Raw genomic sequence first — 57,671 nt, 5'->3', positions numbered from 1 at the left:
AATCTCTGAAATGATGACACCAAAGGAGCGTTTAATCACAGTTAAAGAAAATGCGGAGCGTGCAGAAATTTTAAAACTGATGCACGATAATCGTATTGAAAAAGTGTTAGTGGTTGATGACAATTTCAAATTAAAAGGAATGATCACCGTTAAAGATTTCCAAAAAGCTGAACAAAAACCGAATGCCTGTAAAGATGAATTTGGACGTCTGCGTGTTGGTGCTGCAGTGGGTGCAGGTGAAGGCAATGAAGAGCGTATCGACGCTTTAGTTAAAGCAGGGGTTGATATTCTTTTAATTGATAGTAGTCACGGTCATTCAGAAGGTGTATTACAACGAGTGCGTGAAACACGAGCTAAATATCCAGATTTACCTATTATTGCAGGTAATGTGGCCACCGCAGCAGGGGCGATTGCTTTAGCCGATGCAGGAGCAAGTGCAGTAAAAGTAGGGATTGGACCTGGTTCAATTTGTACCACTCGAATTGTCACAGGCGTGGGCGTACCACAAGTCACTGCTATTTCAGAAGCTGCAGAGGCATTAAAAGAGCGTGGTATTGCTGTTATTGCCGATGGCGGCATTCGTTTCTCAGGTGATATTGCAAAAGCGATCGCAGCAGGGGCTTCGTGCGTAATGGTTGGCTCAATGTTTGCAGGAACAGAAGAAGCACCGGGTGAAATTGAACTTTATCAAGGTAGATCATTCAAGTCTTATCGTGGAATGGGTTCACTTGGCGCAATGGCAAAAGGTTCATCAGATCGCTATTTTCAGTCCGATAACGCCTCAGATAAATTAGTGCCAGAAGGTATTGAAGGGCGTATTCCTTACAAAGGTTTTTTAAAAGAAGTGATTCATCAACAAATGGGTGGATTACGTTCTTGTATGGGCTTAACTGGCTGTGCCACTATCGAAGAACTTCGTACTAAAGCAGAATTTGTACGAATCAGTGGCGCTGGAATTAAAGAAAGCCACGTCCACGATGTAAGTATTACCAAAGAGGCTCCGAATTACCGTATGGGATAAATATTATTGCAAATTGCGATGATTTTTCACGTCATCTTATTTGTGAGGCTTGTGGTAATAAAATTATTGAAGATTAAGCGGTCACATTTTGTATTAAATTTGCAAAATGATTGTTTACTAAATTACTGATGGCTACAATGTTGAAGATGTAGCCATAAAAGAGGGTTTTATATTTATGACAGATAAAGATCTAAATCAAAATTTAGAGAACTCAGAAGAAATACAAAATAAAAAACAAACCGCTTATGAATGGTTTGCTAATGCAGATCCTCGTGTCGCTGATATTGAATTAGATATTCCGCCACGCTGTAAAGCTAATCGCCCTATTCCTTTTGTAGATTATGGATTAGAGGATGAATAACAATTTTTATAAGCAATAAAATATTAGAGGATACTTATGGGATCAAGAGTTAATACAATGGTTTTTCCTTTTAAAGGATCTGATGATGAATTAAAAAATCTAGTAACATCATTCATTAATGACGAAAATCCATTAGGATATGAAATAGTAATTTTCAGAAAAAAAGATTATGTAATAGTTAATGGTATTGATTTATTATGGAAAATCTTACCAGAGCCGCATATTTTAGAAGAGTTTTTTGAAAAAAATAATTTTAAGCCTACATATACTTGGTTATTTCTTCAATATGATTTTTCAGATTCTTTTGGTTATGCTATTTTTGAAAATGGTAAAAATATTCGTAGTGTATTTAGAGATGGGGAGGAAGATCTAGAACCTATTTTTATTGGAAAACCTCTTGATTTTGAAGGAAAATATTTGAATGCTACTTATCATTATATTGATATGAATTCAGATGATGAACCCATATATTCTGAATTACCAACAGAAACAAATAATCCTGACCCAGATTATGAACCCTATTATATGAAAATCTATTCAGTAGAAAATGAAGAAATTCGTGGTGATTTACTTGTTTGTTGTATGATGCACGAACTTTCAGAGAAATTATTAGGATTTAATATAGCTCTAGATAATATTAATGAAGATAAAAGAATTGTTATTCAATCAGCTAAAAAATTAGAGTATCTTGAACAACAATTAAAACAATCACAAGGAAATAAACTTCTATCTTGGATAAGATCAATTTTTAAAGGAAAATAGAGAATAAAATGAACAACATACACAACCATAAAATTTTAATTTTAGATTTTGGATCGCAATATACCCAACTTATCGCACGTCGTGTGCGTGAAATTGGGGTGTATTGTGAGCTTTGGGCTTGGGACGTGAGTGAAGCTCAAATTCGTGAATTTAATCCAACAGGGATTATTCTTTCTGGGGGGCCTGAAAGCACCACAGAGCAAGGTAGCCCTCGAGCACCTGAATATGTATTTAATGCAGGTGTGCCAGTGCTTGGTATTTGTTATGGAATGCAAACAATGGCAATGCAATTGGGAGGATTAACAGAAGGATCGGAACACCGTGAATTTGGTTATGCTCAGGTAGAGTTAAAAGTACAAGATCAATTATTTGCAAAATTAAATGATAATCTTACCGCTTCAAATCCTCAACTTGATGTATGGATGAGTCACGGCGACAAAGTAACAAAATTACCACAAGGTTTCCAAGTGACAGGTTTAACCCCAACTTGCCCTATTGCTGCGATGTCGGATGAAAACCGTCAATTCTACGGTGTACAGTTCCACCCAGAAGTAACTCACACTAAACAAGGTTTACAATTATTAACTAATTTTGTGGTTAATATTTGTGACTGTGAAACCAAATGGACAGCGGAAAATATTATTGAAGATGCCGTTGCTCGTGTTAAAGCACAAGTGGGTGATGATGAAGTTATTTTAGGTTTATCAGGTGGCGTAGATTCATCGGTGGTGGCGTTACTGCTGCACCGTGCAATCGGTAAAAAATTACACTGTGTTTTTGTAGATAACGGCTTATTACGCTTAAACGAAGCTGAGCAAGTTATGGAAATGTTTGGCGATAAATTTGGTTTAAATATCGTTAAAGTTGATGCTGAAAAACGTTTCTTAGATCGCCTTGCAGGTGTTGATGAACCAGAGGCGAAACGCAAAATTATTGGTAATGTGTTTGTTGAAGTCTTTGATGAAGAATCACATAAACACAGTAATGTAAAATGGCTTGCACAGGGCACGATTTACCCTGATGTGATCGAATCTGCCGCAAGTAAAACCGGTAAAGCTCACGTAATCAAATCTCATCACAATGTTGGCGGATTACCTGATTATATGAAACTCGGCTTAGTTGAACCACTACGAGAACTGTTTAAGGACGAAGTACGAAAAATCGGCTTAGCCTTAGGTCTACCTGCTCAAATGCTCAACCGCCATCCATTCCCTGGACCAGGTTTAGGAGTGCGTGTTTTAGGTGAAGTGAAAAAAGAATATTGCGATTTACTCCGCAAGGCAGACGCTATTTTTATCGAAGAACTACACAACGCCGATTGGTACTACAAAGTCAGCCAAGCCTTTACTGTATTCTTACCTGTAAAATCCGTAGGCGTAATGGGTGATGGACGTAAATATGATTGGGTGGTCTCACTACGTGCCGTAGAAACCATTGATTTTATGACTGCTCACTGGGCACATTTACCTTATGACTTATTAGGTAAAGTATCGAACCGTATTATCAATGAAGTAGATGGAATTTCTCGTGTGGTTTATGATATTAGCGGAAAACCACCTGCGACGATTGAGTGGGAGTGATTTTTCACTATTTTACAACATTTCAAAAACAACTCTAAAGCCCTATTTATAGGGCTTTTTTCATTTCAAAGTGTTTCACAACATTTGATTGTATTTCACTTTTTCAGCATAATCTACGATATTAATTTTTTATACCGTTAAAAATGTCCATTACACTGAAAATGAATAAAATAATTATATCGGTCGCTTAGAGCAAGACCCAAATGCAAAATGGTGATTGTGTGGCAAATAAAAGTCCGCATCTTCTCGTTGCGTGATTGCTACCTTATCGGCATGTTAAGCCACAGCAAAAAAGCCAAAGAATTTAAACATTGGGTGGTAGATCTTTTAGACAAAGAAACAGCAGACCAAAAAATACAAATCAAAAATACTCCACCGATTGACGAAACGGCAATCGAAATTATCACAAGGCTCTACCAACATTCACTCCAAGCGCACGAAATGCGCACCAAATTCCTCCCAGGCGACAAAATAGACCTAACAATCAGCGGCTATTACCTTTACAATATGGATATGCCACTCAAACAAATCCTAACAAAAGCCAAAGATTACATATAATCAGAAAATCAACATATTATGTATATTAGGGGCATGGTTGATTTGTTGGGGTGATTTGCAAATTTTTATAAAAATAAGACCACTTAATGTGGTCTTTTAACATATTGTCAATATTTTTATTTGTTCTCATAGAAGACTACAGCTTTCTTATATAAGAAATCAGCAACTTTTTCAGAACTTCTAACATCATCTGGTAATTCATCTTTGATTACATCTTCTAATTTATTTCCGATTTCTTTCAAGAGTTTTTGTTTAGAAAGAAAACTCACAATATATCCCGGTGTTAAATTAGGCGGTGTATTTTCATCTAATTTATGTAAAACATTATTAATCATCGTAGCAACTTCATAAGATTCGTTGCGATTAAATAATTTACTATCTAGACTTTTTTTATCCGGATTATCTCCAGGTGTCGTTGTATCTAAATATTCCTCTTTCAAGTCAGATACTTTAAATTCAAAACTCATAATTTTTACTCCTCTACTATTACTTTCTAGTAACTTTTATTATTAAAAGTTACTAGAAATATATGGGGATTACCTTTCACTTTTTCAATACAATATTAGATTCGGCATAAAGGACAAAAAGAATGGTAAAAAGTCGTTTGAAACCTTATACAATAAGGCTTTAAGCGACTTTTTTGAATGAATTTAAAAAAATGTGAAAAATGCAATAGTAAAAAACTTCAAAAATATGGTTATAAACAAGGAAAACAACGCTATAAATGCAACTCTTGTAATTACCAATTCATCTATAAAAACAAGCCTAAAATAGACCAAATTTGGAATGATTATGTTTATGGAAAACAAACCTATAAACAGCTTGCTCAAAAGTATAATTACAGCTCCAAAACTATTCAAAGGAAGCTAAAATCTCATCAAATAAAAGTATCAAACAAAACATCAAGAAGTGTAGTTCTTATTATTGACACAACTTACTTTAAACAGAGTTTTGGGGTAATGTTATTTACAGATGCTTATACAGGTGAAAATCTACTAAAATACTATGTTAAAAATGAAAATAACTATTTGTATTTAAAGGGGATTGATGAACTATTACTACAAGGATTTATTATTAAAGGTATTGTTTGCGATGGTCGTCGAGGTTTAATAAAAAGCCTGTCATTTTATCCCGTTCAATTTTGTCAATTTCATCAAGTTAAGATAATTCAAAGATACCTTTCAAAACGCTCTAAACAACCTACTGTAAAGGATTTATGGCTAATTACTAATTTGCTTACTCAAGTAACAGAAATACAATTTAAGGACTTTCTAGAACAATGGTTTGATGAGTATGAAGACTATTATAATGAATGTACTCTAAATCCTGAAACAGGCAAATCTCACTATACACATAGACGTTTAAGAAGTGCTTTTAGAAGCTTAAAAACTAATCTATCTTATCTGTTTACTTACCAAAAATATCCAACCTTAAATATCCCAAATACCTCGAATAAAATTGAAGGGAGTTTTGCTCATTTAAAGCAAAAATTAAGGTGTCATAATGGTTTAAAGTTGAAGCAAAAAATGAAATTAATAGATGAGATTTTAGGGTGTTAAATTATAAAAAAATAGGCTAAATAAAAGTATATTATTTAGCCTGTTTATTAGCATTATTTTTGTCCTTTACTCAAGTACTACTAAAAAATAGCATTACTTTTGTCCTTTATGCCACAAAATTCTAATATTTATAAAACAAGTTGCTTAGGATCACATTGATAAATAACAGCTAAACGCTTACAGGTTTTAAGTTGAGGTGTAGATCCTTTTTTCTCAGCTTGAGAAATAGAAGATTGTGTTAAACCTGTTTTTTTAGCAACATCATATTGAGACAAACCACGATAAATACGCCAAGAAGCCAATAAGCTAATATCTTGTTCAAGCATAATATCAATAACTTGATGTGGAATCGTTTCATTATCATTATCACTTGGTTGAACATAAACTTCTTCCCAATTGTCTTCATTATCATCAAGTGTAGCGATTGCCTTATATTGCTGCAGTGCTTTATACTCATCAACAGGAACTACAACAAAAAGTTCTTTACCTTGTTGATCGTAGATAATCTGTAAGCTCATAATTGTTCCTTAATTGTATGTTTGTTCGCTTCTACGTTTAATAGCCTGAATACTAATAATTCTAGGCTCATCGTTGATCACTTCAAAAACAATACGATATTTACCTACTCGTATTCTATATTGAGACTGCGAACCTTTTAACTTCTTAATATCAAGATTGACATCTGGGAAATTCACAAGAGTAGCAACACTATCTTTAATAGGCTTAATATAACGACTATCAATTTTTAAAAGTTGTTTAGTTGCTTTTACTGTCCACAGCAATTCATTCATTTGCTATCTCTTTATTTTTCTAATCATTAGATAATAAGTTTTTGTTTTATTGTTGTCAATGAGAAATATATTTTTTAACAGTAACCATCAAAAACAATCCTTCCCTTTCCTTAATTCAATAAATTCCTCTAACGAATTAGCTATCAAAAAAGGATTAATTTCTTTTTCTAAGGTAATAGAAGAGGGGAGTGTTGGTTTGTTTTGAGAGCGTAGTTTTTCAACTTGCTGTTTATATTGTTGTACAGCCTGATTGTTGGGGTGAACACTTTCCACAAATTGAAGATTGCTATAAGTATATTCGTGAGCAGGGTAGATTTTTACATTATCGGCTAATAATCGAAAGCGTTGCAGAGTGTTAAATTGTGCAACATAATCCCCTGTAAATACACGTCCACAACCTGCTGAAAACAGTGAGTCACCACAGAAAAGGTATTTTTCATCAACCAGATAGCTAATATGTTGTGCTGTATGTCCTGCACTGTCAATCACTTGAATTTGACAACCTAAGCATTCAAACTGTTGATTATGTTCAACAATTTTAGTGGTAAATTGAGAAAGTTCTGCAGAACCATAAACAGTTAAATGAGGATAATGTTCCACTAATTCGGCAACCCCACCAGTATGATCAGCGTGATTGTGTGTTAATAATATAGCGGTAGGTTGTAACTGATTTTTTGCAAAAAAATCTAATAAAGTGACTGCTTGTGAGGGATCGACAATGATCACTTTATCCGTTTTTTGAATTAACCAAATATAATTATCGGATAATACAGGAATAGGGGTCACTTTCATTTTATTTTCCTAGTCGTCTTTTTTTAAGAAAAGAGCAGCTGCACCACGTGAACCACCCGAGTCACCGTGAATTGCTTTTTTAATCACAGGCACTTTTGCAGAACGCATTAAATAAGGCGGTAATGCTTTTGGTAGAGCTTCATAAATATAATCAAAATTAGATAAACCACCACCAAAAACAATCATATCAGGATCTAATACCGTAATCAGATTGCTAATACAAATTGCCATTAATTTTACATATTTTTCAACAAATCGTACCGCTTGTGGTTGTTGATTATAAAAGTTTTCGATAATGGTTTTGGCGGATAAGCCCTCACCCTCTAACTCGTTATATAACATTTCAAAACCACGTCCTGAAATATAAGTATCTAAACACGCTTTATTGCCACAGCCACAGTCAAAAATAGGGGCGTTATCCCAACCTAATAATTGTAAAGCGTGATAATTTAATTGTTGATGACCTACTTCTCCAGCCATACCAATTCTGCCTGAATGCACTTTGCCATCAAAAATCAAACCGCCACCAAAACCAGTGCCGATAATTAAGCCTAATACTGTGGAATATTGTTGATTTTCTTTATCCCACGCTTCTGAAAGAGCAAAGCAGTTGGCATCATTTTCAGCTTTCACTTCACGCTCTAAACATTTACTGAGATCTTTTAAAATAGGTTTATTATCTGCCACTCGAATATTGGTAATTTCAGCAATACCTGTTTCGTGATTAACAAAACCTGGTAAACCTAATCCAACCATTCCTTTAGTATTGAATTTTTTATCTGCGTTAAGCACAAGGGTTTTAATGGTATCTAACCAATCTTCATAGCTAGTTTGAGGAGTGGGTGTGCGTTCAGAATAGAGTTTATCAAGTTGCTCATTAAATACAGCAAGCTCAATTTTTGTACCGCCAATATCTAATCCGTAATAATAGGTCATTCTTAATTCTCCTTGTTAATATTTTTATGGAGGAATTATATAAGAAATTATCTAAAAATAGTGAAAAAAATATTTACGCAAACGTTTGCGTTAGATATAATTTACACGATTCTTTACTTTATCTCACACTTTTTAAGGAAAATTTATGAACAGTAAATTATTTTATGCGATTGAAGACAAACCACCTATAGGGTTGAGTTTATTACTGGCTCTGCAGCATTTACTTGCCGCTATTGGTGGAATTGTTGCAGTTCCTTTGGTTATCGGTAATGTACTGAAATTATCGACGGAAGATACTATTGTATTAGTGAATGCCGCCTTATTGGTTTCTGGTATTGTCACTATCATACAATGTCGAGGAATAGGACACATTGGTATACGTTTACCCGCTGTAATGGGAACAAGTTTTACTTTTGTGGCGGCTGCATTAGCGATTGGCTTTAGTGATGCTGGTGTTGGTGGGATTTTAGGTTCATCACTTGTTGCTTCTTTAGTAATGATCATTGGTAGTTTCTTTATGCCACATATTCGTAAATTATTTCCACCTGTGGTAACGGGGACAGTCGTAATGATGATTGGACTTAGCTTAATTCCAGTTGCCGTAGATTGGTTTGCTGGTGCTCAAGTCGGTGATCCTAATTACGCTGAACCCAAAAACTTGATGATGGCAACCTTTGTATTAGTTATTGTTGTGACATTGGTGCAATGGGGACGAGGTATTTTTTCTGCAGCAGCCATTGTGATTGGTATGATGATTGGCTATATTACTGCTCTCTGTTTAGGTTGGGTGGATTTCTCAGGGGTAAAATCTGCTCAATTTTTTGCTATACCCCAGCCTCTCCATTTTGGGTTATCTTTCCCTATTTCTGGTATTATCGGAATGAGTATTGCCTATTTGGTGACCATTGTGGAGTCCAGTGGTAATTTTCTTGCATTAGGTGATGCAACCAAAACAGAAGTGACACCACAACAATTTAAACAAGGCATTTTAGCAGAAGGGTTAGGCTCTGCACTGGCTGCTATTATGTCTACCACACCTTTTTCAACCTTTTCACAAAATATCGGTTTAATCACCTTAACAGGGGTTGCCAGTCGTTATGTTGTGGCATTAACAGGCGTATTATTAGTATTAGCAGGACTTTTCCCTGTATTTGGAGCGTTAATTGTTTCTATTCCTCTTCCTGTATTAGGTGGGGCGGGAATTATTATGTTTGCAATGATTATTGCTGCAGGTATTCAAATGCTTAACAATGTAGAACGCACTAGCCGTAATGGTTTAATTATTGCGATTGCTATTGGTGGTGGATTAGCGGTGACTACTCGACCAGAGTTATTAGGTAAATTACCTGCATTCTTTAAAGAAATTTTTGGTTCTGGTATTACAGTTGGCGCAGTATTAGCACTTTCACTCAATTTAATTCTTCCTAAAGACTTAGAATTAGATATTATACCAGAGGTAAAATAAGCTAAAAAAAGACCACTCATTAGAGTGGTCTTTACTGTCTTATTAGTTGTTACAAATGTTTTTGCAAATTTTCGATAACAAGTTACCGCTTGTTTTAGATCGATTTTTTTGCTTTTGGTAAAGTGATCTTTTTATCTTCACTTTCACGATACAAAACTAAAATATGCCCAATGGTTTGTACATTTGTCGCTTTGGTTTCACGTATAATCGCATCAATGATCAACTGCTTCATTTCACGATCTGCCCCTGAAATTTTTACTTTAATCAACTCGTGATGATTAAGCGCACAATCAATTTCCGCTAACACACCCTCTGTTAACCCATTGTTACCAAGCATTACTACTGGACTTAAATGATGAGCCAGACTTTTTAAGTATTGTTTCTGTTTTGTTGTTAATATAACTGACATTATAAGTATTCCTTTAATTTAAAAATTAGGGCGAAAATAGCATAATTTGTTAAAAAAGTCAGGTTTATTTTATATAAAATTTTGTTAGAATGAGAGGACGTTTAGGGAGTTAAAGTTATTTTTCGCTCAAAAAATCATAGGAACTTATATGTCTAGTACAATTTTAAAAACCATACCACTAGGTCAAAAAGTGGGAATCGCCTTTTCAGGAGGGTTAGATACCAGTGCCGCTATATTATGGATGCGTCAAAAAGGCGCTGTTCCTTATGCTTATACGGCAAATTTAGGGCAACCTGATGAAGATAATTATGATGTAATTCCTAAAAAAGCAATGGAATACGGTGCTGAAAAAGCACGTTTAATTGATTGCCGTAGCCAACTGGCTTATGAAGGTATTGTCGCCATCCAATGTGGTGCGTTTCATATTTCTACAGGTGGAATGCCTTATTTTAATACTACACCATTAGGACGAGCTGTGACTGGTACAATGCTTGTTGCGGCAATGCAACAAGATGGCGTGAATATTTGGGGTGATGGAAGTACCTATAAAGGGAACGATATTGAACGTTTCTACCGTTACGGCTTAATTACTAACCCAGATCTACAAATTTATAAGCCTTGGTTAGATGAACAATTTATCGATGAACTAGGTGGACGTTTAGAAATGTCACAATTTTTAATTCAAAATGGATTTGATTATAAAATGTCCGTTGAAAAAGCCTATTCAACAGATTCTAATATGTTAGGAGCAACGCACGAAGCGAAGGATTTGGAGTATCTGGATACCAATGTGAACATCGTCAAACCTATTATGGGCGTTGCCTTTTGGGACGAAAGTGTCAAAATTGAAACGGAACAGGTTAAAGTGCGTTTTGAGGAAGGGATACCAGTTGCATTAAATGGAAAATATTTTGATGATTTGGTGGAATTAATTTTAGAAGCGAACAAAATTGGTGGCAGACACGGATTAGGAATGTCTGATCAAATTGAAAATCGTATTATAGAAGCCAAATCACGTGGTATTTATGAAGCACCTGCTATGGCATTGCTACATATTGCTTATGAACGATTACTGACAGGGATCCATAACGAAGACACTATCGAGCAATACCGTATTAATGGATTACGTCTTGGACGCTTACTTTATCAAGGGCGTTGGTTTGATTCGCAAGCATTAATGCTACGTGAAACAGCACAACGTTGGGTTGCTAAAGCAATCACAGGGGAAGTTACCCTAGAACTACGTCGAGGTAATGATTATTCTATCTTAAATACAGAGTCTGAAAACTTGACTTATCAAGCAGAACGACTCAGTATGGAAAAAGTAGAAGATGCAGCATTTACTGCAACAGATCGTATCGGACAGCTTACAATGCGTAATCTTGATATCAAAGATACACGTGATAAGCTCAGTCTTTATACACAAACAGGGCTGATTTCGAGTAAAAACAATATCGTGCCACAGTTAGAAAATAAATAGTATTTATTACAGATTAAAATACCTTCCTTACTTGTAAAGAGTAGGGAAGGAATTTTTTTATTAAGGAAAATATGAGCATCAATGTCACCGAAATTGTACTTCACCAACTGATACAAAAAGAAGCAGAAGTCACTGAATTAACGACCTTATTAAGAGAAAACCTACTTGAAATTACCCCAGAAGTAGATCAAATGATGTTACAACTACATCAAGCTTATCAAGGCAAAGCAAAAGGCTACGGAGTCTTTCAAGAAACCTCTATTTTTGCGCAAGAACTTAATCGTCTATTGGAACAAGAAACAGATTTTCTTCCTTTTAGCCATCATTGTGCCAAGATGTTAGCGACAGAATTAGCGAAATACCCTTTTGCAGGAGGGGGCACATTTATCCTATGCCGTTATAACTTTTTAGCCACAGAGTATTTATTTATCGCCTTAATCGATAATAGAGCCTCGATTTTAGTTGATGACAAATTAGAGATTAAACGAACGCAATATTTAGAAATGGCACAATATGACATTGCGTGTCGAATCAATTTAACAGAGTTAAAATTAGATGCCCAATCTAACCGTTACTTAACTTTTATAAAAGGGCGAGTAGGGCGAAAGGTGGCGGATTTCTTTATGGACTTTTTAGGGGCAGAAGCAGGGCTTGATCCAAAAGTACAAAATCAAACATTATTACAAGCCGTCCACGACTATTGTGATCAAGGAGAGTTGAGTACAGATCAAACTCGAGCAGTAAAAACACAAGTCTTTGATTACTGCAAAGGGCAAATGAACAGTGGAGAAGAGATTGCTATTTCAGCATTAGCGAATGAAATTCCAACACTTAATGAACAAAATTTTGCTCAATTTACCCAATCTCAAGACTATGGTTTAGAGGAAACAATCCCCCCTGTTCGTAATACTTTAAAAACATTAACCAAGTATTCAGGCTCAGGAAAAGGGATTACCTTAAGTTTTGATGCTCAATTATTGAACCAACGTATTATTTGGGACGAACTAAATGACACTTTAACAATCAAAGAAATACCTCCTAACTTGCGAGATCAACTTCAACGCAATAAATAATGGCATTTAAAGGTAAGTTTCGGTATTATTCACCCAATAAAAATAAATGAAAGGTTAACACTATGAAAATAAAATCTCTTCTTATATCAGCATTACTGATGGCAGGCATCACAGGTTGTTCTACACTAGAAAAAGTGGTGTATCGTATTGATGTACCACAGGGTAATTATTTAGAAAAAGAAAAAGTCGATCAACTTAAAATAGGAATGAACAAAGAACAAGTTAATTACCTATTAGGTACGCCACTATTAAGAGATATTTTTGCACAAGATCGTTGGAGTTACGTGTTTATTAAACGACAAGGTCATCAAAAACCTGTTCAACATACCTTATTTGTTTATTTTAATCAGCAAGGTTTAGTAAGCGATATTCAGCTTGATAAACCGCTTAAGCAAACAAAGAAATAATTATTAGTGTATCTAATTCTGCTCCTGAGTGTCCGTTCTCGGTTCCTGAGCCTGTTGAGGATGAGAGAACGAAGTAAGAAACAAATTCAGAGTGGAAACGCCGAACACTTCGATATTTCGACAGGCTCAATAACCGAGCTCAATAGCCGAACCTCAGTGTTCTGTGTGAAAACACCTACCACTTCGACGGGCTCAGTGACTGGTGTTTGGGGAAGTTCAGTGACTGGTGTTTGTCTAGTCCGTGATCGATATTTTTTGCGTCGATATCTCCGTTCTCGGTTCCTGAGCCTGTTGAGGATGAGAGAACGAAGTAAGAAACAAATTCAGAGTGGAAACGCCGAACACTTCGATATTTCGACAGGCTCAATAACCGAGCTCAATAGCCGAACCTCAGTGTTCTGTGTGAAAACACCTACCACTTCTCAGTGACCGGTGTTTGGGTAAGTTCAGTGACTGGTGTTTGTCTAGTCCGTGATCGATATTTTTTGCGTCGATATCTCCGTTCTCGGTTCCTGAGCCTGTCGAGGATGAGAGAACGAAGTAAGAAGCAAATTCAGAGTGGAAACGTCGAACACTTCGATATTTCGACAGGCTCAATAACCGAGCTCAATAGCCGAACCTCAGTGTTCTGTGTGAAAACACCTACCACTTCGACGGGCTCAGTGACCGGTGTTTGGGGAAGTTCAGTGACTGGTGTTTGTCTAGTCCGTGATCGATATTTTTGCGTCGATATCTCCGTTCTCGGTTCCTGAGCCTGTCGAGGATGAGAGAACGAAGTAAGAAGCAAATTCAGAGTGGAAACGTCGAACACTTCGATATTTCGACAGGCTCAATAACCGAGCTCAATAGCCGAACCTCAGTGTTCTGTGTGAAAACACCTACCACTTCGACGGGCTCAGTGACCGGTGTTTGGGGAAGTTCAGTGACTGGTGTTTGTCTAGTCCGTGATCGATATTTTTTGCGTCGATATCTCCGTTCTCGGTTCCTGAGCCTGTCGAAGGATGAGAGAACGAAGTAAGAAATAAATTAAACATTTAAAATAAACCAATGAAAACACAAATACGACAACATTTACACGAACTACAGCGAGTTATGGAAAGTCATCAATTATGGGAAAGTACTGCTCCCTCGCCAGAGGCGTTAAATAATGATCAACCTTTTTGTATTGGCACGCTTTGTGCAACACAATGGTTACAATGGATTTTTATTCCAAGAATGGAAGCGTTGATTGAGGCTAATGCAGCGCTACCTACTCAGTTTTCTATTACACCTTATCTTGAAGAAGCATTGAAAAATAAAGCTTATTTATCAGCACTTTGCCACCCAATTCGTCAAATTGAAACAGCGTTAAACCAATAATGGCATTAACGATTTTATACCAAGATAGCGATTTGATTGCCATCAACAAACCTGCTGGAATGTTAGTACATCGAAGTTGGTTGGATAAACACGAAACAGTGTTTGCAATGCAAACATTACGAGATCAAATTGGACAACACGTATTTCCGATTCATCGATTAGATCGACCTACATCGGGAGTTTTACTGTTCGCTTTAAACAGTGAAATGGCTCGCTTAATGAGTGAACAATTTCAGCAACACCAGATACAAAAAAAGTACCTCGCCATCGTACGAGGCTATCTAAATGGAGAAGGGCAGATTGATTATCCCCTTAAAGAACAGTTAGATAAAATTGCAGATAAATTTTCACAGCCTAAAGCGCCACAACAAGCTATTACTGACTATCGTTGTTTAGCACAAATTGAAATGCCTTACCCTGCAGGAAAGCATCAAACGGCGCGCTATTCCCTTGTTGAACTTTCACCCAAAACAGGGCGAAAACATCAATTAAGGCGTCATCTTAAACATCTCTTTCATCCCATTATTGGCGACACACGTTATGGTGACCTGAACCAAAATCGCACTTTTTTCGAAAAAAGTGGTTGTAACCGTTTGTTTTTACACGCTCAATCACTCACCTTTATACACCCTAAAACATTGCAAAAAATCGTCGTGATCGCACCGCTTGATCTACAATGGCACAGAATATTTGAATTTTTTGATCTAAATGTTAAAAATGATCTGTAATTGATCTAAGGAGGGTTGCCCTTGATTAATAAGGGTTTTGCGATTAAATTCACTTAAACTATTATAAAACAATACACTAAAGTGATCTTGTTATATGATCTGTTGATCTGTGATGCAGGATCGGACCTTATCACTTAAATAACATAAAACCTAATAAAAACAATGGCTTTCTTGCCTTTAACGTCCTGTTCTGTTACACTATTCTACAATTATCACATTTAATTACTTACTTGTTACCAGAAGTGACAGAATTTACAGGCTATAAAAAGGAATTTGTAGTTTTATCTAGGAATAGGATATCCACTGATAAAGGATACCGAGATTATGAACAATATCTATAAAGTTGTGTTTAATAAAGCAACACAAACTTTTACCGCAGTTAGCGAATTAGCTAAAAGCAAAACAAAAACTCACTCTTCAACAACCAATAAACCTCAGGTACAAGCGGGTAGATCCTCTTTTAAATTTGCAAAAATGACGTTAAGTGTATTAATAGCACTAGGTCTTAGTACTTCATCAATAGCTACAACATTAACTCCAGAAGAATTAAAACAACAAATTGATGATTTGAAAGCACAAGTTGAAAAATTAGAAAAACAGAAAAATTATTTTCATGTAAATAGTGCAAATTATAATCAATCAGGTACAGATGATAATGCAGATGTGATCAATGGTATTGGTGGAGCAAAAGGAGCTTATTCAGTTACAGCTGGTGTTGATGCTCAGGCTATATCACAAGATTCAGTTGCTTTGGGACATAATGCTAAAGCAGCGGATACTTATGCTGTTGCTATTGGACATGGAGCCCAAGCACTAGGGCATCGTTCAATTGCTATTGGTGATGACGCTATTACTGGAGTTGGTCTCCAAAGTACAGCCGTTGGTCATGGTGCGCGCGCAACAGGATTGGAGTCAACGGCCTTTGGTAATTATTCACATGCTTTAGGTGAGCAAGCTTTGGCCATAGGTAATGATGTATTTGCAGGTGGTATTTACTCAATTGCCATGGGGACTCGTTGGATTGGTTCGAATGATCCAGAAGGTCATGAAGGTGGAGAAGGTGAAAGAACAACCACTGATGGTAATTTTGCTATTGCGATTGGTAGTGGTTATGATAGAAATAGTCAAAATCAGATTGCTGAAAGCGATGGAGATTATGGTATTGCATTGGGAACAAGTGCGAGAACAGAAAAAGCAGGTGTGGCAGGGGTTGCAATTGGTCGCTTTTCTTCAGTAGATAAGTTGGGAGGTGTTGCAATTGGTTCTAGATCAGCGGCTCATCGTGCAGCAATGTCAACGGCTAGTCTTGGAGTTGATGCTAATGCTACTGTTGATACTAACAAAGTTTATGCAAGTAAGGGAATAAGTGATATAGATAAAGAAGCTATTTTATCAACGGTTAAGGGTGAATTGGGAGCCGTATCTGTTGGTTCACAAGATAGAACTTTTAAGTTAAGGGATAAATTTGATCAAGATGGTAATGTGATTGAAGAGGGTAAAACATTTACCATTAAAGGTGCAACACGTCAGATTATCAATGTAGCGGCAGGCTCTGAAGACAGTGATGCAGTTAATGTTGCTCAATTAAAAGCAGCATTTAATGCGGTTGGGACAGCAAAAAATTACTTCCATGTAAATAAAACGGAAAATACACAAACAGGTAATGAAAGTAATGAAGCCTTTGTTGATGGTATTGGTGGTGCCAAGGGTGGTTTGGCAATAGCTGGTGGGGTGAATGCTCAAGCAACAGGGGATAGTTCAGTTGCATTTGGATATGATGCAGATGCCATTGGTAGTAATGCCATTGCGATTGGTAGAGAAGCATATGCTTATGGTACGCATTCGAGTACAACTGAAGTTGATGGTACTGTTGCTTTAGGTCATAAAGCACAGGCAAAAGTAGGTGGTAATGTTGCTATTGGTACAGAAGCTGTTGCTGAAGAACTTAGAAGTACTGCCATCGGTTATGGTACAAGAGCTACAGGACAAATGAGTACAGCACTGGGCCAAAATGCTCACGCTACAAGTACAGAGTCGTTAGCACTGGGTTCATTTACTCATGCAACCGGTGCACAAACTATTGCGGTTGGTAATGATTTGTTTGCTGAAGGTACTCAATCCATTGTTATTGGTACTCGTCATATTGGCTCATCGTCTCCAGATAATGGTCTTAATGGTGAAGGAAAAGATACTGCAACTAATGGTGCTTTTGCTATTGCGATAGGGAGTGGAGCAGGTCGAGGTTCTGATGTTCAACTTGCTGAAAGTGATGCGGATTATGGTATTGCATTAGGAACAAGCTCAAGAACAGAAGCCAGAGCAAGAGCAGGGGTTGCTATTGGGTTATTATCATCGGCAGAATCCTCTGGTGGTGTAGCACTGGGACGTGATTCTATTGCTAACCGTAATGCGATTAGCGGTAAAAAAACCAGTACAGAAGCCCAAGCCTCGGCTGGTGCAGTATATGCTAATGAGGCAGCAACAGGTGATGATAAGAGTGATATTTTAAAAACAGTTCAAGGTCGTCTTGGAGCAGTGTCTGTTGGTACTGGAGACAGAGAGTTTGCAGAAAGAGACTATAAAGAAGGCGAAGAAACCAAAGCAGGTGAGAAGCATGCTATTAGTAAAGGGACACGTCAGATTATAAATGTAGCAGCGGGTTCTGAAGATAGTGATGCAGTTAACGTTGCACAATTAAAAGCAGTGGCTCATACTGCTGAAAAACACACAGAAGTTAAGAATGGTACAAATGTAGCAGATGTTGTTAAGACAACAGGCACAGACGGACACGATATTTACACAGTAAATGTTGAAGGCACAAAAGTAGCAGGAAGTACAGATGTAGTGGTGAGTTCAACAGCAGATGCGGCGACGAATGATACCACTTATAACGTTGATTTAAGTGCTGGTATTAAAGCAGAGATTGCGAATAAGTCAGTAGAAAAAGTTGCGGCAGGTACTGGCATTAAAGTAACCTCAACAGCCGATGATGATAAAACTTATACGGTTGAATTAGATCAGACAGCAAAGACACAGCTAGCAAAAGAAGAGTCGGTAGTGTCGACGAATAATAACGTAGCTATTACTCATGCGACAACTAATAGTACAGGTGGTCTCGAGTATGCGTTAACTTTGGCGAGTAACTTAACAGGAATTACCTCAATAGGTAACGCACCGAATGGTGGTAAAATCATCTTAGGTGAAACAGATAAAAATATCTCGGTGAATGGAGGTAAGCTGACTAATGTTAAACAAGGTACAGAGAATACAGATGCGGTAAATGTTAAGCAATTAAAAGACTATGTCACAAGTACAGCGAAGCCGACAGCGGTGACGGTGAATGAAGGAACAGAGGCTAATTCAAATGACTATAATACGACAGGTAACTTGCAAATCAAGGAGACGACAGCAAATGGTGGAAAACCGACGTATGATATCAAGTTAGCAGATAAAGTGACCTTAGGCACCGCAGACAATCAAATTGTTATTGATGGAACAACTGGCAATATTACAGCAGGAGGGGTTGCAATTGATGGAGCTGCGAACACTGTAAAAGGTTTAAGTAATACCACCTTTGATCCAAATGCGACTTATACAGGTGGACAAGCAGCGACTCAAGAGCAATTAAAAGTGGTATCTGATGTAGCGGCAGATAAGTCAATTGAAGAAGTGGTTGGAACGAATGGTATAGCGGTAACGTCAAGTACTGGAGAGACAGATAAGACTTACACGGTAGGCTTAGATACAGCCACGCAAACGAAAGTAGATAATGCATTACAAAGTATTAAGACAGAAATTAACGGTCAAACAGTAGTACAAACCTTGGATAAAGACAACAACATTGCGAAGTTCAATGAAGGCAAAAATATTGTCTTAACGAATAACAATGGTTCAATTCAAGTTGCGACGGCGAATGATTTGAAGGGTTTAACATCAGTAGTGTTAGGAAATGCATTAGGAAATGATACTGTATCTTTAACGACAGGTGGTATTAATGCAGGTCAGAAGGTAATCACGAATGTAGCGACAGGTGTAAATGGTACGGATGCAGTAAATGTAGCTCAATTAACAGATACGGTGAATAAATCTAAAGTAGAAGTTAAGAATGGTACAAATGTAGCAGATGTTGTTAAGACAACAGGCACAGACGGACACGATATTTACACAGTAAATGTTGAAGGCACAAAAGTAGCAGGAAGTACAGATGTAGTGGTGAGTTCAACAGCAGATGTGGCGACGAATGATACCACTTATAACGTTGATTTAAGTGCTGGTATTAAAGCAGAGATTGCGAATAAGTCAGTAGAAAAAGTTGCGGCAGGTACTGGCATTAAAGTAACCTCAACAGCCGATGATGATAAAACTTATACGGTTGAATTAGATCAGACAGCAAAGACACAGCTAGCAAAAGAAGAGTCGGTAGTGTCGACGAATAATAACGTAGCTATTACTCATGCGACAACTAATAGTACAGGTGGTCTCGAGTATGCGTTAACTTTGGCGAGTAACTTAACAGGAATTACCTCAATAGGTAACGCACCGAATGGTGGTAAAATCATCTTAGGTGAAACAGATAAAAATATCTCGGTGAATGGAGGTAAGCTGACTAATGTTAAACAAGGTACAGAGAATACAGATGCGGTAAATGTTAAGCAATTAAAAGACTATGTCACAAGTACAGCGAAGCCGACAGCGGTGACGGTGAATGAAGGAACAGAGGCTAATTCAAATGACTATAATACGACAGGTAACTTGCAAATCAAGGAGACGACAGCAAATGGTGGAAAACCGACGTATGATATCAAGTTAGCAGATAAAGTGACCTTAGGCACCGCAGACAATCAAATTGTTATTGATGGAACAACTGGCAATATTACAGCAGGAGGGGTTGCAATTGATGGAGCTGCGAACACTGTAAAAGGTTTAAGTAATACCACCTTTGATCCAAATGCGACTTATACAGGTGGACAAGCAGCGACTCAAGAGCAATTAAAAGTGGTATCTGATGTAGCGGCAGATAAGTCAATTGAAGAAGTGGTTGGAACGAATGGTATAGCGGTAACGTCAAGTACTGGAGAGACAGATAAGACTTACACGGTAGGCTTAGATACAGCCACGCAAACGAAAGTAGATAATGCATTACAAAGTATTAAGACAGAAATTAACGGTCAAACAGTAGTACAAACCTTGGATAAAGACAACAACATTGCGAAGTTCAATGAAGGCAAAAATATTGTCTTAACGAATAACAATGGTTCAATTCAAGTTGCGACGGCGAATGATTTGAAGGGTTTAACATCAGTAGTGTTAGGAAATGCATTAGGAAATGATACTGTATCTTTAACGACAGGTGGTATTAATGCAGGTCAGAAGGTAATCACGAATGTAGCGACAGGTGTAAATGGTACGGATGCAGTAAATGTAGCTCAATTAACAGATACGGTGAATAAATCTAAAGTAGAAGTTAAGAATGGTACAAATGTAGCAGATGTTGTTAAGACAACAGGCACAGACGGACACGATATTTACACAGTAAATGTTGAAGGCACAAAAGTAGCAGGAAGTACAGATGTAGTGGTGAGTTCAACAGCAGATGCGGCGACGAATGATACCACTTATAACGTTGATTTAAGTGCTGGTATTAAAGCAGAGATTGCGAATAAGTCAGTAGAAAAAGTTGCGGCAGGTACTGGCATTAAAGTAACCTCAACAGCCGATGATGATAAAACTTATACGGTTGAATTAGATCAGACAGCAAAGACACAGCTAGCAAAAGAAGAGTCGGTAGTGTCGACGAATAATAACGTAGCTATTACTCATGCGACAACTAATAGTACAGGTGGTCTCGAGTATGCGTTAACTTTGGCGAGTAACTTAACAGGAATTACCTCAATAGGTAACGCACCGAATGGTGGTAAAATCATCTTAGGTGAAACAGATAAAAATATCTCGGTGAATGGAGGTAAGCTGACTAATGTTAAACAAGGTACAGAGAATACAGATGCGGTAAATGTTAAGCAATTAAAAGACTATGTCACAAGTACAGCGAAGCCGACAGCGGTGACGGTGAATGAAGGAACAGAGGCTAATTCAAATGACTATAATACGACAGGTAACTTGCAAATCAAGGAGACGACAGCAAATGGTGGAAAACCGACGTATGATATCAAGTTAGCAGATAAAGTGACCTTAGGCACCGCAGACAATCAAATTGTTATTGATGGAACAACTGGCAATATTACAGCAGGAGGGGTTGCAATTGATGGAGCTGCGAACACTGTAAAAGGTTTAAGTAATACCACCTTTGATCCAAATGCGACTTATACAGGTGGACAAGCAGCGACTCAAGAGCAATTAAAAGTGGTATCTGATGTAGCGGCAGATAAGTCAATTGAAGAAGTGGTTGGAACGAATGGTATAGCGGTAACGTCAAGTACTGGAGAGACAGATAAGACTTACACGGTAGGCTTAGATACAGCCACGCAAACGAAAGTAGATAATGCATTACAAAGTATTAAGACAGAAATTAACGGTCAAACAGTAGTACAAACCTTGGATAAAGACAACAACATTGCGAAGTTCAATGAAGGCAAAAATATTGTCTTAACGAATAACAATGGTTCAATTCAAGTTGCGACGGCGAATGATTTGAAGGGTTTAACATCAGTAGTGTTAGGAAATGCATTAGGAAATGATACTGTATCTTTAACGACAGGTGGTATTAATGCAGGTCAGAAGGTAATCACGAATGTAGCGACAGGTGTAAATGGTACGGATGCAGTAAATGTAGCTCAATTAACAGATACGGTGAATAAATCTAAAGTAGAAGTTAAGAATGGTACAAATGTAGCAGATGTTGTTAAGACAACAGGCACAGACGGACACGATATTTACACAGTAAATGTTGAAGGCACAAAAGTAGCAGGAAGTACAGATGTAGTGGTGAGTTCAACAGCAGATGTGGCGACGAATGATACCACTTATAACGTTGATTTAAGTGCTGGTATTAAAGCAGAGATTGCGAATAAGTCAGTAGAAAAAGTTGCGGCAGGTACTGGCATTAAAGTAACCTCAACAGCCGATGATGATAAAACTTATACGGTTGAATTAGATCAGACAGCAAAGACACAGCTAGCAAAAGAAGAGTCGGTAGTGTCGACGAATAATAACGTAGCTATTACTCATGCGACAACTAATAGTACAGGTGGTCTCGAGTATGCGTTAACTTTGGCGAGTAACTTAACAGGAATTACCTCAATAGGTAACGCACCGAATGGTGGTAAAATCATCTTAGGTGAAACAGATAAAAATATCTCGGTGAATGGAGGTAAGCTGACTAATGTTAAACAAGGTACAGAGAATACAGATGCGGTAAATGTTAAGCAATTAAAAGACTATGTCACAAGTACAGCGAAGCCGACAGCGGTGACGGTGAATGAAGGAACAGAGGCTAATTCAAATGACTATAATACGACAGGTAACTTGCAAATCAAGGAGACGACAGCAAATGGTGGAAAACCGACGTATGATATCAAGTTAGCAGATAAAGTGACCTTAGGCACCGCAGACAATCAAATTGTTATTGATGGAACAACTGGCAATATTACAGCAGGAGGGGTTGCAATTGATGGAGCTGCGAACACTGTAAAAGGTTTAAGTAATACCACCTTTGATCCAAATGCGACTTATACAGGTGGACAAGCAGCGACTCAAGAGCAATTAAAAGTGGTATCTGATGTAGCGGCAGATAAGTCAATTGAAGAAGTGGTTGGAACGAATGGTATAGCGGTAACGTCAAGTACTGGAGAGACAGATAAGACTTACACGGTAGGCTTAGATACAGCCACGCAAACGAAAGTAGATAATGCATTACAAAGTATTAAGACAGAAATTAACGGTCAAACAGTAGTACAAACCTTGGATAAAGACAACAACATTGCGAAGTTCAATGAAGGCAAAAATATTGTCTTAACGAATAACAATGGTTCAATTCAAGTTGCGACGGCGAATGATTTGAAGGGTTTAACATCAGTAGTGTTAGGAAATGCATTAGGAAATGATACTGTATCTTTAACGACAGGTGGTATTAATGCAGGTCAGAAGGTAATCACGAATGTAGCGACAGGTGTAAATGGTACGGATGCAGTAAATGTAGCTCAATTAACAGATACGGTGAATAAATCTAAAGTAGAAGTTAAGAATGGTACAAATGTAGCAGATGTTGTTAAGACAACAGGCACAGACGGACACGATATTTACACAGTAAATGTTGAAGGCACAAAAGTAGCAGGAAGTACAGATGTAGTGGTGAGTTCAACAGCAGATGCGGCGACGAATGATACCACTTATAACGTTGATTTAAGTGCTGGTATTAAAGCAGAGATTGCGAATAAGTCAGTAGAAAAAGTTGCGGCAGGTACTGGCATTAAAGTAACCTCAACAGCCGATGATGATAAAACTTATACGGTTGAATTAGATCAGACAGCAAAGACACAGCTAGCAAAAGAAGAGTCGGTAGTGTCGACGAATAATAACGTAGCTATTACTCATGCGACAACTAATAGTACAGGTGGTCTCGAGTATGCGTTAACTTTGGCGAGTAACTTAACAGGAATTACCTCAATAGGTAACGCACCGAATGGTGGTAAAATCATCTTAGGTGAAACAGATAAAAATATCTCGGTGAATGGAGGTAAGCTGACTAATGTTAAACAAGGTACAGAGAATACAGATGCGGTAAATGTTAAGCAATTAAAAGACTATGTCACAAGTACAGCGAAGCCGACAGCGGTGACGGTGAATGAAGGAACAGAGGCTAACTCAAATGCCTACAATACGACAGGTAACTTGCAAATCAAGGAAACGACAGCAAATGGTGGAAAACCGACGTATGATATCAAGTTAGCAGATAAAGTGACCTTAGGCACTGCAGACAATCAAATTGTTATTGATGGTACAGCTGGTAATGTTACAGCAGGAGGGGTTGCAATTGATGGAACTGCGAAAACTGTAAAAGGTTTAAGTAATACCACCTTTGATCCAAATGCGACTTATACAGGAGGACAAGCGGCGACTCAAGAGCAATTAAAAGCGGTATCTGATGTAGCAGCAGATAAGTCAATTGAAAAAGTGGTTGGAACAAATGGTATAGCGGTAACGTCAAGTACTGGAGAAACAGATAAGACTTACACAGTAGGACTGGATACAACCACTAAGAATTCAATTGATAGTGCACTACAATCAATTGTGACTCAGATTGATGGTGCTGAAGTTAAGACTTTAACGAAAGATAATAATAACGCCAACTTCTTAACAGGTAAGAATATTGTGCTTACTAATGAAGGCGGTGGTATTAAAGTTGCTACGGCAGATAATTTGAAAGGTTTAACGTCAGTTATTTTAGGAGATGTAGCAGGTGATACGGTTGTTTCATTAACTCAAAATGGCATTAATGCAGGTCAGAAAGTAATCAGGAATGTAGCAACAGGTGTAAATGGTACGGATGCAGTTAATGTTAATCAGCTTGAAAGTGTTGTAAATACAGCAGCAACGAAAGCGAAAACAGAAGTTGCAGGAGGTACAAATGTAGCTGGTGTTGTTAAGACAACAGGAACAGACGGTCATGATATTTACACAGTAAATGTGGAAGGAACTAAAGTAGCAGGAAGTACAGATGTTGTGGTTAGTTCAACGACAGATGCAACAACTAATGATACCACTTACACAGTTAGGCTTTCAGATGACTTTAAGACTAAAGCAAAAGATCAATCAGTAGAGAAAGTTGTGGCAGGTACTGGCATTAAAGTAACTTCTACAGCAGGTGACGATAAGACCTATACTGTTGAATTAGATGATTTAGTGAAAACTCAGCTTGCGAAAGAAGAATCAGTGGTTGCAGCAGATACCAATGTGGTTATATCTCAAACTAAGACCAATAGAACAGGTGGTAAAGAATTTGAGATTAAGCTTGCTGATACAGTGACTTTAGGTACGGGTGATAACCAAGTTGTGATTGACGGAACAAAAGGTAAGGTAACTGCAGGTCTTGTGACCGTGAATGGAAAAGAGGGAACAATCAATGGTTTAACTAATAAAACCTTTGATAAAGATAACTTTGTTTCAGGACAAGCGGCAACAGAAGACCAATTAAGTGCAGTAGCTAAGTCATTGACGACCGATATTGCCAATAAAGGACTTAACTTTAAAGGTAATGAAGGTTCGGTACATCGTGCATTAGGTACAGCACTGACTATTGAAGGTGAAAAAGGAGCTGATGCAACTCAACATTTAAATGAAAACTCAAAAACTGCTGCGGATAACTTATATGTTAAAGCAGAAGGTGATAAGTTAGAGATTAAATTGTCAGAGGATGTCAAAAACTTAAACTCAGTAGTACTTGGTACAGATGCGAGTGATAAAGATACTGTAGCGTTAACGAAAGACGGTATTAATGCAGGAAGCAAAAAGGTCACTCATGTTGCTGATGGTACCATTGCAAATGATTCGACAGACGCAGTCAATGGTTCACAACTATTTGATGTTGCAGATTCCGTTAAAAATAACTTTGGTGGTAATGCAAATGTAGCTGATGATGGTACATTGACCTTTACTGATATTGGTGGAACAGGTGAAGATACTATCCATGATGCGATTGCTTCATTGAAGAAAGTTACAGACCTTGGTGTATCAATAGTGACACAGATCGATGGTAAGGATGTAAAAACCTTATCTAAAGCAGATAATAAAGCTAACTTTGTGGCAGGTAAAAATATTGCCTTAACTGCAGAGAAAGGCGCTATTAAGGTGTCAACAAAAGATGACTTAGAAGTGAACTCAATTGCAAATGTGAAAGGTACTAAGCTAAGTTTAGGCGAGGGTGCTATTACACTGGCTACGAAGAAATCGAACGCTAATCCAACAGGAGCAGTGCAGATTAAAAACGTAGCGGCAGGTATTGCAGACACTGATGCAGTTAATGTTGCTCAGCTTAAAGGTGTCACTAAGGCTATTGATAATGTTGCTAGTGAGATGGAAGATATTAAAGGCGGAGTCTCTAGTGCAATGGCGGCGGCACTTTTACCACAAGCGTATTTACCGGGTCAAAGTGTGGTTTCTTTAGCAGGTGCAACCTATAAGAAAAATACTGCAGTAGCAGTAGGGTTATCTACTATTTCTGATAACGGAAAATGGATAATCAAAGGTTCGTTAAATACTAACTCGACAGGTGAAGTTGGGGGCGGTATTGGTGCTGGTTATGCTTGGTAGTTTAGGTATAATGAGGTATTAATCGAATTAAAGCCCTTTTCAGTTGAAAAGGGCTTTTTTATTTGTCAGGTATAGCGGGTAGATTTGTGTAAAAATTTGCAAAAAATTACAATAATCGTACCGCTTGTTTTGTGAGTTACCGTATTTTATTTGACTAATTTTAACTTTGTATTTTTTTTCGGTTTGGATTTTTCTGTCACTTTTACTGCCTGTTTAGAAGATTGACGAGCAGAGTAATTTGCTTCACTGTAATACTCTTCCTCTTGGAATATTACACCCTCACCTGTTTCTTGAGTATATATGGCAATAACAGCGCCAAAAGGGATATAAAGATCTCGTAATATCCCTTGAAAACGAGCGTTGAAACTAATTGCCTCATTATCTACACAATATTGAGCAATAGAGTGAGGAGACAGATTTAAAATAATCTGTCCCTCTTTTACAAACTCTTGAGGCACATCAACATTGAGGTATTCTGCATTCACAAGTAAGTAAGGCGTGGCTTCACTCTCAATGATCCAATCATAATAAGCATTATATAAATAAGGTCGTAATGGCTTCATTATTCTTTTTCATCCATTAAATGCTTAGGCGGTTTACCCCCAATAGATTGGATAAAGCTTTTACGTTGGAAAATTCGAGTCATATAGCTTTTTATGGCTTTACTTCCAGCACCTGTAAATTCAACACCTAGATTATGCATACGCCATAAAAGTGGTGCGATATAGCAATCTAATAGCGTAAAATCATCATTTAAAAAATAAGGTTTAGCTGCGAAGATGTTGCCTAAGGATAAGAATTCATCTCTTAGCTGTGCAAGGGCTTTTTTCGCTTCTTCAGATTCAGGATCTTTGTTTACTGTATCAATAAGTGAGTACCAATCTTTTTTGATACGGTGGATAGTTAAGCGACATTCTGCTCTTGCAACAGGATATACGGACATTAATGGAGGATGAGGAAAACGCTCATCAAGGTATTCCATAATAATGCGAGAGTTGAACAGGGCTAAATCACGGTCTACTAACGTAGGTAGACTTCCTCGTGGATTTAATTCTAATAAGTCTTCAGAAATGGTATCAGGTTCAATGTTTTCAATTTCATAAGGCACGCCTTTTTCTGCTAATGCAATACGAACTTGGTGACTATAAATGTCATTTTTATTAGAAAAAAGTGTCATTATAGAACGTTTATTTATACTCGTCATTTAATACTCCAGCGAATAATTTAAAATTAAAAAAATAACGTGTTATTGTAACATAAACCGCTGTATTTTTCACTTTTAAAAAAAGAAGAGGTGGATAAATATTATTTTTCTTGTAATTTTGCTCATTTTTGTTACATTTACCCAGTTTTGTATTATTAAATATTGAGTGAGATTATGAATCAAAAAATTGAGTTAGTTAAGTCGTCAATTAAATCCATTCCCAATTACCCAAAAGAGGGTATTATTTTTCGTGATATTACCTCATTGTTAGAGGTGCCAGAGGCATTTCAGGTAACAGTAGATATGATTGTTGAAGCCTTTAAAGATAAAGGTATTACCAAAATTGTGGGAACAGAATCAAGAGGCTTTATCTTTGGGGCACCGATTGCTTTAGCGTTGGAGTTACCTTTTATTTTAGTGCGTAAGCCAAATAAATTACCACGTGAAGTGGTTTCTCAATCTTATGAGTTGGAATATGGTCAAGATACTTTAGAAATTCATACGGATGCAATCGAAGAAAGTGATAATGTATTGATTATTGATGATTTATTGGCAACAGGTGGTACGGTTGAAGCCACAGGAAAACTGATTCGTCGTTTGGGTGGGAAAGTTGAAAATGCGGCTTTTGTTATTGGTCTGCCAGCTTTACAAGGCGCAGAACGGCTTCAAAAAATGGGTATTAAATCAATGACTATTATTGATTTTGATGGTCATTAATTGTTAGTTTAAAGAAAGAAATTAAAAATGTCTTATCAAGTTTTAGCTCGTAAATGGCGTCCACAACGTTTTCAAGATGTTGTGGGGCAAAAACACGTTTTAACCGCTCTTGAAAATGGATTACGTGAGGGGCGACTGCATCACGCTTATCTGTTTTCAGGTACTCGTGGCGTGGGAAAAACATCCATTGCACGATTATTTGCGAAAGGTTTAAATTGTGAACAAGGGATCAGTGCGATACCCTGTGGTCAGTGTGAGAATTGTAAAGCAATTGAAGAAGGGCGTTTTATCGATCTTATAGAGATTGATGCCGCTTCTCGTACTAAGGTAGAAGACACCAGAGAGTTACTTGATAATGTACAATATAAGCCAACGGTGGGGCGTTTTAAGGTCTATTTGATCGATGAAGTACATATGTTGTCTCGTCATAGTTTTAATGCGTTATTAAAAACATTAGAAGAGCCACCTGAATATGTGAAATTTTTATTAGCAACCACAGACCCTCAAAAACTCCCTGTGACTATTTTATCTCGCTGTATGCAATTTCATTTGCGAGCGTTGGAAAGACATCAAATTAGCGATCATTTGGCATTTGTATTACAGCAAGAGCAGATTGATTTTGAAACTTTAGCGTTGGATAAACTTGCTAAATCAGCGGAAGGGAGTATTCGTGATGCCTTGAGTTTGACGGATCAAGCCATTGCAGTGAGTAATGCTAATATTACGCTAGCGGTCGTACAACAAATGCTCGGTTTGCTTGATGATAATCAGCCTTTGGAGTTGGTTCAGGCTCTTGGTTTAGCTGATGGTGAAAAAGTAATGGCAGTAATTGATGATGTTGCCCATAAAGGGGTCGATTGGCAGGCATTATTAAGTGCTGTGGCAGAGGTGTTACATAAAATTGCGATGTTGCAATTATTACCGAATACGGATTTGGAAGAAACGCCGTTGCATTTTTTAGCCAAACAATTTTCACCAGAGGATGTACAGTTTTTCTATCAATTGATGTTAATGGGTAAGAAGGATTTACCTTTTGCCAATGAACAACGAGCAGGGGTTGAAATGACAATGCTCAGGGCGTTAGCGTTTCATCCTAAATATGTTGAAGAAACTCAAACTGTTGTTAAACCAAAAAGAGCAAATACGGTTTGTGATAATGCTGTAGAAGATACCACACAAGCGAATATTGAAAAATTAAAAGCACGTTTAAATGTCACCAGTGCTTCTGCTTCTCAAGATGCACCTTCTCACAAGACAGAAGCGGAGGTACCACAGCAAGCGGTCACATCAACACAAAAATTTGCAAATTTTAATGATAATCGTACCGCTTCCATTGAGCAGAATAATATTGAAAATTTGAATGATACTATTTCTCAACCTTTAGGAGCTGCGCCTGTTTCTCCTGCGTTGGCCGCACTAAAAGCACGTGAGCAGTTAAAAGCGAGTCGGATAAAATCAGAGAACGCTGAAAAAAAAAATACTAAAACCTTGAGTAATGTTACTTCAAATGGTGAAGTAACGACATTCAAAAAAGACGTAGAGGCAGAGTCTCCTCACCACGATAAAAAAATAGTAGATTTACAACAACGCTTAATTAATTTAGGCAATGCAAACCAACCACAGCAAGTTGAAAAAGAGGTTGGCTGCGATGATTTATCTGATAATGAAAATTATCGTTGGCAATGGTTAGATCCTGAATTAGAAAAAGAGCTTGAACAAGCTAAACCATCAGATATTAAGCAAGCTATTTTACAGCAACGTACCCCTGAATTAGTGCAAAAAATTACAACCCTTTCTTGTGAGCAAGATGAATGGTGCCGTATTATTCATCGTTTAAAATTATCGGGATTATCTCGTCAAATAGTACTTAATAGTTATTTAGTTACTAATCAAAACAAGCATTTACAACTTGTTTTAAAACCATCAATGGCTCATTTAGATACGCCAGAAATTCATCAAGCCTTAATGGAGGCATTGAAAGAAGAAGGATTCAGTTATTCATTAAGTATTGGTGAGAGTAGCGATCATTTCACCGCATTAGAGGTGAAAAGAAAGATTTTCGAGCAATTAATTGAGGAAGCAAAGCAAGCATTACATAATGATAAAAAACTGCAACTTTTGACTTCCACTTTTGCTGCTACAATTGATGAATCAACGATTCGTCCTATTGTAGAAACACAGTAATTTACCTGTTTCATTTATATTATTTTGAGAAAAAAATGTACGCATTAGAAATTAAGCAATTGGTTAAACAATATGCTTCAGGAGTGAAAGCTGTTAAAGGTATTGATTTAACAGTAGAAAAAGGGGATTTTTATGCATTGTTAGGTCATAATGGTGCAGGAAAATCAACCACCATTGGTATTATTAGCTCACTGGTGAATAAAACCAGTGGTGAAGTTAAAGTATTTGGGTATGACTTAGATTCTCAAAAACAGCAATTAAAACAGCAGATTGGGCTTGTTCCACAGGAGTTTAATTTTAATCTTTTTGAGCAGGTGGAAGATATTCTGGTTAATCAAGCGGGTTTTTATGGCGTAGCTCGTCAAGAGGCTTTAAAACGTGCGGAGTTTTGGCTAAAAAAATTAGAATTGTGGGAAAAACGCCATTCCCTTTCTTATGCCCTTTCAGGAGGAATGAAACGCCGATTAATGATTGGTCGTGCGTTGATGCATAATCCTAAATTATTAATTTTAGATGAACCTACTGCTGGAGTAGATGTTGAGTTACGACGCTCTCTTTGGGATTTTTTAAGAGAATTAAATCAGCAAGGAACAACCATTATTCTTACAACTCACTATTTTGAAGAGGCAGAAAGCTTGTGCCGTAATATTGGCATTATGCAAAATGGTGAAATTGTCGAAAATACATCAATGAAAGGGTTATTAGCAAAATTAAAAAGTGAAACCTTTTTACTTGATTTGGATAAAAAACAGACGCTCGAGCTGTCAGGTTATCCTTTTCGATGGGTAGATGATAATACGATTGAAGTTGAAGTGATGCGAGAGAAAGGCTTAAATGAATTATTTCAACAACTGAATTTACAGAATATTAATGTGGTGAGTATGCGAAATAAAGCGAATCGACTTGAAACATTATTTATTGATATGGCAGATTAATGATGCAAAATTTAACAGGATTTTATACTTTAGTATATAAAGAAACAAAACGGGTTTTTCGTATTTGGCGACAAACACTGATTCCACCAATGATTACCACAACATTATACTTTTTTATTTTTGGTAAATTGATTGGAACACGTATTGGAGAGATGGGGGGCGTGAGTTATGTACAATTTATTGCTCCTGGTTTGATTATGATGTCTGCCATTACCGCAGCTTACGGAAATGCGGCTTCATCATTTTTCTTGAGTAAATATTCCAAACATATTGAAGAGTTATTGGTTTCTCCACTTTCCACCCATACGATTATTGCTGGTTATGTGGGAGGGAGTATAGTACGAGCAGGTATTGTAGGATTCTTAGTAACGTCGGTAGCTCTTTGTTTTGTTTCTTATGATATTTATTCGTGGTTAGCGATTTTTGTGATTATGCAAATGACAATTGTGATGTTTGCTTTAGCAGGATTAGTGAATGCGATTTATGCCAAAAGTTTTGATGAAATTAATGTTATTCCAACTTTTATTTTAACGCCTCTAACTTATTTAGGTGGTGTGTTTTATTCTCTCTCTTTGCTTTCTGATTTTTGGCAAGGGGTGTCAAAGTTTAATCCTATAATGTATATGGTAAATGGTTTTCGTTATGGATTTTTAGGTATTAGTGATGTACCTATTTATTATGCTTTTACTGTTTTAAGTGCTTTTATTATAGGGTTATATCTATCAGTTTATCATTTAATTGAAAAAGGTGTGGGCTTAAGATCTTAATGCTCTTATTTTTTCTCTCATCGTGTGAGCGTTCATTTCTGTTGAAATTTGCAAAAATTTAATAGGAAGTGACCGCTTATTTTATATGTAAAGTAATAAGATAGGCGATTACACTTTTATTTGAGTCAGATCAGTGCCTATTCAATTTGATAATACTTCACATTGTTTTTTTATTGATTTTAAGGTATATCTAGCGTCAGTAAATTATTTAATTCATAAGGAAATAAAATGACAAAGCAAAACGTAATGCCGAGTAAGGATACTCTCAGTAGTAATATTCATATGCTAGGAGAGTTTTTAGGGGAAACCATTCGAGATGCTCAAGGAAGTGAGATTCTTGATTTAATTGAGAATATTCGAGTATTATCGAAAGCTTCTCGTTCTGGTGATGAGAAAGCAAGAGAGCAGTTGTTAGATACGCTTTCCAATATATCGACAGAAAAAGTCGTGCCTGTGGCTCGTGCATTTAGTCATTTTTTAAATTTAACCAATATTGCAGAGCAGTATCAAACTATTGCTCGTAATAGTGAAAATACCTCTTTTGGTGAATGTTCTTTAGGTAAATTATTTAAACGGTTAAAAGAAGAAAATGTACCTGTTGAAAAAGTGATACAGACCGTTGAAAAACTCTTAATTGAACTTGTGTTAACCGCTCATCCAACAGAGGTTACTCGTCGTTCTTTAGTGGGAAAACACGTAGAAATTAATCGTTGTTTAAGTCGATTAGAGCATAACGATTTGCCAGAATCTGAAGTGATTCGTTTAAAGCGTCGCTTAATGCAGATGATTGCATTAGCTTGGCACACCAATGAAATTCGTACTCAGCGACCAACGCCTATTGATGAAGCAAAATGGGGAATGGCGGTGATTGAAAGTAGTTTATGGAAGGCTGTCCCTGAATTTTGTCGTCAATTAAACTTTCATTTAGAGAAAAATTTTGGTGTGCAACATCAAGTAGGTTTAGCGCCAGTTCGTTTTTCTTCTTGGATGGGAGGAGATCGAGATGGTAATCCGTTTGTTACCCATAAAACAACTCGTACTGTATTAGCAATGAGTCGTTGGAAAGCGGCAGAACTCTTTTTAAATGATATTAGAAAATTAGCAGAGGAATTGTCTATTGTACGTTGTACTCCTGAATTTAGTGAGAAATACGGCGTACATTTAGAACCTTATCGAGTGGTAGTCAAAGGGTTACGTACCAAATTAATAAAAACAGTGGCTTACTATACGGAAGTTTTAGAAGATAAACCGTTAACTATTCGTAAAAAAGAGATTATCACTTGTGATGAGCAGTTGTGGGAACCGCTCTATGACTGTTATCAATCTTTACACGCTTGTGGAATGCGAATTGTGGCAAATGGTGAATTATTAAATATTTTACGCCGTATTCGTTGTTTTGGTGTGGGATTGTCTCGTTTGGATATTCGTCAAGAGAGTACTCGTCACGAAATGGCAATTGCTGAAATTACTCGTTATATTGGGTTAGGTGATTATTCTCAGTGGATTGAAGAAGATAAACAAGCATTTTTGGTGCGTGAATTAAATTCTCGCCGTCCGCTTATTCCAAAAAATTGGACTCCAAGTGAAGAGACTCAAGAGATTTTAGAGACTTGTAAAGTGGTTGCTGAACAGCCTGAAGGTGTTATTTCTGCCTATGTGATTTCAATGGCGAGAGAGGCTTCAGATGTATTGGCGGTGCATTTATTATTAAAAGAAGCAGGTTGTAAATTTACGATTCCTGTTACACCTTTATTTGAAACCCTTGATGATTTAGATCGATCTGAAAAGGTAATGGCACAGTTGTTTAATATTGGTTGGTATCGTGGCGTAATCGAAAATAAACAAATGGTAATGATTGGTTATTCAGATTCTGCAAAAGATGCTGGAATGCTAGCTGCTTCGTGGGCTCAATATAGAGCGCAAGAAGTTTTGGTTAAGTTGGCTGAGAAATATAGTATTGAACTTACCTTGTTTCATGGTCGAGGTGGTACTATTGGTCGAGGCGGTGCGCCTGCTCATGCTGCATTATTCTCACAACCACCACGTTCACTGAAAAATGGTTTACGAGTAACAGAGCAAGGGGAAATGATCCGCTTTAAGTTAGGTTTACCTGCCGTTGCGGTTGAGAGTTTAGAACTTTATGCTAGTGCTATTTTGGAAGCAAATATTTTCCCTCCACCAGAACCAAAACAAGAGTGGCGTGACATAATGGAGCGAGGATCTGATATTTCCTGTGAAGCTTATCGTCATATTGTGCGAGGAGAGGCTGATTTTGTTCCTTATTTCCGTAGTGCTACACCAGAACAAGAGCTAGGAAAATTACCTTTAGGGTCTCGTCCAGCGAAAAGAAATCCTAAGGGAGGAGTTGAAAGTTTGCGTGCGATTCCGTGGATTTTTGCGTGGATGCAAAACCGTTTAATGTTACCCGCATGGTTGGGAGCGGGGGTTGCATTACGTCAATTGATGGAAGAAGGGAATCGGGAAGCGTTGTCTGAAATGTGTGAAAAATGGCCTTTCTTTTCTACTCGTATTGGTATGTTGGAGATGGTTTTCACAAAAACAGACTTATGGTTAGCAGAGCATTATGATCAACGTTTGGTTGATCCACAATTACATCATTTAGGTAAGACATTACGAGAGCAGTTAAGATCTGATGTAAAAACTATTATAGAGTTGGCTCACAGTGATCGCTTAATGGGAGATCTTCCTGAAGTGGCTGAATCGATACGATTACGTAACGTTTATACTGATCCTTTAAATTTATTGCAAGTAGAGTTATTACATCGTTTACGTGCTCAGCAGGAAAGCAGAGATCCTATTTTAGAGCAGGCATTGATGATTACTATTACTGGAATTGCAGCAGGAATGCGCAATACGGGATAGCATTTTTAATATGGGTTTTGGGTAATTGTTCACAATTACTCATTACTTTTTTATTAGCATAAGAAGATCGTTTTTTTAACTTTATTGCTTTAATAGATGATCTTTATAACTACATCAAGTAAAATAGTAGAATATCTTGAGTTTTTCAAGGTAAACATCGATTTAAACTTTATGGAGATCTTCTTATGGCTATGAATAATATTCTTGGATTATTCGCTGAATCCCCCCTTAAACCGCTTCAAAAGCATTCAAAAAAAGTAACAGAGTGCTGTGAGTTATTAGTCCCTTTTTTTGAACAAACATTTAAAGAAGATTGGGATAATGCGGAAGATTATCGAGCCCAGATTGGATTGCTTGAACATCAAGCAGATGATCTAAAAAAAGAAATTCGTTTAAAACTTCCTCGTGGACTATTTATGCCAGTGGAACGTTCAGATTTATTAGAACTTGTTACACAACAAGATAAGTTGGCTAATTATACAAAGGATATTGCAGGACGTGTAATTGGTCGCCAACTATTAATTCCTAAACCTATTCAAGATGATTTTAATTACTTTGTTAAGCGTAGTATTGATGCTGTTCATCAAGCTCATAAGGTAATCGATGAAATGGATGAATTGCTTGAAACGGGTTTTCGAGGTAGAGAATTAAACTTTGTTAACAAGATGATCTTAGAATTAGATTTAATTGAAGATGATACGGATCAGTTGCAACGAGTTTTGCGTAAAGCTCTTTTAGAAATTGAAAGTGATTTTAATCCTGTTGATATTATGTTTTTATATAAAATTATTGAATGGATAGGGGTGCTAGCAGATCAGGCACAGCGAGTAGGTTCTCGAATTGAACTAATGTTGGCTAAGTCATAGCACTGGAGGAAGTAATGGAGTTAATTCAACAATATGGTCATATACTAATTATTATTACTGCAATGTTCGGCTTTTTTATGGCATTTGGAATTGGAGCTAATGATGTTTCCAATGCAATGGGAACGTCGGTTGGTTCTGGTGTTTTAACGATTAAACAAACAATTATTATTGCTGTAATTTTTGAATTTGCAGGAGCTTATCTTGCAGGCGGTGAAGTAACACAAACCATCAAAGGTGGCATTATTGATGTGAGTTTATATGCTGATATGCCAGATGTACTCGTACTCGGAATGATGGCATCACTGTTTGCTGCTGGTACTTGGCTTTTAATTGCCTCTCGTATGGGCTGGCCTGTTTCTACTACACATTCAATTATTGGTGCAATTATTGGTTTTGGTTGTGTGACAGCTGGAACAGATGCAGTTGAGTGGAGTAAAATTTTAGGGATTGTCGGTAGCTGGTTTGTTACACCTTTTGTTGCAGGTGTTGTTGCTTATCTTATTTTTATTAGCACACAGCGTTTAATTTTTGATACGTCAAAACCTGTTCAGAATGCAAAAAAATATGGTCCTTATTATATGGGGTTAACCGCTTTTGTATTATGTGTAGTAACAATGAAAAAAGGTTTAAAACATATTGGACTACATTTAGAGTGGTCAGAGGTTTTAATTATTTCATTTATTATTGCCGTTATTTCAACCATCGCTTGTTATTTTTATTTTAAAAGTTCAGCATTTGATAAAATTGAAGATGATAGCTTTGAAAGTGTGGAAAAAGTATTTGGTATCTTGATGGTTATTACCGCTTGTGCGATGGCATTTGCTCATGGTTCAAATGATGTTGCCAATGCAATTGGACCTTTGTCTGCTGTAGCATCCATTGTTGAAACTGGTGGGCAAGTTGCAGGTAAAACAGCCCTTGCTCCTTGGATTTTACCTCTTGGTGGTGCGGGAATTGTTGTCGGTTTGGTTGCATTAGGCTATAAAGTAATGGGAACCATTGGAACGGGGATCACTGAATTAACACCAAGTCGTGGTTTTGCTGCTCAATTCGCTTGTGCAACTACGGTGGTGATTTCATCAGGAACAGGTTTACCAATTTCAACAACTCAAACATTAGTAGGTGCAATTTTAGGTGTAGGCTTTGCAAGAGGAATTGCAGCACTAAATTTAAATGTTATTAGAAATATTGTTGCTTCTTGGGTTGTTACTTTGCCAGCAGGTGCATTTATTTCAATAATCATTTACAACATTTTAAGTGCTATTTTTTACTAAAATCTACGTAACAATAATAAAAAGAAAGTGCCTTGGTGCTTTCTTTTTCTATGAATTAGGGAAAATTATGAAAAGTAAAATTATACAGTTAATTTCAATATCATTATTAGGTATAGGAATACCATTATCTGGATATGCAGAAAAACACTATTATGTTACTGATAATTTAAGTGAATATGTGAGAAAGGGCGCTGGCGATAACTATAGAATTGCAGGTACAGTGAAAGCTGGTGAGAAAGTTATTGTTTTAGAAAAGAAGAATAAATACTCTCTCATTCAAGACTCTAGAAATCATAAGGTATGGATATTAAGTGATAGATTGACAGATAAACCAAGTGCGAGAGAACAACTGCCTTTCTTAGAGAAGCAAGTTGAGGAATTAAAACTGAAATTAAGTAAAATTAATGGAGATTGGCAACGTAGGACAGAGGAAATTCGTCGTCGATCCACTCAGGTAGAACAGCAAAGTAGTGCATTACTAGATATAAATTCACAACTTAAGCAAGAGGTCAATGTTCTTAAAAATAAAAATAAAGAGCTTGAGATAATGCAGGATGTTGAACAACGAGAAATTATGATTCAATGGTTTATGTATGGTGGCCTCGTATTAGGAATAGGTTTACTGCTAGGATTACTTCTTCCATTCATTTTACCGAGAAAAAAACAGAATAGTGGTTGGAGCTAGTTTATGGCAACCTATATTGTTGGAGATTTACATGGTTGTTTTGATGAGTTAAAACAATTGTTGCAACGGGCTAATTTTAATAGTGAAACAGATGAGTTATGGTTTACTGGAGATCTTGTTGCGAGAGGAAATCAATCTTTAGCTTGTTTGCGCTTTGTGAAGTCATTGGGTGAAAGAGCGACAACAGTATTAGGTAATCACGATTTACATTTGTTAGCAACGAATTTAGGTATTAAAAAGGTGAATCCAAGAGATAAACTTGGTACTTTGTTGATGGCTGAAGACAAAGATGAACTGCTTGAATGGCTTCGCTATCAACCGTTGTTTGTAAAACATCCTAAATATGATTTTTTACTCAGTCACGCCGGCGTTAGTCCTGAGTGGAATTTAGAAACTGCTCAGCAATGTGCCAACGAAGTTGAAAGAATCTTACAGGGTGATGATTATCAACATTTATTGCAAAATATGTATGGTAATTCACCGCTTAATTGGAATGATAATTTGGTTGGTATTGAGCGTTATCGCTATACTATAAACTCTCTTACACGAATGCGGTTGTGTAATGCACAAAAACAATTGGATTTTGAATGTAAATTACCCCCTCAAGAAGCACCACCAGAACTCAAACCTTGGTTTGAATTTGAAAATCCTCTCTATAAGCAATATTCAATTATTTTTGGACATTGGGCAGCATTATTAGGATATCAAACACCTTCAAATATTTACTCTCTGGATACTGGGTGTGTTTGGGGAAATCATTTAACGATGCTTCGATGGGAAGATAAAACAATATTTACCCAGCCCTTTTTAGGTAGCGGTTAGATCTAAGTAATTTTTTGCAAAATACTGTATTAAAAAATAGGGCATAAAATAGAGAGTTTCTTTTCAGAAATGGTGCGACCAAGTGGACTCGAACCACCGACCCCTACCATGTCAAGGTAGTGCTCTAACCAACTGAGCTATGGTCGCATTTAATAGTGAATATGTTAAAACGCAGAGGATTTTACCATAAAAATGACACGATGCAATTTTTTGTAAACACTTTTTTAATTTTTAAGATAAATTCTCTACTAAGTGCTTAAAATATACTCTAAACAACGTAAATTTTAAAAAAATTGTGATGATCCTCACCAAATTTCCTTTTTCATTCCTTCTTGAAGTTTACTTTATCTATTAAAAGTATTATCATTTCAACCGTTTATATCATTTTTATGGTGATTTTCATATTTTAAAAGCAAATTATAGAGGATAGGGATGCAAAACCTAGAAAAAATTGTTGAAAAAGCATTACAAGCAGTTGAATCTGCACAAGATATTGCAAGTCTTGAAAGTATTAGAGTAGAGTATTTTGGTAAGAAAGGGCATTTTACGTCGTTAATGCAAGGATTACGTGATGTTTCGCCAGAGGATCGTCCAAAAGTAGGGCAAAAAATCAATGAAGCAAAGCAACAAGCTCAGGCAGCATTGAATGCTAAAAAAGAAACATTAGAAACCGAAGCGTTAAATCAGAAATTATTTAGTGAAAGTATTGATGTAAGCTTACCAGGTCGTAAAACAGAACTTGGTGGTTTGCACCCTGTTTCTATTACTATTGATCGTGTAACCAAATTCTTTGCAGATTTAGGGTTCTCTGTGGAAAATGGTCCTGAAATTGAATCAGATTATTATAATTTTGATGCGTTAAATATTCCAAAACACCACCCAGCACGTGCCGATCACGATACGTTTTGGTTTGACGCACAACGTTTGTTAAGAACGCAAACATCAGGTGTGCAAATTCGTTCAATGGAACAAACTCAGCCACCAATTCGCATTATTGCACCGGGTCGCGTGTATCGTAATGATTACGATCAAACGCACACCCCAATGTTCCACCAAATCGAATTATTATTTGTGGATAAAAAAGCGAATTTTACTGAATTAAAAGGTTTGTTACATAGTTTCTTGCGTGCCTTCTTTGAAGAAGATTTAGAAGTACGTTTCCGTCCATCTTTCTTCCCATTCACAGAGCCTTCAGCAGAAGTGGACGTAATGGGTAAAAATGGTAAATGGTTAGAAGTGTTAGGTTGTGGAATGGTTCATCCTAATGTGTTGAAAAATGTAGGTATCGATCCGAATGAATACTCTGGTTTTGCTGTGGGTATGGGGGTTGAGCGTTTAGCAATGTTGCGTTATAACGTGACCGATTTACGTGCATTCTTTGAGAATGACTTACGTTTTTTAAAACAATTTGACTACAAATAAGATAGGATAAGGAAAGAATAATGAAATTTAATGAATCTTGGTTGCGTGAGTGGGTAAATCCAGAGATTACAACGGAACAGTTATGCGATCAAATTACAATGCTTGGTTTAGAAGTGGACGGTGTTGAGGCTGTTGCAGAGACGTTTTCAGGCGTTGTTGTGGGTGAAGTGGTTGAATGTGGTCAGCACCCAAATGCAGATAAATTACGTGTCACCAAAGTAAATGTGGGTGGCGAGCGTTTATTAGACATCGTTTGTGGTGCACCAAACTGCCGTTTAGGTTTAAAAGTGGCTTGTGCCGTTGATAGTGCAGTTTTACCGGGTAATTTTAAAATTAAGAAAACCAAATTACGTGGTGAACCGTCTGAGGGAATGCTTTGTTCATTCACTGAATTAGGCATTAAAGTTGAGCAAGACGGTATTATTGAATTGCCAGCAGACGCACCAATCGGTAAAGATTTCCGTGAATATTTAGATTTAGAAGATAGCATTGTTGAAATTAGCTTAACGCCAAATCGTGCGGATTGTTTAAGTATTTCAGGGATTGCACGTGAAGTGGCGGTAGCAAATCAATTAGAAATGATTGCACCAACATTTGAACCTGTTTCAGCGACTATTTCAGATAAAGTTGCGGTAGAAATTCAGAATCCAGAAGCTTGCCCACGCTATTTATCTCGTATGGTTAAAAATGTGAATGTGAAAGCACAATCGCCACTTTGGTTACAAGAAAAATTACGCCGTTGTGGTATGCGTTCTATTGATCCTGTGGTTGATGTAACAAACTTTGTATTACTAGAATTAGGTCAGCCAATGCACGCCTTTGATGCAGCAAAAGTGACTGCGCCAATTCACGTACGTTTAGCAAAAGAAAACGAAAAATTAGTGCTATTGGATGGTAATGAAGTTGCGTTAAAAGAAAATACGTTGCTCATTTGCGATCAAAATCAACCCCTTGCAATGGCAGGGATCTTTGGTGGTAAAGAAAGTGGTGTAAGTGATACAACAACAGATATTATTTTAGAAGCAGCATTCTTTGCACCATTAGCAATTGCGGGACGTGCAAGACAATATGGTTTACACACCGATTCATCGCACCGTTTTGAGCGTGGTGTTGATTTTGAAAACACACGCAATGCAATGGAACGTGCAACCGCATTGTTATTAGAAATTTGCGGTGGCGAAGCGGGCGAAATCGTGGAAGCGAAAAGTGATGAGCATTTACCAAAAGCAAATCAAGTAACGTTACGTCGTGAAAAATTAGATGCTTTATTGGGACATCATATTGCTGATGAAACCGTCACTGATATTTTAACGCGTTTAGGTTTATCACCAATTTTTGCAAATAATGAATGGAAAGTGACCGCTTGTAGCTGGCGTTTTGATATCGAAATTGAAGAAGATTTAATTGAAGAAGTGGCTCGTATTTACGGTTACAATAGCATTCCAAATAATGCACCGTTAGCTCACTTAAATATGAATGAACACCGTGAAGCAAACTTAGATTTAATGCGAGTCAAAATGGCATTAGTGGATAGCGATTACCAAGAAGCGATCACTTATAGCTTTGTAAATCCAAAAACACAGGCGTTATTGCACCCAAATCAAGATGCTATCGTGTTGCCTAATCCAATTTCAGTGGATATGTCAGCAATGCGTCTATCGCTGTTAAGTGGTTTATTAGAAGCGGTAGTTTATAACCAAAAACGTCAGCAAAGTCGAGTACGTCTGTTTGAAACAGGGTTACGTTTTGTTCCTGATGAAAATGCAGAAATGGGTATTCGTCAAGAGCAGATGTTAGCAGCGGTTATTGTGGGAGCGAAACATAATGAACATTGGACAGGTAAATCTGACAACGTTGATTTCTTCGATTTAAAAGGTGATTTAGAGCGAGTGCTCTCTTTAACAAATAAAGGGAAATCAGTACGTTTTGCAGCTAAGACCTATGATGCGTTGCACCCAGGACAATCTGCGGCGATTTTAATTGATGATAAAGAAGTGGGTTTTATTGGCACAGTTCATCCAAAAGTGGCACAAAAATTAGATATTTCAGGTACTGCGATTGTGTTTGAGATTTTATGGTCTGCGATTGATGAAAGAACTGTGACAGAGGCAAAAGAGATCTCTAAATTCCCTGCGAATAAAAGAGATATTGCAATTGTTGTGGATCATAAGATTCCGGCAAAAGATATTTTATTAACTTGCCAAAAAGTAGGTGGAGAAAAACTGATGGCAGTCAATCTTTTTGATGTTTATCAAGGTGAAAATATTGATGAAGATAAAAAAAGTTTGGCAATCAGTTTAATGATTCAAGATGCTTCAAAAACGCTTGAGGAAGAAGAAATTAATGCTGTTATTCAAATGGTATTAAGTGAACTTGAACAACATTTTGGTGCTTATTTAAGAGATTAAGTGTGAGGAGCTTAAATTATGACATTAACTAAAATTGAAATGATAGAACATCTTGTTGAGCAACTTGATATAAGTAAAAGTTCAGCAAAAGAGTTTGTGGAGCAGTTTTTTGAAGAAATTCGACTTTCCCTTGAAAAAGGAGAGGAAGTAAAATTATCTAGTTTTGGTAATTTTCAGCTTCGTGAGAAAAAAGCAAGACCAGGTAGAAATCCTAAAACTGGAGAAGAAATTCCTGTGTCTGCTCGCCGAGTTGTTGTATTTAAGCCAAGTCAAAAGCTCAAGGCTCGCATTGAGAATGCAACATCATAACAGATGTTGTGCATTAAAATAGGATTTAGATGATACAATTATATTTGTGTTTTAAAAATAAAGTGATTTTACTTCTTGTAGTGGTCTTAAGTATGTTTTTGACTGCGTGTTCGAGTTCATATCATACACAGCCAACAGTGCACTATTACAGAAGTTCAAATAATAATGATCCTATTTTCAGAATAGTTAGGCTAATTGAGCAACATCGTCAATGGAAAGGAACTCGTTATCGTTTAGGGGGAATGAGTCGTAGTGGGGTTGATTGTTCAGGTTTTACTTTGGTGACTTTTAGAGATGCTTTTGGCATTTCTTTACCAAGAACGACGGTATTGCAAGCTAAAAAAGGGAAATATATTCCTAAAAAAGATTTACAACCAGGTGATTTGGTTTTCTTTAAAACAGGATTAGGCCCTCATGGTAAGCACGTTGGGATTTATGTAAAAGATGGAAAATTTTTACACTCTTCATCTAAAAAAGGGGTAATTTATTCCAATTTAAATTCCGTTTATTGGAAAAAAGTCTATTGGCAAGCTCGACGCTTATAATTAAAAATATGAAGTAGATCACAAAGTTAAACATTTAATATTGAAAATTTTCATAAATTATTTTAACTTATAGGCACAACTAAAATTAGTGTTGTGTCCAACAACCTTTTTCATAAATTTGCTTTCCGAGTGCCCCTTAAGTTATAGGGGCTTTTTTTATTCTTATTATCTAGGAAATTTTTAAAATGTTAATTGAGCAAGGAACAGTATTAAATTATTGTAACGGAGTTGCAACTATTCAGTGTAATGCTAAGAGTAGTTGTGGCGGTTGTAATGCTCAAAATAGTTGTGGCACAAAATCTTTATCTGGATTAGTTGGCGATAAACAATTGTTATTAGAGCTCAAAGTCACAGAAGTACTACAAGAAGGGGATATTATTGAAATTGGACTCAAGGAACAAACACTGTTAATAGCAGTAATGTGGTTATATTGTATTCCCCTTATATTACTTATTTTATCTATTATTTTATTTTCACAAATTTTTACCAATGAGTTGCTCATTGCTATATTAAGTTTTCTTATTACTTTAATAAATTTTGGGGTAATAAAATGGAAGCTTAATCATAAACAATATTTTATACCCCAAGCTATATTTTTGGGAAAGGTTAAATAAATATTTAATCAAATAATGAAGAATGTAGTCCGTTAACAACTTCATCTACATCTTTGTTATGCACAAGTGTACAAATATTGTTAGCACTTGCGCCATAGCTAATCAAACGAACATTATATTGTCCTAAAGTACTAAATAGTTTTTTTGCTGTTCCTTTTTCTGTGTGAAGGTGATTCCCAATTATGGCAACTAGAGTAAGATCATTTTCAATTTTAACCGTACAATGTTGATTAAGTTCGTCAATAAGCTGTGGAGAAATAAGCTCTTCTGTTGACTGAGATACACCTGTTTTATCTAAGGTTAATGCTAAACTAATTTCTGAAGTCGTAATTACATCAACAGAAATACCATATTTTGCTAAAATATTGAAAATTTTAGCTAAGAACCCTTTAGCGTGTAACATTCCGAGACTGGATAGTGTAACCAATGTTTGATTTCTACGTAATGCAATGGCTCGAAATATAGGGCGAGGTTGAGGGTTTGATGTTACCCAAGTACCGCCTTGCTCTGGTGCTTTACTTGAGCCTACAAATACAGGAATATTACTGCGTACTGCTGGTAATAGTGTTGCAGGATGAAGTACTTTAGCGCCAAAAGTCGCCATTTCTGATGCTTCATTAAAGCTGATGGTTTCAATGCGTTGAGCGCTGGATACAACACGAGGATCTGTTGTATAAATACCAGGAACGTCAGTCCAAATTAAAACATCGTTGGCATTTAATACTTCAGCCAATAATGCAGCAGAGTAATCGCTACCTCCACGACCTAAAGTTGTGGTTTTTCCATTCTGATCACGACCAATAAAACCTTGTGTCACAATAATTTTTTCATTCTTAATTAAAGGTACTAAATGTATTTCTGCTTGTTGTTGTATTTTTGTATCATTAGGTGTCGCTTTTCCATAATTATCATTAGTAGCAACAACATCTCTTGCATCAATCCAAACGGCAGGGACATTTTGTTCAATTAATAATTGAGTAAATATAATAGTGGACATCATTTCTCCGTGACTGATAAGTTCGTCACTGAGAGCAGAGGAGGTTGCTAAACTGGCTGATTCAGCAAGGTGAGCAATATGCTCTAATAATAGGTCGATTTTTTCTGTTACTGCTTCTGGATATTGTAATTTATCTATTATGTTATATTGAATTTTACGTATTTTATTTACAATAGTGTTGCGTTGTTGGATTGCTTGACCATTTGCTAATTCTACCAGTGAATCAGTGACACCAGCAGATGCTGACAGTACCACAACTCGTGTATTTTTATCTGAATTAATAATTTTGGCACAAGCAGACATTGCTTCAAAGTTTGCAACACTTGTTCCCCCAAATTTTGCAATGGAGATGTAAGGCATAGAGTTTTCCTGTATAAAATATAGATTTTATTTTATAGAAATAACGATTAATAAACAGTGTGCTATAAAATAAAAACTAAAGCTGTAAAGTAAGTTTTCATTTTAGCATTTTAAGAGTATGATTCCACCATTAAATGTATCAATTATAAAATTTATTAAGAAAATGTTACGGTTATTGGGTAAATTTAAGTGTTTTATTACAAAATTTCTAAACTTTTAAGGTTTAGAAGTAACGCAAATATTAAACAGCCTAATGAATCCGTTTGAGAGTATGCTATTACGAAAATTTTATGTAAAATACCTCAGTACGATAAAATTAGCACAGTGGTTTGAATGGTGAGAGACGGCTGTTGCAGATAAATAACGTTGTTATGGAACTAAAAATAATGATAATTAAAAAACTAGCGGTAAGATCATTTTTATTTTTTGCAATTTTTTGTATGAATCTAACCGCTTATTCAGCACCTCTTGTACCTCAAGAATTACTTGCAAGCAGTTTGATTTATTGCACAAGTGCTTCGGGATTTTCTTTTGATCCTCAAAAAGCAGACGTTGGTACAAATATGAATGTGGTCACAGAGCAAATTTATGATAAATTAATTGAGTTTGATCCTGAAACAAATAGCCTAAAACCTTCCCTAGCAAAAAGTTATACCGTAAGTGATGATGGTTTGGTTATTACATTTTATTTAAGAAAAAAGGTTAAGTTCCACACAACTAAATGGTTTAATCCAACACGAGATTTTAATGCGGATGATGTGTTATTTTCATTAAATCGAGTAAGAGGAAATGTAGATGATTTGCCTGAATTAAAAGAGTTGGATCGAGTGAGACACAATGGTAAACATTACAATAACTATATTTTTCAAAGACAAGCGAGAAAAACACATTTTCCCTATTTTGAAAGTATTAATTTAAAAAGTAAAATTACCAATATTTCAGCGCCCTCTAAATATGTGGTAAAAATTACTTTAGCAGAACCTGATTCATCTTTATTAGCTCATTTAGCGAGTCAATATGCGGTTATTTTATCTAAAGAATATGCGTTACAGCTAAGTTCTGATGACAATCTAGCGCAGTTAGACCAACTTCCTGTGGGGACGGGTGTATATCAATTACAAAGTTATGTAAATAATGAATATGTTCGTTTGCACAAAAATGCCAATTATTGGGGTAGAAAAGCAAAAATTGACAATATCATTATTGATTTTTCAGCCAGTGGCACGGGAAAAATGGCAAAATTCTTAAATAAAGAGTGTGATATTTCTGCGTTTCCAGAACCTAGTCAATTATCTGTTCTTTCAAAAGGTTATTTTGTGAATACTTCTGGTGCAAATCTCTCTTTTTTGGCATTTAATTTTCAACGTCCTACAATGAAAAATAGGGAATTGCGCCAAAAAATTGCTCGCTCAATTGATCGTTATAGATTAGGAAAACGGTTATTCTACGGAATAGCAGAAGTGGCTGATAATATATTACCAACAGCATTGTTTCCAACTAAAGATCCAGATAATTACCCATACAATCCCCAGTATGAGAGTAAAGAAAATATTGATCCTTTAGTATTAAAACTTTGGGTGGTTGATGAGAAGCACGTTTATAATTCTCATCCACTAAAAATGGCTGAGTTAATAAAATATGATTTAGCGAGAGTGGGAATTAAAATCGATGTTCGTCAGGTAAATAGAGCCTTTTTAGTTCAGCAGTTACAAAAAAGAACGGCGGATTATGATTTAATCCTAACGGGTTGGTTAGCTAATAATTTTGATCCAGATAACTTTTTATCTGCCATTTTAGGTTGTCGATCTCAGTTTTCAGTAACGAATCTAGCAAATTGGTGTAATAGAAATGTTGATCTTCTACTGAACAAGGCAAGAATGAGTGAAAATAATAATGAACGAATAAAACTGTACAAAAAAGTAGAAGAAATATTGAGAAATGAATTACCGATTTTGCCATTACTGAATGTAAGTCGACTGTTATTGGTGAGTAATAAAGTCAAAAATGTAAAAATTAGTCCTTTTGGTAGCGTTAATTTATCCCAAATGGAATTAATTTTGCCAGAAAATTAGTGGAAATATAATTATGTTATTTATTTTAATTCGTAAGTTATTTTGGATCATAGTAACCGTCATTATTCTTTCAATAATGAGTTACAGTATTTTATTAAAAGATCCACTTAATTTATTAATTTATGAGCCAAGTGTAAAATCTTATTTTCGTTATCTCAGTGCTCTGTTAGCGGGTGATTTTGGTGTGAGTTATAATTCAGGAGAACCGCTATTAGATCAAATATTAAGGGTTCTTCCTGCAACACTGTCTTTATGTTTTTCTGCGACATTATTATCATTAATTTTAGGCATCCCGTTAGGTTTTCTTTCTGCGTATAATTTGAATAATGTTGTTGGAAAATGTTTAGTGATTTTAGGTTCATTAAGTTTGGCTTTACCTGTATTTTGGTTGGCGATTATGTTGCTTTATTATGCTTCTATTAATCAATGGGGGATCGCTACAGTGGGAGAATTAAACCTCATTTATGAGGTCCCTATCGTCACAAACTTTAAATTGTTGGATATGTTTTTAGTTGATACGCCTTATAAATTTAAAATGATACAAAGTTTAATTCAGCATTTAGCTTTACCTACGTTAATTTTAACGATACCTGCCACACTAGAAGTGATGAGAGTAACGCAAGAACAAGCAACATATGTAATGAAACAAAATTATGTTAAAGTAGCCAGAACACGAGGTTGGTCTGGGTTTAAAATTTGGCGAATGCATATAGTATTTAATACATTACCACCGATTATTCCTTCTATTGCTCGCAACGTTACTTTGATCTTTGCTTTTGCAATGTTAATTGAAAACGTGGTAAGTTGGGGAGGCATTGGGCGCTGGTTAATTAATGCGGTTTCCATACAAGATTATAATGCGATATCAGCGGGTATTATAGTAATTGGAATATTTATATTAACGGTAGATATTCTAGCAAGTGGTATGACGACCTTGTTAGATCCTTCAAATAAGAAAGATTGGTATGTTAGATAAGAATTTAGAAGAGTTTAGAGAGTCAGCATATATTGTCCATTTTTGGAAGAGTTTAAGAAAAGATGTGATGGCATTAGTGAGTGTGTATGCTTTTGTCATTTTATTGGGCTTAATCCTCTTTGGTTCTGTTATCGCGCCTTATTCAGCACAACAACAATTTGTTGGTTTAGAACTAATGCCACCATCTTGGAGTGAAATCGGACGAATTGAACATTTTTTTGGAACGGATGATCTTGGTCGTGATATTTTTAGTCGCGTGCTATATGGTTTTTACTATACCGCAGGATCGGCCCTACTTATTACCCTTGTTATAGCGGTTATTGGGGGGATTATTGGTGTATTAGCAGGAACAAAAACACACTCTAGTTTTGCGATAGTTAATCACTTATTTGATATATTTTTGGTTACACCAACATTACTGATCGCTATTATTATTGCCATTTTATTAGAAGCCAGCTTAATTAATGCAATGTTGGCTATTTTATTGGCAATGCTTCCTCATTTTATCCATACAATTTATATTGCGACACAGAAAGAATTAAAAAAAGAATATGTGATAACATTACGATTAGAAGGTGCGAGTCGTTGGGATCTGATTAAACCAGTAGTTTTACCTAATTTAACCCCTATTGCAGTTAAAGAATTATCGCATATTTTTGTTTTGGCTATTTTGGATATCAGTGCATTAAGTTTTATCTCATTGGGTGCTCAGTATCCAACTCCTGAGTGGGGGGCAATGATTAGAGATTCAGTAGAATTAGTGTATATTGCACCTTGGACGGTATTTATACCGGGCATCACGATTATGGGTACTATTTTAGTGGTAAGAATGTTAAGTAATAGTATTATTCGTATATTAGAAACATACCGTTATTAAAAGATAGGATATATTTTATGGCATTATTAGATATTCGTCATCTCACCATTGATATTGAAACATCTAATGGCAGAGTAAGAATGATCGATAATATAAATCTTACTCTTGATAAGAATGAAATTTGTGGTTTAGTAGGAGAGTCTGGTTCAGGAAAAAGCATTATCCTAAGGGTAATCTGTGGAATGGAAAAAGACAATTGGATTGTGAAAGCGGATCGTTTCCGATTTGATAATATTGAATTGCTTAAATTATCACCTTATCAACGTAGAAAATTGATCAAAGATGATATTTCAATGATCCTACAAAACCCTCGAGAAAGTTTAGATCCAAGTAAAACGATCGGAAGACAACTAATGGACAGGATCCATTTTAGTGGAAAATGGTGGACTTGGTTTGGTTGGAAAAAGAAAAAGGCAATTGAATTACTGCATAGAGTAGGTATTAGAGATCATAAAGACATAATGCAATGTTATCCTGTTGATTTAACGAGTGGCGAGGCTCAAAAGATAATTATTGCAATGGCAGTCGCCAATAAACCTAGATTACTGGTTGCAGATGAACCAACTAATATGATGGAACCAACAACAGAATTACAAATTTATCGACTATTATCGAGTATGAATAAAAATCTAGGTACATCGATTTTACTTGCTAGTAACGATATTTGGGCAGTACATAAATGGGTTGATTCATTTAACATATTATATTGTGGGCAAAATGTTGAAATAGGGAGTAAAGAGCAAATAATGCAAAATCCTTACCACCCTTATACATCTGCTTTGCTACATAGTATGCCTGATTTTTCTTCTCCACTGCCTTTTAAAGGAGAATTAAATACCTTAAGAGGTGCAACCCCAACACTAAGCCATATTTACAAAGGCTGTCGTTTAGGTAAGCGTTGCCATTTTGCACAAAAGAAATGCATTGTTAAGCCTCCATTGTACAAAGTAAAACAGCGAGAATTTGCTTGTTATTATCCCTTAAATTACCAAAAAAGTGGGCAATTGAAGAGTGCAGAAATAGATCCTATCTTGCTTAATTATTAAGTTATATTGAACTATTACAGTTTGATATAATCCAAAATCACAGAAAATTAACTATAAAAGAGAATATTATTTTGAAAAAATCATTAATTAAAACACTAGGTTGTGTAAGCATTGTTTTTTTTAGCAGTGCCATATTTGCAAATTCACAAGCTGTAGTTGAGTTACAAAAACGTTTGGGATTAGTCTCACAATATAAAACAGACTTTGTTCAAACTGTCCGTTCAATGAAAGGAAAAGTTATTCAAGAAGGAGAAGGAATATTCAGAGTTAAACGACCAAATTTATTTCGAATGGAGCAAAAAAAACCACAAGAAAGCCTCGTTATTTCAGATGGTGAAACACTTTGGTTTTATGATCCTTTTGTTTATCAAGTAACCGCTAATTGGACAGATGATATTGTTAATAATACCCCTTTCGTATTATTAACAAGTAATAAAAAAGACTATTGGAATCAATATGATGTAACTCAAGATAGCGATACTTTTGTATTAAAACCAAAAGCCCAAAATAGCAATATTCAACAATTTGATATTAGAATTAATAGCCACGGTTTATTGAAAGGATTTAGTACTATTGAAAAAAATGGGCATAGTAATCTTTATATATTAAGAAATATTTCAACAGCAGAGATTGATCCTAATTTATTTAATTTTGTGATACCAAAAGGTGCAGAATTGGACGATCAGCGAACTAAACAATAGTAATGAAGCGGTACGATGAGATCAAAAATTTGCAAATTTTTCTAAAAAATAGAGTAAAACAAAATGAAAGTACATTACAATCAAAGAGATCCAAAAGAGTGGCATAGATTTGTTTCGTTGTTAAAACAAGCGGTTGTTGAAGATAAAATAGACGAATTGTTGTCAATGCTACTAACTGTTGATGAGTGTCATTCACTGGGTTTGCGAGTGCAAATTGTAAAAGCGTTACTTGAGCAAGAAATGTCTCAAAGAGAAATTCAGCAAAGTTTAAATACCAGTATTGCCACAGTGACTCGAGGATCAAATATGCTAAAAACAAGTGATCCACAAATGTTAGAATGGGTAAATAAGCAACTCAATGAGAAAGTGTAGAATAAAAGCGTTATGTTGTCGTTTATGGCGTTTTTTCCTTCCGAATAAAGTACGTTCAATCAAGGGATTCTTGTGGTTTTTACTGAGTCGAATTAGCGTCTTTTTTCTTACGTTAATATTGATTTTTTCTTTTTTACCGATCCCTTATTCTGCCTATATGGTGCAACAAAAAATAACCTATTTATGTAAAAATGAAACATATCACATTAAGTATCAATGGGTGAATCTCAACAAGATCGCTTGGCAAATGCAAATTGCGGTTATCGCTGCAGAGGATCAAAAATTTAAAGATCATTCAGGTCTTGATTTTAATGCGATTGGGCAAGCTTTAAATCAAAATCGTCACTCAAAGAGAATTAGAGGTGCATCAACGATCTCACAGCAAATGGTGAAAAATTTGTATTTATGGTCACAACGATCGTGGTTAAGAAAAGGGCTTGAATTACCTTTAACTTTTGCTGTTGAAATGATTTGGAGCAAACAGCGCATTTTAGAAGTGTACTTAAATATTGCAGAGTTTGGAAAAGGTATTTTTGGAGTAGAAGCTGCATCACAACATTTTTTTAATAAACACGCCAGTCAATTAAATATTAAAGAAGCGGCATTATTGGCGGCATCGTTACCTAACCCTATAATATTTAAAGTAAATAAACCTAAATTTATAATGCGGAAAAAGCAACAATGGATTATAAATCAAATTAATAATTTAGGTGCTAAAGCCTATTTAGAACAATTAAAATAAGTGTGTAATACCGTATATTAGTGATATAATAGAGCAACAATAATTGAGAGGATAATTGAAATGATAAAAAAAATATCACAAGCAATAGGGTTTGGTCTTTTTTGTGCTATTTTAATCCTTTTTGTTGCCCCTTATGTAAATCATCAATTTACACCTCCAAAGAGCAAAATCATCAGTTATCACGATGCCGTCAAAGTTGCTTCTCCTGCCATTGTTAATGTATATAATCAATCTTTTGATATAGCATCTGAAAAGAATGGATTAAAGGTCAGTAACTTAGGTTCAGGTGTCATAATGACGTCGTCAGGATATATTTTAACCAATCGACACGTTATTCAAAATGCAGATCAAATCATTGTCGCACTACAAAACGGACGAATATTTAGTGCAACATTAGTGGGTTCAGATATTTTAACCGATCTTGCGGTACTCAAAATTCAAGCTAAAAACCTTCCCTTTATTCCACAAAATAGCCAAAGACCAGTGAGAGTGGGCGATGTTGTTTTAGCCATAGGAAACCCTTTCAATTTAGGACAAAGCATAACACAAGGCATTATTAGTGCCATTGAACGAAATGCACTGTCTGAAAGAGGACGCCAAAACTTTATTCAAATTGATGCCTCAATTAATAAAGGAAATTCTGGTGGTGCTTTAATTAACACCGCAGGGGAGTTGATTGGCATTAACACCCTAAGTTTGGGAAGAAGTAGTGAAGACATTGCAGAAGGACTTAGCTTTGCCATTCCTATCACTTTAGCAAATAAAGTGATGGCAAAAATTATTCAAGATGGACGTGTGATTCGAGGTTATTTTGGTGTAGGAACAGAATTATTTTATTCAGCTAAACAACTGGGCGTTGGAGAACGAGGCGTTGTGGTCACTTCCGTAACCAAAGATGGGCCAGCAGAAAGAGGTGGTGTGAAGCCAAATGATTTAATCTTGCGAATTGGTAATGTGGAAGCGGAATCACCTCGTCAAATGATGGAGGCCATTGCAGAAATGAGACCAGATACCCAAGTAGAGGTGTTGGTATTAAGACAAGGTAAAGAAAAAATGTTGCACGTCACCATTGGTGAGTTTCCTCATTTACAATAAGCGGTAAGATCATCGTAAAAATTTACAAAAATTAGGATCAAGAATGAAAAAAATAATAATAACAGTTGATGGGCCAAGTGGCGTAGGAAAAGGGACTTTATGCAATGCCTTAGCCAAAAAATTTAATTTTGATTTGTTAGATTCAGGAGCCGTATACCGTATTTTGGCATTGGCTGCAGTAAAAGAAAATATTTCTTTAGCAAATGAAGAACAATTAGCACAATTAGGAGAGCGTTTAGATATCCAATTTATTCCACAAAATAACGAAGTGGTTGTTATTTTAAATGGTGAAAATGTTGGTGATCAAATACGTACTGCAGAGGCAGGTCAAAATGCCTCAAAAGTAGCTGCTTTTCCAAAGGTAAGAAAAGCATTATTACAGCGACAACGTGATTTTAGTACGGAAAAAGGATTAATTGCGGATGGACGAGATATGGGAACAGTGGTTTTCCCTAATGCACAAATTAAATTGTTTTTAGATGCGAGTGCTGAAGAACGTGCAAAAAGACGTGCTAACCAGTTGAAAAGTAAAGGATTTAATGCTGATTTTGATAAAATTTTAGCAGAAATACAAGAACGAGATGATAGAGATAGAAATAGAGCAGTAGCGCCACTTGTTGCAGCTTCTGATGCATTAGTAATTGATTCAACACATCTCTCAATTGAAGAAGTCATCAAACAAGCATTGGCTTATATTGAAAAAACGGTTAGAATGTAGTGTATTTGTTTATTTATAAAATAAATACATAAATTTTGTTTAGCAATGGATTGTTAAACTTTTATTGTCAACCCCATTTTGCAGGAAGTAGAGTGGATGTTTTTATTTAAGAAGATTTTATTATGACTCAATCTTTCGCTCAATTATTTGAAGAATCACTACAAGCTGGAACAGAACCTAAATTAGGTGATGTTGTTAAAGGAACTGTTGTTGCAATCCAAAAAGGCTTTGTTTTAGTAGACGCTGGTTTAAAATCAGAATCTGCAGTACCTGCTGAAGAATTTACTAACGCTCAAGGCGAATTAGAAGTTCAAGTCGGTGATGAAGTTGATGTAGTGCTTAAAGCTGTTGAAGACGGTAACGGTGAAACCATCGTTTCTCGTGGTGATGCAAAACGCAATGAAGCGTGGATCGCATTAGAAAAAGCATTTGAAGCACAGGAATCTGTAACAGGTTTAGTTAACGGTAAAGTTAAAGGTGGTTTCACTGTTGAGCTAGACGGTGTTCGTGCATTCTTACCAGGTTCATTAGTTGATGTTCGTCCAGTACGTGACATTAACCTTGAAGGTCAAGAATTAGAATTAAAAGTAATCAAACTTGATCAAAAACGTAACAACGTTGTTGTTTCTCGTCGTGCAGTTATCGAATCTGTAAGCAGTGCTGACCGTGAAGCGGTATTAGCAAGCTTAGAAGAAGGTGCTGAAGTTAAAGGTACAGTTAAAAACTTAACTGACTACGGTGCATTCGTTGATTTAGGTGGCGTTGACGGTTTATTACACATCACAGATATGGCATGGAAACGTGTTAAACATCCAAGTGAAGTAGTAAACGTTGGTGATGAAGTTTCTGTTAAAGTATTAAAATTTGACAAAGAGCGCACTCGTGTATCTTTAGGCTTAAAACAATTAGGTCAAGATCCTTGGGTTGCTATCGCTGAAAATCATCCAGTAAACAGCAAATTAACAGGTAAAGTAACTAACTTAACTGACTACGGCTGTTTCGTTGAAATTTTAGACGGTGTTGAAGGTTTAGTTCACGTTTCAGAAATGGACTGGACAAACAAAAACATCCACCCATCTAAAGTGGTAAACGTTGGTGATACTGTTGAAGTAATGGTACTTGAAGTTGATGAAGAGCGTCGTCGTATCTCATTAGGATTAAAACAATGTAAAGCTAATCCTTGGGATCATTTTGCTGAAACTCATGCTAAAAATGACAAAGTTTCAGGTAAAATCAAATCTATCACAGATTTCGGTATCTTTATCGGTCTTGAAGGTGGAATTGACGGATTAGTTCATTTATCTGATATTTCTTGGAATGTATCAGGTGAAGAAGCTGTTCGCAACTACAAAAAAGGCGATGAAGTTGAAGCTGTTGTATTACAAGTTGATGCAATCAAAGAGCGTATTTCACTAGGTATCAAACAGTTAGAATCAGATCCGTTTACAAGTTTCCTTGATTCAAACAAACGCGGTGCGATTGTTAAAGGAACAGTGACAGAAGTTGATGCTAAAGGTGTTAAAGTTGAACTAGCTGGTGGTGTTGAAGCTTATATTCGTGCTGGAGAAGCAACAAGTGAACGTGTAGAAAACATCGCAACAGTAATTAGTGTTGGTGATGAGCTTGAAGCGAAATTCACAGGTGTTGATCGTAAAGCACGTGTAATTAATCTTTCTGTACGTGCTAAAGATGAAGCTGAAGAATCAGCAGCATTAGCAAAAGTGAACAAAAAACAAGAAACTGTTGAAGTTCCTAATGCATTTGCTGAAGCTTTTGCAGCAGCGAAAAGTGAATAATAATTAATTCATTTATTACTTATAACGGATACGTGAGTATGCGTATCCGTTCATCTTTCGCAAAGGAGAAAAACAATGACTAAATCAGAACTTATTGAAACATTAAGTTATAAATTACCTCATTTACAACTGAAATCAGTTGAACAGAGTGTGAAGTTACTTTTAGAACAAATGAGTCACTCTTTAGAACAAAAACAACGTATTGAAGTCAGAGGCTTTGGTAGTTTTTCATTACACTATCGTCAACCAAGAATAGGCAGAAACCCTAAAACGGGAGACAGTGTAAAATTGAGTGCAAAATATGTACCGCATTTTAAAGCAGGTAAAGAGCTTAAGGAACGAGTGGATTACCGCTAATTAAGTTTAAATAATATCCAGTTGAGTTAGGAGAAACAAATGAAATATATCATTGGAATAGTGGTTATTTTAGCAATTATATTAGTTGCCATTACTATTGGGGCAAATAACGACGAAATAATTACATTTAACTATGTAGTTGCACAAAATGAATTACGTTTATCAACATTAGTTGCAGCGTTATTTGGATTTGGGTTAATTTTAGGTTGGTTAATCACAGGTTTCTTCTACCTTAAATTAAGATTAAAAAATATTGCTTTAAACCATCGAGTAAAACGTCAAGCGAAACAAATTGATCAGTTAACTCTACCAAAGGTTGAGTAATGCTAGAGTTATTGTTCCTATTGCTACCAATCGCAGCATTATACGGTTGGTATATGGGACAACGAAGTGTAAGAAAAGCACAAGACAGTCAAAATAATAAATTTTCCCGTGATTATATGACGGGACTAAATTTTCTTTTATCCAATCAGCAAGAAAAAGCAGTGGATCTGTTCTTATCAATGGTTCAAAACCAAAATGAGGAACAGATCGGTGCTGGTTCTCAATTTGAAGCAGAACTTACCCTTGGAAACTTATTCCGTTCTCGAGGTGAAGTGGATCGCGCCTTAATGATCCACCGCAAATTAGATGAAAATCCCAATTATACTATCGAGCAAAAATTACTTGTAAAACAACAGCTTGCTAAAGACTTTATGAAAGTGGGTTTTTATGATCGAGCAGAGAACTATTATATAGAACTACTTGATGAGCCTGAATTTGCACTCAATTCGTTAACACAATTAATGAATATTTATCAACGCACACAAGAATGGAAAAATGCAATTAATGTGGCGGAAAAACTCATAAAAGTACACCCAACAACAGAGCGAATCTCTCTTTCGCACTATTATTGTGAATACAGCAACGTACTTCAACAGCAGAATAAAAATTTTCTAACCCTATTAAATAAAGCATTAGAAATTAACCCAAATTGCGTAAGAGCATCTATTTTGCTAGGTGATTACTATTCATCAAATCAACAGTACGACAAAGCACTTAATCATTTTCAACAAGTACTCACGCAAGATCCTGATTATATCAGCGAAGTCATAGATAAAATCAAACATTGCTATATTCAGTTAAATACATTAGACGATTTTGAGTTTTTTCTTATCAAAGCAAACCAAATTAAGCATAATAGTGCCATTGATATTGCCCTTGCAGAGTTGATAGAAAGCAAAGATGGAGAGTTAGCAGCAAAATCTAAATTATATCAACAAATAAGTAAACACCCTGATATGATCACCTTCCAACGCTTTATTGAGTATCAAATTAACGAAGTGGAAGGAACAGGTAAAAAAAGCCTAATGTTACTACATAAAATGGTGGGTGAAACCAT

The 57,671-nt window shown here is 36.2% G+C and carries 49 protein-coding genes and 1 tRNA gene (2 of these 50 only partly in view); 40 read left to right on the top strand and 10 right to left on the bottom strand.

Translation table 11 applies throughout. The features are described from left to right. The 5 genes from guaB to A6B44_RS06130 all read left to right on the top strand — a co-directional run. Positions 1 to 1,021 carry the 3' portion of an IMP dehydrogenase gene (gene guaB / locus A6B44_RS06150; protein ID WP_090919503.1) on the top strand. The gene continues 443 nt to the left of window position 1, outside the view, so the window shows 1,021 of its 1,464 coding nt (coding positions 444-1,464); its start codon lies beyond the left edge, outside the window; it ends in the stop codon at positions 1,019 to 1,021. Positions 1,022 to 1,196: 175 nt separating this feature from the next. After that, a complete protein-coding gene (locus A6B44_RS06145; RefSeq protein WP_090919506.1) occupies positions 1,197 to 1,382 on the top strand; it encodes a hypothetical protein in 186 nt (61 codons plus the stop codon). A 36-nt stretch (positions 1,383 to 1,418) separates the two neighbouring features. Further along, positions 1,419 to 2,144 (top strand): hypothetical protein, encoded by a 726-nt coding sequence (locus A6B44_RS06140; RefSeq protein WP_090919509.1) that lies wholly within the window; start codon positions 1,419 to 1,421, stop codon positions 2,142 to 2,144. Between the two features lie 8 nt (positions 2,145 to 2,152). After that, the gene (guaA, locus tag A6B44_RS06135) at positions 2,153 to 3,724 is read left to right on the top strand and encodes a glutamine-hydrolyzing GMP synthase (RefSeq protein WP_090919512.1); all 1,572 of its coding nucleotides are present in this window, start codon (positions 2,153 to 2,155) and stop codon (positions 3,722 to 3,724) included. A gap of 210 nt (positions 3,725 to 3,934) precedes the next feature. Further along, positions 3,935 to 4,282, top strand: coding sequence for a BRO-N domain-containing protein (locus tag A6B44_RS06130; protein WP_090919515.1), 348 nt, complete (start codon positions 3,935 to 3,937; stop codon positions 4,280 to 4,282). Positions 4,283 to 4,398: 116 nt separating this feature from the next. On the opposite strand, the gene A6B44_RS06125 is transcribed toward A6B44_RS06130, so the two are convergent. Then, on the bottom strand, positions 4,399 to 4,749 hold the full coding sequence (locus A6B44_RS06125; protein ID WP_090919518.1) for a hypothetical protein: 351 nt from the start codon (positions 4,747 to 4,749) through the stop codon (positions 4,399 to 4,401). 177 nt (positions 4,750 to 4,926) lie between these two features. Between A6B44_RS06125 and A6B44_RS06120 the strand changes: the two genes are divergently transcribed. Then, positions 4,927 to 5,841, top strand: a complete 915-nt coding sequence (locus A6B44_RS06120; protein ID WP_246253095.1) for an IS256 family transposase, variant Zn-binding type — start codon at positions 4,927 to 4,929, stop codon at positions 5,839 to 5,841. A gap of 128 nt (positions 5,842 to 5,969) precedes the next feature. Here the strand turns inward: A6B44_RS06120 and A6B44_RS06115 are convergent, their stop codons facing one another. From A6B44_RS06115 to nagK, 4 genes are all read right to left on the bottom strand, one after another. Beyond that, positions 5,970 to 6,359: a helix-turn-helix domain-containing protein gene (locus A6B44_RS06115; protein ID WP_090919521.1), complete on the bottom strand. Its 390-nt coding sequence runs from the start codon at positions 6,357 to 6,359 to the stop codon at positions 5,970 to 5,972. Between the two features lie 9 nt (positions 6,360 to 6,368). Then, positions 6,369 to 6,632 carry a type II toxin-antitoxin system RelE family toxin gene (locus tag A6B44_RS06110; protein ID WP_090919524.1) on the bottom strand — a complete coding sequence of 88 codons (264 nt, stop codon included), beginning with the start codon at positions 6,630 to 6,632 and terminating at the stop codon, positions 6,369 to 6,371. A gap of 87 nt (positions 6,633 to 6,719) precedes the next feature. Next, complete coding sequence (gene gloB, locus A6B44_RS06105) at positions 6,720 to 7,424, bottom strand: hydroxyacylglutathione hydrolase (RefSeq protein WP_090919527.1); 705 nt, start codon at positions 7,422 to 7,424, stop codon at positions 6,720 to 6,722. Between the two features lie 9 nt (positions 7,425 to 7,433). Further along, on the bottom strand, positions 7,434 to 8,360 hold the full coding sequence (gene nagK / locus A6B44_RS06100; protein WP_090919530.1) for an N-acetylglucosamine kinase: 927 nt from the start codon (positions 8,358 to 8,360) through the stop codon (positions 7,434 to 7,436). Positions 8,361 to 8,505: 145 nt separating this feature from the next. Here nagK and A6B44_RS06095 point away from each other — a divergent pair, with 145 nt between their 5' ends. Beyond that, positions 8,506 to 9,825, top strand: coding sequence for a nucleobase:cation symporter-2 family protein (locus tag A6B44_RS06095; RefSeq protein WP_090919533.1), 1,320 nt, complete (start codon positions 8,506 to 8,508; stop codon positions 9,823 to 9,825). 94 nt (positions 9,826 to 9,919) lie between these two features. Here A6B44_RS06095 and yhbY read toward each other — a convergent pair whose 3' ends face one another. Then, positions 9,920 to 10,234, bottom strand: coding sequence for a ribosome assembly RNA-binding protein YhbY (gene yhbY / locus A6B44_RS06090; protein ID WP_090919536.1), 315 nt, complete (start codon positions 10,232 to 10,234; stop codon positions 9,920 to 9,922). 148 nt (positions 10,235 to 10,382) lie between these two features. Between yhbY and argG the strand changes: the two genes are divergently transcribed. The 6 genes from argG to A6B44_RS06060 all read left to right on the top strand — a co-directional run bounded on the left by argG (position 10,383) and on the right by A6B44_RS06060 (position 26,546). Further along, complete coding sequence (gene argG, locus A6B44_RS06085; RefSeq protein ID WP_090919538.1) at positions 10,383 to 11,714, top strand: argininosuccinate synthase; 1,332 nt, start codon at positions 10,383 to 10,385, stop codon at positions 11,712 to 11,714. Between the two features lie 71 nt (positions 11,715 to 11,785). Then, the gene (gene yejK, locus A6B44_RS06080; RefSeq protein WP_090919541.1) at positions 11,786 to 12,787 is read left to right on the top strand and encodes a nucleoid-associated protein YejK; all 1,002 of its coding nucleotides are present in this window, start codon (positions 11,786 to 11,788) and stop codon (positions 12,785 to 12,787) included. A 62-nt stretch (positions 12,788 to 12,849) separates the two neighbouring features. Then, positions 12,850 to 13,194, top strand: a complete 345-nt coding sequence (gene bamE, locus A6B44_RS06075) for an outer membrane protein assembly factor BamE (protein WP_090919543.1) — start codon at positions 12,850 to 12,852, stop codon at positions 13,192 to 13,194. A 1,047-nt stretch (positions 13,195 to 14,241) separates the two neighbouring features. Continuing rightward, the gene (locus tag A6B44_RS06070; protein ID WP_090919546.1) at positions 14,242 to 14,553 is read left to right on the top strand and encodes a YqcC family protein; all 312 of its coding nucleotides are present in this window, start codon (positions 14,242 to 14,244) and stop codon (positions 14,551 to 14,553) included. Beyond that, positions 14,553 to 15,281 (top strand): tRNA pseudouridine(65) synthase TruC, encoded by a 729-nt coding sequence (gene truC, locus A6B44_RS06065; protein WP_090919548.1) that lies wholly within the window; start codon positions 14,553 to 14,555, stop codon positions 15,279 to 15,281. Before A6B44_RS06070 ends, truC begins: the two co-directional genes overlap by 1 nt. A 324-nt stretch (positions 15,282 to 15,605) precedes the next feature. Beyond that, complete coding sequence (locus A6B44_RS06060; RefSeq protein WP_176673488.1) at positions 15,606 to 26,546, top strand: YadA-like family protein; 10,941 nt, start codon at positions 15,606 to 15,608, stop codon at positions 26,544 to 26,546. 146 nt (positions 26,547 to 26,692) lie between these two features. Here A6B44_RS06060 and A6B44_RS06055 read toward each other — a convergent pair whose 3' ends face one another. Further along, positions 26,693 to 27,109, bottom strand: a complete 417-nt coding sequence (locus tag A6B44_RS06055) for a ClpXP protease specificity-enhancing factor (protein ID WP_090919555.1) — start codon at positions 27,107 to 27,109, stop codon at positions 26,693 to 26,695. Continuing rightward, positions 27,109 to 27,750 (bottom strand): glutathione S-transferase N-terminal domain-containing protein, encoded by a 642-nt coding sequence (locus A6B44_RS06050; protein ID WP_090919558.1) that lies wholly within the window; start codon positions 27,748 to 27,750, stop codon positions 27,109 to 27,111. Before A6B44_RS06050 ends, A6B44_RS06055 begins: the two co-directional genes overlap by 1 nt. Positions 27,751 to 27,924: 174 nt before the next feature. Here A6B44_RS06050 and apt point away from each other — a divergent pair, with 174 nt between their 5' ends. The 9 genes from apt (at position 27,925) to apaH (ending at position 38,883) form a co-directional block, all read left to right on the top strand. Next, a complete protein-coding gene (apt, locus tag A6B44_RS06045) occupies positions 27,925 to 28,467 on the top strand; it encodes an adenine phosphoribosyltransferase (protein ID WP_090919561.1) in 543 nt (180 codons plus the stop codon). 27 nt (positions 28,468 to 28,494) lie between these two features. Next, positions 28,495 to 30,651: a DNA polymerase III subunit gamma/tau gene (gene dnaX, locus A6B44_RS06040; RefSeq protein WP_090919564.1), complete on the top strand. Its 2,157-nt coding sequence runs from the start codon at positions 28,495 to 28,497 to the stop codon at positions 30,649 to 30,651. A gap of 35 nt (positions 30,652 to 30,686) precedes the next feature. After that, positions 30,687 to 31,586 carry an ABC transporter ATP-binding protein gene (locus A6B44_RS06035; RefSeq protein WP_090919567.1) on the top strand — a complete coding sequence of 300 codons (900 nt, stop codon included), beginning with the start codon at positions 30,687 to 30,689 and terminating at the stop codon, positions 31,584 to 31,586. 2 nt (positions 31,587 to 31,588) lie between these two features. Continuing rightward, positions 31,589 to 32,353 carry an ABC transporter permease gene (locus tag A6B44_RS06030; RefSeq protein WP_090919671.1) on the top strand — a complete coding sequence of 255 codons (765 nt, stop codon included), beginning with the start codon at positions 31,589 to 31,591 and terminating at the stop codon, positions 32,351 to 32,353. A 246-nt stretch (positions 32,354 to 32,599) separates the two neighbouring features. Then, on the top strand, positions 32,600 to 35,236 hold the full coding sequence (ppc, locus tag A6B44_RS06025; protein ID WP_090919674.1) for a phosphoenolpyruvate carboxylase: 2,637 nt from the start codon (positions 32,600 to 32,602) through the stop codon (positions 35,234 to 35,236). A gap of 185 nt (positions 35,237 to 35,421) precedes the next feature. After that, on the top strand, positions 35,422 to 36,102 hold the full coding sequence (locus A6B44_RS06020; RefSeq protein WP_090919571.1) for a TIGR00153 family protein: 681 nt from the start codon (positions 35,422 to 35,424) through the stop codon (positions 36,100 to 36,102). Positions 36,103 to 36,116: 14 nt separating this feature from the next. Beyond that, on the top strand, positions 36,117 to 37,376 hold the full coding sequence (locus tag A6B44_RS06015; RefSeq protein WP_090919573.1) for an inorganic phosphate transporter: 1,260 nt from the start codon (positions 36,117 to 36,119) through the stop codon (positions 37,374 to 37,376). A 67-nt stretch (positions 37,377 to 37,443) separates the two neighbouring features. Then, positions 37,444 to 38,061 (top strand): TIGR04211 family SH3 domain-containing protein, encoded by a 618-nt coding sequence (locus A6B44_RS06010; RefSeq protein WP_090919575.1) that lies wholly within the window; start codon positions 37,444 to 37,446, stop codon positions 38,059 to 38,061. Between the two features lie 3 nt (positions 38,062 to 38,064). Continuing rightward, positions 38,065 to 38,883 (top strand): bis(5'-nucleosyl)-tetraphosphatase (symmetrical) ApaH, encoded by an 819-nt coding sequence (gene apaH, locus A6B44_RS06005; protein ID WP_090919578.1) that lies wholly within the window; start codon positions 38,065 to 38,067, stop codon positions 38,881 to 38,883. A 70-nt stretch (positions 38,884 to 38,953) separates the two neighbouring features. On the opposite strand, the gene A6B44_RS06000 is transcribed toward apaH, so the two are convergent. Then, positions 38,954 to 39,030, bottom strand: a tRNA-Val gene (locus A6B44_RS06000). A 285-nt stretch (positions 39,031 to 39,315) separates the two neighbouring features. Between A6B44_RS06000 and pheS the strand changes: the two genes are divergently transcribed. The 5 genes from pheS (at position 39,316) to A6B44_RS05975 (ending at position 44,181) form a co-directional block, all read left to right on the top strand. Beyond that, positions 39,316 to 40,305, top strand: coding sequence for a phenylalanine--tRNA ligase subunit alpha (gene pheS / locus A6B44_RS05995; RefSeq protein ID WP_090919581.1), 990 nt, complete (start codon positions 39,316 to 39,318; stop codon positions 40,303 to 40,305). Positions 40,306 to 40,325: 20 nt separating this feature from the next. Next, entirely contained in the window at positions 40,326 to 42,713 is a 2,388-nt protein-coding gene (gene pheT, locus A6B44_RS05990; RefSeq protein WP_090919583.1) for a phenylalanine--tRNA ligase subunit beta, read from the top strand. Positions 42,714 to 42,731: 18 nt separating this feature from the next. Further along, positions 42,732 to 43,022, top strand: a complete 291-nt coding sequence (locus A6B44_RS05985) for an integration host factor subunit alpha (RefSeq protein WP_090919587.1) — start codon at positions 42,732 to 42,734, stop codon at positions 43,020 to 43,022. A 29-nt stretch (positions 43,023 to 43,051) separates the two neighbouring features. Next, on the top strand, positions 43,052 to 43,567 hold the full coding sequence (locus A6B44_RS05980; RefSeq protein WP_420801044.1) for a C40 family peptidase: 516 nt from the start codon (positions 43,052 to 43,054) through the stop codon (positions 43,565 to 43,567). A 185-nt stretch (positions 43,568 to 43,752) separates the two neighbouring features. After that, positions 43,753 to 44,181 carry a SoxR reducing system RseC family protein gene (locus A6B44_RS05975; RefSeq protein WP_090919590.1) on the top strand — a complete coding sequence of 143 codons (429 nt, stop codon included), beginning with the start codon at positions 43,753 to 43,755 and terminating at the stop codon, positions 44,179 to 44,181. A 4-nt stretch (positions 44,182 to 44,185) separates the two neighbouring features. Here A6B44_RS05975 and lysC read toward each other — a convergent pair whose 3' ends face one another. Continuing rightward, positions 44,186 to 45,538, bottom strand: a complete 1,353-nt coding sequence (lysC, locus tag A6B44_RS05970) for a lysine-sensitive aspartokinase 3 (protein ID WP_090919591.1) — start codon at positions 45,536 to 45,538, stop codon at positions 44,186 to 44,188. Between the two features lie 386 nt (positions 45,539 to 45,924). Here lysC and A6B44_RS05965 point away from each other — a divergent pair, with 386 nt between their 5' ends. The 13 genes from A6B44_RS05965 to lapB form a co-directional block, all read left to right on the top strand. Next, positions 45,925 to 47,610 (top strand): ABC transporter substrate-binding protein, encoded by a 1,686-nt coding sequence (locus tag A6B44_RS05965; protein WP_090919594.1) that lies wholly within the window; start codon positions 45,925 to 45,927, stop codon positions 47,608 to 47,610. A 13-nt stretch (positions 47,611 to 47,623) separates the two neighbouring features. Then, positions 47,624 to 48,586, top strand: a complete 963-nt coding sequence (locus tag A6B44_RS05960) for an ABC transporter permease (RefSeq protein ID WP_090919597.1) — start codon at positions 47,624 to 47,626, stop codon at positions 48,584 to 48,586. Beyond that, a complete protein-coding gene (locus A6B44_RS05955; RefSeq protein ID WP_090919601.1) occupies positions 48,576 to 49,463 on the top strand; it encodes an ABC transporter permease subunit in 888 nt (295 codons plus the stop codon). Before A6B44_RS05960 ends, A6B44_RS05955 begins: the two co-directional genes overlap by 11 nt. A 17-nt stretch (positions 49,464 to 49,480) precedes the next feature. Further along, entirely contained in the window at positions 49,481 to 50,509 is a 1,029-nt protein-coding gene (locus A6B44_RS05950; protein ID WP_090919604.1) for an oligopeptide/dipeptide ABC transporter ATP-binding protein, read from the top strand. Positions 50,510 to 50,580: 71 nt separating this feature from the next. Then, entirely contained in the window at positions 50,581 to 51,210 is a 630-nt protein-coding gene (gene lolA, locus A6B44_RS05945; RefSeq protein ID WP_090919607.1) for an outer membrane lipoprotein periplasmic chaperone LolA, read from the top strand. A gap of 63 nt (positions 51,211 to 51,273) precedes the next feature. After that, a complete protein-coding gene (trpR, locus tag A6B44_RS05940; protein ID WP_090919610.1) occupies positions 51,274 to 51,582 on the top strand; it encodes a trp operon repressor in 309 nt (102 codons plus the stop codon). After that, positions 51,569 to 52,324: a monofunctional biosynthetic peptidoglycan transglycosylase gene (gene mtgA / locus A6B44_RS05935; protein WP_090919613.1), complete on the top strand. Its 756-nt coding sequence runs from the start codon at positions 51,569 to 51,571 to the stop codon at positions 52,322 to 52,324. Before trpR ends, mtgA begins: the two co-directional genes overlap by 14 nt. A 60-nt stretch (positions 52,325 to 52,384) precedes the next feature. Further along, positions 52,385 to 53,419: an outer membrane-stress sensor serine endopeptidase DegS gene (degS, locus tag A6B44_RS05930; RefSeq protein ID WP_090919616.1), complete on the top strand. Its 1,035-nt coding sequence runs from the start codon at positions 52,385 to 52,387 to the stop codon at positions 53,417 to 53,419. 43 nt (positions 53,420 to 53,462) lie between these two features. Then, positions 53,463 to 54,137, top strand: a complete 675-nt coding sequence (cmk, locus tag A6B44_RS05925; RefSeq protein WP_090919619.1) for a (d)CMP kinase — start codon at positions 53,463 to 53,465, stop codon at positions 54,135 to 54,137. A 122-nt stretch (positions 54,138 to 54,259) separates the two neighbouring features. Next, positions 54,260 to 55,933 (top strand): 30S ribosomal protein S1, encoded by a 1,674-nt coding sequence (rpsA, locus tag A6B44_RS05920; RefSeq protein WP_090919621.1) that lies wholly within the window; start codon positions 54,260 to 54,262, stop codon positions 55,931 to 55,933. Between the two features lie 75 nt (positions 55,934 to 56,008). Continuing rightward, positions 56,009 to 56,290 carry an integration host factor subunit beta gene (locus A6B44_RS05915; RefSeq protein WP_090919624.1) on the top strand — a complete coding sequence of 94 codons (282 nt, stop codon included), beginning with the start codon at positions 56,009 to 56,011 and terminating at the stop codon, positions 56,288 to 56,290. A gap of 39 nt (positions 56,291 to 56,329) precedes the next feature. Further along, complete coding sequence (locus A6B44_RS05910) at positions 56,330 to 56,614, top strand: LapA family protein (protein WP_090919628.1); 285 nt, start codon at positions 56,330 to 56,332, stop codon at positions 56,612 to 56,614. Continuing rightward, positions 56,614 to 57,671, top strand: the 5' portion of a protein-coding gene (gene lapB, locus A6B44_RS05905) for a lipopolysaccharide assembly protein LapB (RefSeq protein ID WP_090919631.1). 133 nt of this gene lie beyond the right edge of the window; the window shows 1,058 of its 1,191 coding nt (coding positions 1-1,058); it begins with the start codon at positions 56,614 to 56,616; the stop codon falls past the right edge of the window. Before A6B44_RS05910 ends, lapB begins: the two co-directional genes overlap by 1 nt.

This window comes from Pasteurella skyensis (assembly GCF_013377295.1).
In the GTDB taxonomy this organism is placed as follows: Bacteria; Pseudomonadota; Gammaproteobacteria; order Enterobacterales; family Pasteurellaceae; genus Phocoenobacter; species Phocoenobacter skyensis.
The sequence above is the reverse complement of the archived record's forward strand: the minus strand, read 5'-3'. Positions and strand labels throughout refer to the sequence as shown.

What these genes read in the sequence shown, in the direction of transcription:
- A6B44_RS06110 (WP_090919524.1), bottom strand. Translation starts at nt 6,632, where the DNA reads ATGAATGAATTGCTGTGGACAGTAAAAGCAACTAAACAACTTTTAAAA.
- A6B44_RS05965 (WP_090919594.1), top strand. Translation starts at nt 45,925, where the DNA reads ATGATAATTAAAAAACTAGCGGTAAGATCATTTTTATTTTTTGCAATT.
- trpR (WP_090919610.1), top strand. Translation starts at nt 51,274, where the DNA reads ATGAAAGTACATTACAATCAAAGAGATCCAAAAGAGTGGCATAGATTT.
- A6B44_RS05985 (WP_090919587.1), top strand. Translation starts at nt 42,732, where the DNA reads ATGACATTAACTAAAATTGAAATGATAGAACATCTTGTTGAGCAACTT.
- A6B44_RS06130 (WP_090919515.1), top strand. Translation starts at nt 3,935, where the DNA reads ATGGTGATTGTGTGGCAAATAAAAGTCCGCATCTTCTCGTTGCGTGAT.
- pheT (WP_090919583.1), top strand. Translation starts at nt 40,326, where the DNA reads ATGAAATTTAATGAATCTTGGTTGCGTGAGTGGGTAAATCCAGAGATT.
- A6B44_RS06095 (WP_090919533.1), top strand. Translation starts at nt 8,506, where the DNA reads ATGAACAGTAAATTATTTTATGCGATTGAAGACAAACCACCTATAGGG.
- truC (WP_090919548.1), top strand. Translation starts at nt 14,553, where the DNA reads ATGGCATTAACGATTTTATACCAAGATAGCGATTTGATTGCCATCAAC.
- A6B44_RS05910 (WP_090919628.1), top strand. Translation starts at nt 56,330, where the DNA reads ATGAAATATATCATTGGAATAGTGGTTATTTTAGCAATTATATTAGTT.
- pheS (WP_090919581.1), top strand. Translation starts at nt 39,316, where the DNA reads ATGCAAAACCTAGAAAAAATTGTTGAAAAAGCATTACAAGCAGTTGAA.
- apt (WP_090919561.1), top strand. Translation starts at nt 27,925, where the DNA reads ATGAATCAAAAAATTGAGTTAGTTAAGTCGTCAATTAAATCCATTCCC.
- A6B44_RS06010 (WP_090919575.1), top strand. Translation starts at nt 37,444, where the DNA reads ATGAAAAGTAAAATTATACAGTTAATTTCAATATCATTATTAGGTATA.
- nagK (WP_090919530.1), bottom strand. Translation starts at nt 8,360, where the DNA reads ATGACCTATTATTACGGATTAGATATTGGCGGTACAAAAATTGAGCTT.
- A6B44_RS05980 (WP_420801044.1), top strand. Translation starts at nt 43,052, where the DNA reads ATGATACAATTATATTTGTGTTTTAAAAATAAAGTGATTTTACTTCTT.
- A6B44_RS06035 (WP_090919567.1), top strand. Translation starts at nt 30,687, where the DNA reads ATGTACGCATTAGAAATTAAGCAATTGGTTAAACAATATGCTTCAGGA.
- A6B44_RS05915 (WP_090919624.1), top strand. Translation starts at nt 56,009, where the DNA reads ATGACTAAATCAGAACTTATTGAAACATTAAGTTATAAATTACCTCAT.
- apaH (WP_090919578.1), top strand. Translation starts at nt 38,065, where the DNA reads ATGGCAACCTATATTGTTGGAGATTTACATGGTTGTTTTGATGAGTTA.
- A6B44_RS06140 (WP_090919509.1), top strand. Translation starts at nt 1,419, where the DNA reads ATGGGATCAAGAGTTAATACAATGGTTTTTCCTTTTAAAGGATCTGAT.
- A6B44_RS06055 (WP_090919555.1), bottom strand. Translation starts at nt 27,109, where the DNA reads ATGAAGCCATTACGACCTTATTTATATAATGCTTATTATGATTGGATC.
- A6B44_RS06050 (WP_090919558.1), bottom strand. Translation starts at nt 27,750, where the DNA reads ATGACGAGTATAAATAAACGTTCTATAATGACACTTTTTTCTAATAAA.
- degS (WP_090919616.1), top strand. Translation starts at nt 52,385, where the DNA reads ATGATAAAAAAAATATCACAAGCAATAGGGTTTGGTCTTTTTTGTGCT.
- A6B44_RS06125 (WP_090919518.1), bottom strand. Translation starts at nt 4,749, where the DNA reads ATGAGTTTTGAATTTAAAGTATCTGACTTGAAAGAGGAATATTTAGAT.
- mtgA (WP_090919613.1), top strand. Translation starts at nt 51,569, where the DNA reads ATGAGAAAGTGTAGAATAAAAGCGTTATGTTGTCGTTTATGGCGTTTT.
- cmk (WP_090919619.1), top strand. Translation starts at nt 53,463, where the DNA reads ATGAAAAAAATAATAATAACAGTTGATGGGCCAAGTGGCGTAGGAAAA.
- ppc (WP_090919674.1), top strand. Translation starts at nt 32,600, where the DNA reads ATGCCGAGTAAGGATACTCTCAGTAGTAATATTCATATGCTAGGAGAG.
- bamE (WP_090919543.1), top strand. Translation starts at nt 12,850, where the DNA reads ATGAAAATAAAATCTCTTCTTATATCAGCATTACTGATGGCAGGCATC.
- A6B44_RS06015 (WP_090919573.1), top strand. Translation starts at nt 36,117, where the DNA reads ATGGAGTTAATTCAACAATATGGTCATATACTAATTATTATTACTGCA.
- guaA (WP_090919512.1), top strand. Translation starts at nt 2,153, where the DNA reads ATGAACAACATACACAACCATAAAATTTTAATTTTAGATTTTGGATCG.
- A6B44_RS05975 (WP_090919590.1), top strand. Translation starts at nt 43,753, where the DNA reads ATGTTAATTGAGCAAGGAACAGTATTAAATTATTGTAACGGAGTTGCA.
- lysC (WP_090919591.1), bottom strand. Translation starts at nt 45,538, where the DNA reads ATGCCTTACATCTCCATTGCAAAATTTGGGGGAACAAGTGTTGCAAAC.
- A6B44_RS06115 (WP_090919521.1), bottom strand. Translation starts at nt 6,359, where the DNA reads ATGAGCTTACAGATTATCTACGATCAACAAGGTAAAGAACTTTTTGTT.
- yejK (WP_090919541.1), top strand. Translation starts at nt 11,786, where the DNA reads ATGAGCATCAATGTCACCGAAATTGTACTTCACCAACTGATACAAAAA.
- A6B44_RS05960 (WP_090919597.1), top strand. Translation starts at nt 47,624, where the DNA reads ATGTTATTTATTTTAATTCGTAAGTTATTTTGGATCATAGTAACCGTC.
- rpsA (WP_090919621.1), top strand. Translation starts at nt 54,260, where the DNA reads ATGACTCAATCTTTCGCTCAATTATTTGAAGAATCACTACAAGCTGGA.
- A6B44_RS06030 (WP_090919671.1), top strand. Translation starts at nt 31,589, where the DNA reads ATGCAAAATTTAACAGGATTTTATACTTTAGTATATAAAGAAACAAAA.
- A6B44_RS06145 (WP_090919506.1), top strand. Translation starts at nt 1,197, where the DNA reads ATGACAGATAAAGATCTAAATCAAAATTTAGAGAACTCAGAAGAAATA.
- A6B44_RS06020 (WP_090919571.1), top strand. Translation starts at nt 35,422, where the DNA reads ATGGCTATGAATAATATTCTTGGATTATTCGCTGAATCCCCCCTTAAA.
- A6B44_RS06070 (WP_090919546.1), top strand. Translation starts at nt 14,242, where the DNA reads ATGAAAACACAAATACGACAACATTTACACGAACTACAGCGAGTTATG.
- gloB (WP_090919527.1), bottom strand. Translation starts at nt 7,424, where the DNA reads ATGAAAGTGACCCCTATTCCTGTATTATCCGATAATTATATTTGGTTA.
- A6B44_RS05955 (WP_090919601.1), top strand. Translation starts at nt 48,576, where the DNA reads ATGTTAGATAAGAATTTAGAAGAGTTTAGAGAGTCAGCATATATTGTC.
- A6B44_RS06120 (WP_246253095.1), top strand. Translation starts at nt 4,927, where the DNA reads ATGAATTTAAAAAAATGTGAAAAATGCAATAGTAAAAAACTTCAAAAA.
- A6B44_RS05950 (WP_090919604.1), top strand. Translation starts at nt 49,481, where the DNA reads ATGGCATTATTAGATATTCGTCATCTCACCATTGATATTGAAACATCT.
- argG (WP_090919538.1), top strand. Translation starts at nt 10,383, where the DNA reads ATGTCTAGTACAATTTTAAAAACCATACCACTAGGTCAAAAAGTGGGA.
- A6B44_RS06060 (WP_176673488.1), top strand. Translation starts at nt 15,606, where the DNA reads ATGAACAATATCTATAAAGTTGTGTTTAATAAAGCAACACAAACTTTT.
- dnaX (WP_090919564.1), top strand. Translation starts at nt 28,495, where the DNA reads ATGTCTTATCAAGTTTTAGCTCGTAAATGGCGTCCACAACGTTTTCAA.
- yhbY (WP_090919536.1), bottom strand. Translation starts at nt 10,234, where the DNA reads ATGTCAGTTATATTAACAACAAAACAGAAACAATACTTAAAAAGTCTG.